The 55346-nt window shown below is 72.3% G+C and carries 53 protein-coding genes and 3 pseudogenes (2 of these 56 running past the window's edge); 39 read left to right on the top strand and 17 right to left on the bottom strand.

Annotated features, from left to right (window positions below; genetic code table 11):
* On the top strand, window positions 1-146 hold the 3' portion of the coding sequence (locus ACFVVO_RS27270; RefSeq protein ID WP_390058228.1) for a MerR family DNA-binding transcriptional regulator. Its footprint begins 121 nt before the window's first position; only the last 146 of its 267 coding nucleotides appear in the window; the start codon falls outside the window, past its left edge; its stop codon occupies window positions 144-146.
* A gap of 76 nt (window positions 147-222) precedes the next feature.
* Here ACFVVO_RS27270 and ACFVVO_RS27265 read toward each other — a convergent pair.
* The 4 genes and pseudogenes from ACFVVO_RS27265 to ACFVVO_RS27250 form a co-directional block, all read right to left on the bottom strand.
* Window positions 223-549, bottom strand: a pseudogene (locus tag ACFVVO_RS27265) (YnfA family protein); the annotation flags it as partial.
* On the bottom strand, window positions 546-869 hold the full coding sequence (locus tag ACFVVO_RS27260; protein WP_390058227.1) for a hypothetical protein: 324 nt from the start codon (window positions 867-869) through the stop codon (window positions 546-548). The pseudogene ACFVVO_RS27265 and the gene ACFVVO_RS27260, both read right to left, overlap by 4 nt.
* Window positions 850-1299 carry a MerR family transcriptional regulator gene (locus ACFVVO_RS27255; protein ID WP_390058226.1) on the bottom strand — a complete coding sequence of 150 codons (450 nt, stop codon included), beginning with the start codon at window positions 1297-1299 and terminating at the stop codon, window positions 850-852. The genes ACFVVO_RS27260 and ACFVVO_RS27255 overlap by 20 nt, the downstream gene beginning before the upstream one ends.
* Window positions 1296-1631, bottom strand: a complete 336-nt coding sequence (locus tag ACFVVO_RS27250; RefSeq protein WP_390058225.1) for a hypothetical protein — start codon at window positions 1629-1631, stop codon at window positions 1296-1298. Before ACFVVO_RS27250 ends, ACFVVO_RS27255 begins: the two co-directional genes overlap by 4 nt.
* A gap of 154 nt (window positions 1632-1785) precedes the next feature.
* On the opposite strand from ACFVVO_RS27250, the pseudogene ACFVVO_RS27245 reads away from it, so the two are divergent.
* Window positions 1786-2262, top strand: a pseudogene (locus tag ACFVVO_RS27245) (FAD-dependent monooxygenase); the annotation flags it as partial.
* A 30-nt stretch (window positions 2263-2292) separates the two neighbouring features.
* On the opposite strand, the gene ACFVVO_RS27240 reads toward ACFVVO_RS27245, so the two are convergent.
* Window positions 2293-2706, bottom strand: coding sequence for an arsenate reductase ArsC (locus tag ACFVVO_RS27240; RefSeq protein ID WP_390058224.1), 414 nt, complete (start codon window positions 2704-2706; stop codon window positions 2293-2295).
* A gap of 88 nt (window positions 2707-2794) precedes the next feature.
* Here ACFVVO_RS27240 and ACFVVO_RS27235 point away from each other — a divergent pair, with 88 nt between their 5' ends.
* From ACFVVO_RS27235 to ACFVVO_RS27225, 3 genes and pseudogenes are all read left to right on the top strand, one after another.
* Window positions 2795-3103, top strand: coding sequence for an ArsR/SmtB family transcription factor (locus tag ACFVVO_RS27235; RefSeq protein ID WP_390058223.1), 309 nt, complete (start codon window positions 2795-2797; stop codon window positions 3101-3103).
* The gene (locus ACFVVO_RS27230) at window positions 3100-3879 is read left to right on the top strand and encodes an aquaporin (protein ID WP_390058222.1); all 780 of its coding nucleotides are present in this window, start codon (window positions 3100-3102) and stop codon (window positions 3877-3879) included. The genes ACFVVO_RS27235 and ACFVVO_RS27230 overlap by 4 nt, the downstream gene beginning before the upstream one ends.
* A pseudogene (locus ACFVVO_RS27225) lies at window positions 3876-4367 on the top strand (FAD-dependent oxidoreductase); the annotation flags it as partial. The gene ACFVVO_RS27230 and the pseudogene ACFVVO_RS27225, both read left to right, overlap by 4 nt.
* Window positions 4368-4545: 178 nt before the next feature.
* Here the strand turns inward: ACFVVO_RS27225 and ACFVVO_RS27220 are convergent.
* A complete protein-coding gene (locus ACFVVO_RS27220) occupies window positions 4546-4914 on the bottom strand; it encodes an ArsR/SmtB family transcription factor (RefSeq protein WP_390058221.1) in 369 nt (122 codons plus the stop codon).
* A 196-nt stretch (window positions 4915-5110) separates the two neighbouring features.
* On the opposite strand from ACFVVO_RS27220, the gene ACFVVO_RS27215 reads away from it, so the two are divergent.
* From ACFVVO_RS27215 to ACFVVO_RS27165, 11 genes are all read left to right on the top strand, one after another.
* Entirely contained in the window at window positions 5111-6487 is a 1377-nt protein-coding gene (locus ACFVVO_RS27215) for an NAD(P)-binding domain-containing protein (protein ID WP_390058286.1), read from the top strand.
* Between the two features lie 28 nt (window positions 6488-6515).
* Window positions 6516-6980, top strand: coding sequence for an ArsI/CadI family heavy metal resistance metalloenzyme (locus ACFVVO_RS27210; protein ID WP_390058220.1), 465 nt, complete (start codon window positions 6516-6518; stop codon window positions 6978-6980).
* 139 nt (window positions 6981-7119) lie between these two features.
* Window positions 7120-7956 (top strand): transposase, encoded by an 837-nt coding sequence (locus ACFVVO_RS27205; RefSeq protein WP_390058219.1) that lies wholly within the window; start codon window positions 7120-7122, stop codon window positions 7954-7956.
* Between the two features lie 20 nt (window positions 7957-7976).
* Window positions 7977-9263 (top strand): 4-carboxymuconolactone decarboxylase, encoded by a 1287-nt coding sequence (pcaC, locus tag ACFVVO_RS27200; RefSeq protein WP_390058218.1) that lies wholly within the window; start codon window positions 7977-7979, stop codon window positions 9261-9263.
* Window positions 9264-9299: 36 nt separating this feature from the next.
* Complete coding sequence (locus ACFVVO_RS27195; protein ID WP_390058217.1) at window positions 9300-9935, top strand: MBL fold metallo-hydrolase; 636 nt, start codon at window positions 9300-9302, stop codon at window positions 9933-9935.
* 40 nt (window positions 9936-9975) lie between these two features.
* Window positions 9976-10755, top strand: coding sequence for an exodeoxyribonuclease III (locus ACFVVO_RS27190; RefSeq protein ID WP_390058216.1), 780 nt, complete (start codon window positions 9976-9978; stop codon window positions 10753-10755).
* Between the two features lie 15 nt (window positions 10756-10770).
* Complete coding sequence (locus ACFVVO_RS27185) at window positions 10771-11190, top strand: DUF6278 family protein (RefSeq protein WP_390058215.1); 420 nt, start codon at window positions 10771-10773, stop codon at window positions 11188-11190.
* A gap of 155 nt (window positions 11191-11345) precedes the next feature.
* Entirely contained in the window at window positions 11346-12089 is a 744-nt protein-coding gene (locus tag ACFVVO_RS27180; protein WP_390058214.1) for an amino acid ABC transporter ATP-binding protein, read from the top strand.
* Between the two features lie 17 nt (window positions 12090-12106).
* On the top strand, window positions 12107-13018 hold the full coding sequence (locus tag ACFVVO_RS27175) for a glutamate ABC transporter substrate-binding protein (RefSeq protein ID WP_390058213.1): 912 nt from the start codon (window positions 12107-12109) through the stop codon (window positions 13016-13018).
* Between the two features lie 11 nt (window positions 13019-13029).
* Window positions 13030-13674: an amino acid ABC transporter permease gene (locus tag ACFVVO_RS27170; RefSeq protein WP_390058212.1), complete on the top strand. Its 645-nt coding sequence runs from the start codon at window positions 13030-13032 to the stop codon at window positions 13672-13674.
* Window positions 13671-14549, top strand: coding sequence for an amino acid ABC transporter permease (locus ACFVVO_RS27165; RefSeq protein ID WP_390058211.1), 879 nt, complete (start codon window positions 13671-13673; stop codon window positions 14547-14549). Before ACFVVO_RS27170 ends, ACFVVO_RS27165 begins: the two co-directional genes overlap by 4 nt.
* 48 nt (window positions 14550-14597) lie before the next feature.
* Here the strand turns inward: ACFVVO_RS27165 and ACFVVO_RS27160 are convergent, their stop codons facing one another.
* The gene (locus ACFVVO_RS27160; RefSeq protein WP_390058210.1) at window positions 14598-16163 is read right to left on the bottom strand and encodes an alpha/beta fold hydrolase; all 1566 of its coding nucleotides are present in this window, start codon (window positions 16161-16163) and stop codon (window positions 14598-14600) included.
* Window positions 16164-16279: 116 nt separating this feature from the next.
* Window positions 16280-17026: a hypothetical protein gene (locus ACFVVO_RS27155; protein ID WP_390058209.1), complete on the bottom strand. Its 747-nt coding sequence runs from the start codon at window positions 17024-17026 to the stop codon at window positions 16280-16282.
* A 143-nt stretch (window positions 17027-17169) separates the two neighbouring features.
* Between ACFVVO_RS27155 and ggt the strand changes: the two genes are divergently transcribed.
* Window positions 17170-18972, top strand: coding sequence for a gamma-glutamyltransferase (gene ggt / locus ACFVVO_RS27150; protein ID WP_390058208.1), 1803 nt, complete (start codon window positions 17170-17172; stop codon window positions 18970-18972).
* A gap of 35 nt (window positions 18973-19007) precedes the next feature.
* Here the strand turns inward: ggt and ACFVVO_RS27145 are convergent, their stop codons facing one another.
* Both ACFVVO_RS27145 and map read right to left on the bottom strand, forming a co-directional pair.
* The gene (locus ACFVVO_RS27145) at window positions 19008-21698 is read right to left on the bottom strand and encodes an ATP-dependent Clp protease ATP-binding subunit (protein WP_390058207.1); all 2691 of its coding nucleotides are present in this window, start codon (window positions 21696-21698) and stop codon (window positions 19008-19010) included.
* 158 nt (window positions 21699-21856) lie between these two features.
* Entirely contained in the window at window positions 21857-22633 is a 777-nt protein-coding gene (map, locus tag ACFVVO_RS27140) for a type I methionyl aminopeptidase (protein WP_390058206.1), read from the bottom strand.
* 63 nt (window positions 22634-22696) lie between these two features.
* Between map and ACFVVO_RS27135 the strand changes: the two genes are divergently transcribed.
* From ACFVVO_RS27135 to ACFVVO_RS27090, 10 genes are all read left to right on the top strand, one after another.
* The gene (locus ACFVVO_RS27135) at window positions 22697-22948 is read left to right on the top strand and encodes a helix-turn-helix domain-containing protein (RefSeq protein WP_390058205.1); all 252 of its coding nucleotides are present in this window, start codon (window positions 22697-22699) and stop codon (window positions 22946-22948) included.
* Window positions 22949-23096: 148 nt separating this feature from the next.
* Window positions 23097-24446 (top strand): hypothetical protein, encoded by a 1350-nt coding sequence (locus ACFVVO_RS27130; protein ID WP_390058204.1) that lies wholly within the window; start codon window positions 23097-23099, stop codon window positions 24444-24446.
* 157 nt (window positions 24447-24603) lie between these two features.
* Window positions 24604-25446 (top strand): nitrilase-related carbon-nitrogen hydrolase, encoded by an 843-nt coding sequence (locus ACFVVO_RS27125; RefSeq protein WP_390058203.1) that lies wholly within the window; start codon window positions 24604-24606, stop codon window positions 25444-25446.
* Complete coding sequence (locus ACFVVO_RS27120) at window positions 25443-26738, top strand: aspartate aminotransferase family protein (RefSeq protein ID WP_390058202.1); 1296 nt, start codon at window positions 25443-25445, stop codon at window positions 26736-26738. Before ACFVVO_RS27125 ends, ACFVVO_RS27120 begins: the two co-directional genes overlap by 4 nt.
* A 5-nt stretch (window positions 26739-26743) precedes the next feature.
* Window positions 26744-28366, top strand: coding sequence for a PucR family transcriptional regulator (locus tag ACFVVO_RS27115; protein WP_390058201.1), 1623 nt, complete (start codon window positions 26744-26746; stop codon window positions 28364-28366).
* 152 nt (window positions 28367-28518) lie between these two features.
* Window positions 28519-29361 carry a nitrilase-related carbon-nitrogen hydrolase gene (locus tag ACFVVO_RS27110; protein WP_250400376.1) on the top strand — a complete coding sequence of 281 codons (843 nt, stop codon included), beginning with the start codon at window positions 28519-28521 and terminating at the stop codon, window positions 29359-29361.
* Window positions 29362-29392: 31 nt separating this feature from the next.
* Window positions 29393-30796: a dihydropyrimidinase gene (hydA, locus tag ACFVVO_RS27105; RefSeq protein ID WP_390058200.1), complete on the top strand. Its 1404-nt coding sequence runs from the start codon at window positions 29393-29395 to the stop codon at window positions 30794-30796.
* An 11-nt stretch (window positions 30797-30807) separates the two neighbouring features.
* Window positions 30808-31827 (top strand): TIGR03842 family LLM class F420-dependent oxidoreductase, encoded by a 1020-nt coding sequence (locus tag ACFVVO_RS27100; protein ID WP_390058199.1) that lies wholly within the window; start codon window positions 30808-30810, stop codon window positions 31825-31827.
* Window positions 31828-31961: 134 nt separating this feature from the next.
* Complete coding sequence (locus ACFVVO_RS27095) at window positions 31962-33500, top strand: NCS1 family nucleobase:cation symporter-1 (RefSeq protein ID WP_390058198.1); 1539 nt, start codon at window positions 31962-31964, stop codon at window positions 33498-33500.
* 93 nt (window positions 33501-33593) lie between these two features.
* Entirely contained in the window at window positions 33594-34136 is a 543-nt protein-coding gene (locus tag ACFVVO_RS27090) for a TlpA family protein disulfide reductase (RefSeq protein WP_390058197.1), read from the top strand.
* 7 nt (window positions 34137-34143) lie between these two features.
* Here ACFVVO_RS27090 and ACFVVO_RS27085 read toward each other — a convergent pair whose 3' ends face one another.
* Window positions 34144-34809 carry a hypothetical protein gene (locus tag ACFVVO_RS27085; protein ID WP_390058196.1) on the bottom strand — a complete coding sequence of 222 codons (666 nt, stop codon included), beginning with the start codon at window positions 34807-34809 and terminating at the stop codon, window positions 34144-34146.
* A gap of 162 nt (window positions 34810-34971) precedes the next feature.
* A complete protein-coding gene (locus ACFVVO_RS27080) occupies window positions 34972-36036 on the bottom strand; it encodes a biotin/lipoate A/B protein ligase family protein (RefSeq protein ID WP_390058195.1) in 1065 nt (354 codons plus the stop codon).
* 173 nt (window positions 36037-36209) lie between these two features.
* On the opposite strand from ACFVVO_RS27080, the gene ACFVVO_RS27075 reads away from it, so the two are divergent.
* The 5 genes from ACFVVO_RS27075 (at window position 36210) to ACFVVO_RS27055 (ending at window position 41118) form a co-directional block, all read left to right on the top strand.
* Complete coding sequence (locus ACFVVO_RS27075) at window positions 36210-38027, top strand: gamma-glutamyltransferase family protein (protein ID WP_390058194.1); 1818 nt, start codon at window positions 36210-36212, stop codon at window positions 38025-38027.
* A 92-nt stretch (window positions 38028-38119) separates the two neighbouring features.
* On the top strand, window positions 38120-38965 hold the full coding sequence (locus ACFVVO_RS27070) for an inositol monophosphatase family protein (protein ID WP_390058193.1): 846 nt from the start codon (window positions 38120-38122) through the stop codon (window positions 38963-38965).
* Window positions 38966-39053: 88 nt separating this feature from the next.
* Window positions 39054-40463, top strand: coding sequence for a phytoene desaturase family protein (locus ACFVVO_RS27065; protein WP_390058192.1), 1410 nt, complete (start codon window positions 39054-39056; stop codon window positions 40461-40463).
* Entirely contained in the window at window positions 40460-40969 is a 510-nt protein-coding gene (locus ACFVVO_RS27060) for an O-acetyl-ADP-ribose deacetylase (protein ID WP_390058191.1), read from the top strand. Before ACFVVO_RS27065 ends, ACFVVO_RS27060 begins: the two co-directional genes overlap by 4 nt.
* A gap of 11 nt (window positions 40970-40980) precedes the next feature.
* On the top strand, window positions 40981-41118 hold the full coding sequence (locus ACFVVO_RS27055) for a hypothetical protein (RefSeq protein ID WP_390058190.1): 138 nt from the start codon (window positions 40981-40983) through the stop codon (window positions 41116-41118).
* 176 nt (window positions 41119-41294) lie between these two features.
* Here the strand turns inward: ACFVVO_RS27055 and ACFVVO_RS27050 are convergent, their stop codons facing one another.
* The gene (locus ACFVVO_RS27050) at window positions 41295-43958 is read right to left on the bottom strand and encodes a LuxR C-terminal-related transcriptional regulator (protein ID WP_390058189.1); all 2664 of its coding nucleotides are present in this window, start codon (window positions 43956-43958) and stop codon (window positions 41295-41297) included.
* Here ACFVVO_RS27050 and ACFVVO_RS27045 point away from each other — a divergent pair.
* Entirely contained in the window at window positions 43957-44622 is a 666-nt protein-coding gene (locus tag ACFVVO_RS27045; RefSeq protein WP_390058188.1) for an ATP-binding protein, read from the top strand. The two genes, ACFVVO_RS27050 and ACFVVO_RS27045, sit on opposite strands and share 2 nt — an antisense overlap.
* A 465-nt stretch (window positions 44623-45087) precedes the next feature.
* Here the strand turns inward: ACFVVO_RS27045 and ACFVVO_RS27040 are convergent, their stop codons facing one another.
* From ACFVVO_RS27040 to ACFVVO_RS27030, 3 genes are all read right to left on the bottom strand, one after another.
* A complete protein-coding gene (locus tag ACFVVO_RS27040) occupies window positions 45088-45426 on the bottom strand; it encodes an SHOCT domain-containing protein (RefSeq protein WP_390058187.1) in 339 nt (112 codons plus the stop codon).
* A gap of 35 nt (window positions 45427-45461) precedes the next feature.
* On the bottom strand, window positions 45462-45920 hold the full coding sequence (locus ACFVVO_RS27035; RefSeq protein WP_390058186.1) for a DUF6325 family protein: 459 nt from the start codon (window positions 45918-45920) through the stop codon (window positions 45462-45464).
* An 87-nt stretch (window positions 45921-46007) separates the two neighbouring features.
* A complete protein-coding gene (locus tag ACFVVO_RS27030) occupies window positions 46008-46670 on the bottom strand; it encodes a GAP family protein (protein ID WP_390058185.1) in 663 nt (220 codons plus the stop codon).
* A 151-nt stretch (window positions 46671-46821) separates the two neighbouring features.
* Between ACFVVO_RS27030 and ACFVVO_RS27025 the strand changes: the two genes are divergently transcribed.
* The 6 genes from ACFVVO_RS27025 to ACFVVO_RS27000 all read left to right on the top strand — a co-directional run bounded on the left by ACFVVO_RS27025 (window position 46822) and on the right by ACFVVO_RS27000 (window position 54807).
* Window positions 46822-47700 (top strand): hypothetical protein, encoded by an 879-nt coding sequence (locus ACFVVO_RS27025; protein ID WP_390058184.1) that lies wholly within the window; start codon window positions 46822-46824, stop codon window positions 47698-47700.
* A 480-nt stretch (window positions 47701-48180) separates the two neighbouring features.
* Window positions 48181-49419, top strand: a complete 1239-nt coding sequence (locus ACFVVO_RS27020; protein WP_390058183.1) for a hypothetical protein — start codon at window positions 48181-48183, stop codon at window positions 49417-49419.
* Window positions 49420-49581: 162 nt separating this feature from the next.
* On the top strand, window positions 49582-52275 hold the full coding sequence (locus tag ACFVVO_RS27015; protein WP_390058182.1) for a LuxR C-terminal-related transcriptional regulator: 2694 nt from the start codon (window positions 49582-49584) through the stop codon (window positions 52273-52275).
* A gap of 29 nt (window positions 52276-52304) precedes the next feature.
* Complete coding sequence (locus tag ACFVVO_RS27010) at window positions 52305-53933, top strand: MFS transporter (protein ID WP_390058181.1); 1629 nt, start codon at window positions 52305-52307, stop codon at window positions 53931-53933.
* 18 nt (window positions 53934-53951) lie between these two features.
* The gene (locus ACFVVO_RS27005) at window positions 53952-54470 is read left to right on the top strand and encodes a hypothetical protein (protein ID WP_390058284.1); all 519 of its coding nucleotides are present in this window, start codon (window positions 53952-53954) and stop codon (window positions 54468-54470) included.
* A gap of 139 nt (window positions 54471-54609) precedes the next feature.
* Window positions 54610-54807, top strand: a complete 198-nt coding sequence (locus tag ACFVVO_RS27000; protein WP_250400357.1) for a hypothetical protein — start codon at window positions 54610-54612, stop codon at window positions 54805-54807.
* A 68-nt stretch (window positions 54808-54875) separates the two neighbouring features.
* Here the strand turns inward: ACFVVO_RS27000 and ACFVVO_RS26995 are convergent, their stop codons facing one another.
* Window positions 54876-55346, bottom strand: partial view of a DUF2252 domain-containing protein gene (locus ACFVVO_RS26995; RefSeq protein ID WP_390058180.1) — the 3' portion only. The gene runs 939 nt beyond the window's last position; only the last 471 of its 1410 coding nucleotides appear in the window; the start codon falls outside the window, past its right edge — the gene reads right to left on this strand; the stop codon is at window positions 54876-54878.

The following is a 55346-nucleotide window of genomic DNA, read 5'->3' as shown; positions in this document are numbered from 1 at the left end:
CGCGGACCGGCGCCCGGCCGGCCCTCATCCGCGATTCCCGGTCGGCCGGCCTGACGCTCGCGGAGATCCGCTCGATCCTCGTTCCGCGCGACTCGGGCGAGGCACCGTGCGCCTATGTCACCGGTCTGCGTCGTGCTGTGCGGTGAGATTCCGGCCCAGCCCGCCCAAGTCGTGCGTTGGACGGTTGCTGAGTTGCTGCGGGTGAGGAGCAGGCCAGTGGCTGCGCGGGGCGTACATGATGACGGCCATGCCGGCGAGGCACACCAGGGCGCCGATGACGTCACAGCGGTCGGGACGGTAACCGTCGGCGACCATGCCCCAGGCGATCGACCCGGCGACGAAGATCCCGCCGTATGCGGCGAGGATGCGCCCGAAGTTGTCGTCGGACTGGAAGGTGGCCACCACTCCGTAGAGGCCGAGAGCGGCTACACCTGCTCCGATCCAGACCCAGCCCTTGTGTTCGCGCAGGCTTTGTCAGACCAGCCAGGCGCCGCCGATCTCGAACAGGGCGGCGACAACGAACAGGGCGACGGAACGCAGGACAGTCATGCTCGGTGAGCCTGCTTACGGCCGGTGCTGCTGATCGTCAGTGGGTCGGCGGTCGTCTCGCAGCCACATCGACCCTGGTCAGAGGCGCCGCAGCCGCAGGCGGTGCGGCGGCGGCCGAACCACCAGGTGGCCCCGGCCAGCGCGGCCAGGGCGAGGGCGACGGCGGGCAGCCAGCCCACCACGGCGGAGGCGCCGGCTCCGACGACGCCCGCGGTGATCAGGGCGGGCAGCAGGCAGCACGCCAGACAGGCCAGCCAGGCCAGGGAGGCGAGCGCCTTGGGGGTGCGGCGCGGGGCGGGGTCAGCAGCAAGGTCGGGCATGGCGGTTCTCCTCGGCGAGGTCGGTGAAGGGCAGGGGGCAGCGCGGGCTGGTCGCGCACTCGGTCAGGTCGTCGCATCCGGCGTCGACGGCGGTGATCAGGGCGGCGCGGATGGTGGTCAGGTCGGCGATCTTCGCGTCGACCTCGGCCAGTTTGGCTGCGGCGCGGTCCTGGAGGCCGGAGACGGATCGGCCGTGCCGGTGGCGGCCGGCCTCCAGCAGTTCGGCGACCTCGTCCAACGTGAAGCCCAGGCGCTGGGCGGCCTTGATGACCCGCAGGACGGTGACTGCTTCCTCGCCGTAGAGGCGGTGGCCGCCGGGGCTGCGGTCGGGTGCGGCGAGCAGGCCGCGCCGCTCGTAGTAGCGCAGGGTCTGGATGTTCACCCCGGCCGCGTCCGCGACCTGCCCGCTGCGTAGGGCGTCGCCGGTCACGGCAGGTCCCGCCGGCCGGTTGTGGTGGCCCGCTCCTGGAGGGCGTCCAGCACGGCCTCGTGCGCCGCGTCGACCTCGATGTCCAGGCGGATCTGCTCTGTGCCGGCGCTTACGGTGAAGGTGAAGAACGAGCAGCAGCCGCTCTCGCGGGCCACCAGGTCGCGGACGTCGTCCTCGATGCCCGGCCCGCCGGTGAGCACCAAGAGCAGCCGCAACGGCTCCGGCCGCGCGGTCTCTCTCAGCCGCTCGGCAAACAGCGCGTCGAATTCCGCGACCCGCAGCGGCTGCTCGGTGGTGGGCAGCGTGCAGGATGCCGGTACCCAGGTCGTCATGGTGGCCACTCCCGTCCTGGGGCCCCCGCACGGTGCGGGGACATCTCCGACGGTAAGCCTGTACCTGGGTACCGGTTGCAAGGCCGGCCGCTCGAATCGCCCGGAGGCTCTGAGCACTACCGTGGATTCATGACGGCGCCACGTCGCCGGGGATGCGGCCCACATCCACAGCCCGGCCGGCGCCCAGGGCATGAACACCGGCATCCAGGACGCCCTGAGCCTGGGCTGGCAGCTCGCCCTCGTGTGCCGGGGCCGGGCTCCGGCGGAGCTGCTGGAGACGTACGATATCGAGCGTGCCCCGGTCGGCCGGAGCGTGCTGCGCTTCACCGACCGCGCTTTCATGATCGGTACCCGCAGCAACCCGCTCATCCGCTTCGCCCGCACCCGGCTCGCGCGGCGCCTGGCTCCGTTGGCGCTGCGGGGGACGGAACCTCGCGGGCGGATCTTCCGGACGGTCTCGGAGCTGGGCATCGACTACCGGCGAAGCCCCGCCTCCACGGGGGGCTCGCGGTCACCGGGTAAGCGGCCGCCAGCAGGAGACCGGCTGCTCGACCTTCCGCGCGGGCTCCGGGCGCGGAGTTCGGGGCCGGGCCGGCACCTGCTTCTGTCAGGACCGCCCCCGAGCCGATGACGATGACGTTGCGTATGTCCGTCGCCGTGCTCACGCCTGGGGCTCTGGCGCGATCTCCTTGATCAGGCCCTCGATCAGCACCTTGATCTCGTCCCGGATCGGACGCACGGCCTCGACGCCCTGGCCCGCCGGGTCCTCCAGATCCCAGTCCAGGTACCGCTTGCCCGGGAAGACGGGGCAGGTGTCGCCGCAGCCCATGGTGATGCAGACGTCCGACTCCTTCACCGCGTCCACGGTGAGCATCTTCGGTACTTCGGCGGAGATGTCGATGCCGACCTCGCGCATGGCCTCGACGGCAGCAGGGTTGACGTTGGCGCCCGGGTCGGAGCCGGCGGAGCGGACCTCGACCCGGTCCCCGGCCAGGTGGGTCAGCCACGCGGAGGCCATCTGGGAACGGCCGGCGTTGTGGACACAGACGAACAGCACGGAGGGCTTGTCGGACATCAGAGGTCTCTCTTGTCTCGCAACAGGACGGGTACGACACATCAGCACCCGGTGGTGTCAGTCACCGCTGATGTGACAGTATCAGTCCATGATGATGTCAGCCGACGCTGATCTGATCCGGGTTCTGGCCGACCCGCTCAGGCTCCAGATCGTGACCCTGCTCGCCAAAGAGACGCTGTGCACCACCCACCTCGTGGAGGAGACCGGTGCCCGGCAGACCAACCTCTCCAACCACCTGAAGGTGCTGCGCGAGGCCGGGGTCGTCGAGACGGAGCCGTGCGGCCGGTTCACCTACTACCGGCTCAAGCCCGACGTCATCGCCTCACTCGCCGGCCAGTTCGCCGATCTGGCCGAGTCCGCTCGCACCGCCGCCGAGAACAAGAGGGCCTGCCCATGACCGCCGCCGAAGCCGCCCCGACCGCGGAGTCCGCGACACCCGCTCCCTCACCCGCCTCCGTCGAGCCCGCGCCGGGTGCCACCCCGCCGCGTAACCCCCTGGTCGCCCGGGCCGCCGCCGAACTCATAGGCACCGCCTTGTTGGTGGCGGTTGTGGTGGGCTCCGGCATCCAGGCCACCGAACTGACCAAGGACGTGGGCCTGCAACTGCTGGCCAACTCCACGGCCACTGTCTTCGGCCTCGGCATCCTGATCCTCCTGCTCGGCCCGGTCTCCGGCGCACACTTCAACCCGGTCGTCACGGTGGCCGAGTGGTGGACCGCCCGCCGCGGCGGCGCCGGGGTCACTCCGCGCGAGGTGGCGGTCTACGTACCCGCGCAGATCGTGGGTGCGATCGTGGGCGCGATCCTGGCGGATGCGATGTTTGGCGAGCCGCTGGTGAAGTGGTCCACACACGACCGCTCGGCCGGTCACCTGCTCCTCGGCGAGATCGTCGCGACGGCCGGCCTGATCCTGCTGATCTTCGGCCTCGCCTGCGCCGACAGGCTGCAGTTTGCGCCGGTGGCCGTCGCCTCGTACATCGGCGCCGCCTACTGGTTCACCTCGTCGACGTCCTTCGCCAACCCGGCGGTGACCATCGGCCGCGCCTTCACCGACACCTTCGCGGGCATCGCCCCCGGCTCGGTCGCGGGCTTCATCGGCATGCAGGTCGTCGGCGGCGTGGTCGGACTGGCCCTGGTGGCCCTCATCTTCATGCCCGGACGATCGGCCGAGTGAGCCACAGCACGCCGGTGGTGGTGATCGGCGGCGGCCAGGCCGGGCTCGCCGCCGGCTACCACCTGCGCCGTCTCGGCCTCGACTTCGTCATCCTCGACGCCCAGACCACGCCGGGCGGCGCCTGGCGGCACGCCTGGGACTCGCTGCGCCTGTTCTCCCCGGCCGCGTACTCCTCGCTGCCCGGCCGCCTCATGCCGGCTCAGAGGGGCGAGGCCTACCCCGACGCGCAGCACGTGGTGGAGTACTTGGCCGACTACGAGAAGCGCTACGAGCTGCCCGTCGAGCGGCCTGTGCGCGTCCTCGGCGTCCACCGGGACGGCCAACTCCTGCGCGTGGAAACCGACTCCGGTACCTGGCACGCCCGCGCCGCAATCAGCGCGACCGGCACCTGGTGGCGGCCTTTCGTCCCCAATGTCCCTGGCCAAGCGACCTTCGAGGGCCGGCAGTTGCACACGGTGGAGTACCGCAGCCCCGCCGACTTCGCCGGTTGTTCGTTGGTCCACCGGGTGCCGTCGGTGGGCCGGCGCAGGTCGGTCTCGGTGGCGTTGTCGAGGAGCCGGTGGAAGGTCGTACGGGCCCTCTCCAACTCCTCGTGGATCGCCTGACGGTCCACCGGCAGCTTGCTCAACGGACTCACCTGTCCCCTGTACGGCCTGTCCGGTCGGCTCAGCCCAGAGTGCCGAGCATCTGTCCCATAGCGGCGACCACCGAGGGCTCCACCCGGTAGTAGACCCAGGTGCCGCGCCGCTCGGAAGAGAGCAGCCCGGCCTCCTTCAGCTTCTTCAGGTGGTGGGAGACCGTCGGCTGCGAGACGCCGACGTCGGAGATGTCGCACACGCACGCCTCGCCACCCTCGTGGGACGCGACAAGCGAGAACAGGCGAAGCCGGACCGGGTCACCGAGCGCCTTGAACATCCGAGCGGTCTTCTCCGCCTCGTCAGCGGTCAGCGGGCGCTCGGTGACCGGCGGGCAGCACGGCACCACAGCATCGGCACCCTCCGACTCCAGCAGCGGCAGCACCTTGGTATTCGACATGCGTCTATGTTGACACATGTCAAACCAGTCCGGCGAGGGTCGGATCGTCCGCCTGGGTGCGGGGTGGGCGGAAAGGGGTCACGCCTCCGCAATCTCTTAATTCGACGAATGTCTATGTTGACGCTTGTCTAATCAGGTGTCATGCTGGCCGCTCAAGCCATCGACAAACGTCGAAGCAAAGGGGAACCTCGTGGCTGTGTCCATCAACAGCGTGCCCACTACCGACCAGCTGCCCGTCGTGGTCATCGGAGCCGGCCCCATCGGCCTTGCCGCAGCCGCCCACCTCGTCGAGCGCGACATCGAACCGCTGGTCCTGGAAGCCGGACCGTCCGCCGGCTCCGCCGTCCGCGACTGGGCGCACGTGCGGCTGTTCTCCCCCTGGGCCGAGGTCACCGACCCCGCCGCCGAGAAGCTGCTCGCACCGACTGGCTGGGTGCGACCCGACGGCTCCGCCTATCCCACGGGCGGCGACTGGGTCGAGAAGTACTTGCAGCCGCTCGCCGACACGCTCGGTGACAAGGTCCGCTACGGTGCCACCGCCACCGGCGTCGCCCGCTCCGGACGTGACCGCATCGTCGACTCCGGCCGCGACGAGCAGCCCTTCACGGTTCACATCCAGCTCGCCGACGGCCACGAGGAGCGCATCACGGCACGCGCCGTCATCGATGCCTCCGGCACCTGGTCCATCCCCAGCCCGATGGGCGCCGACGGCCTGCCAGCCCTCGGCGAGAAGGCCGCCACCGACCGCATCTCCTACCGCGTCCCCGACCTCGGCAACCCGGGCGTGCGCGCCCGCTACGCAGGCAAGCGCACCGCGGTCGTCGGGTCGGGCGCCTCCGCCTTCACCGCGCTCGCCTACCTTGCCGACCTGGCCAAGGAGGAGGACGGCACGCACGCGGTGTGGATCCTGCGCCGCGGCATCAGCGCGAACACCTACGGCGGCGGCGAAGCCGACCAGCTCCCCGCCCGCGGCGCACTGGGCCTGCGCGCCAAAGCCGCCGTCGAGGCAGGCCACGCCAGCGCGGCAACCGGCTTCCGTACCGAGGCCATCGAGCGGGACACCGAAGGCCGCCTGATCCTGGTCGCCGAGGACGGCCGCCGCCTCGACCCTGTCGACGAGGTCATCGTCCTCACCGGCTTCCGCCCCGACCTCTCCTTCCTCTCCGAGATCCGCCTCGGCCTCGACGAACGCCTCCAGGCCCCGACCGCCCTCGCCCCGCTCATCGACCCCAACGTGCACTCCTGCGGCACCGTCTACCCGCACGGCGTGAACGAGCTCTCCCACTCCGAGCAGGGCATCTACCTGGCCGGCATGAAGTCCTACGGCCGCGCCCCCACGTTCCTGGCCATGACCGGCTACGAGCAGGTCCGCTCCATCAGCGCCGCCCTCGCCGGCGACCACGAGGCCGCCGAACGCGTCGAACTGACCCTCCCGGAGACCGGCGTGTGCGGCGGAGCGGGCCTCTTCGACGACCCCGAAGCCGCCCAGAGCAGCGAAGGGGGCGGATGCTGCGCAGCCCCCGTCACCTTGCAGATCGGCCTCGGCGTCCCGACCACCCCCGGTGGCTGCTGAAACCCGAATCCCCACCAGGAGGTTCGCCATGTCCCGCGTACAACTCGCCCTGCGAGTTCCGGATCTCGACGCGTCCATCGCCTTCTACAGCAAGCTCTTCGGCACCGAGCCCGCCAAACTCCGCGACGGCTACGCCAACTTCGCCATCACCGAACCCCCGCTTAAGCTTGTCCTGATCGAGGGCGCCGCGGGCGAGGCAACCCGCATGGACCATCTCGGCGTCGAGGTCGAGACGACCGAGGCCGTCCACGCCGCCACCACCCGCCTCGGCGACGCCGGCCTGGCCACCGACGTCGAAAACGACACCACCTGCTGTTACGCCCTCCAGGACAAGGTCTGGGTCCACGGCCCCGGACAGGAACCCTGGGAGGTGTACGTCGTCAAGGCCGACGCCGACACCCTGGCCAAGCAACAGAACAGCACCTGCTGCGCCGGCCCCGCCGAGACCGAGACCGGCGCGAAGGAACCGGTCGCCGCGGACGGCTGCTGCTGACCGGGATGACCAACCTCCACACCCGCGGGGCCGCGACCGAAGCAGGGAACCGGTCGCGGCCCCGCGCCGCGCTGCCCGCTCTGTGCGTCACCCAGACCACCAGCTGGGGCATCGCTATCTGCTGGCCCAGGGTGTGGACGTGTTCGACGTGAACTGGATGGACCGGGCGGATCGCCGGCGGCGCGGCAAGTCGGATCCGCTCGATGCCCAGAATGCGGCGCGAGCCGTGCTGAGCGGGCGGGCCTCCGCCCGGGCCAAAACGGGCGACGGGCCGGTACAGATCGCGAGAATGTACAAACTCACGAAGGCGTCGGCCGTCACAGCCCGCACCCAGGCCATCAACCAGCTCAAGGCGGTACTCGTCACTGCGGACCCCGTCTCGCGGGAGGAACTGGCCGGACTGGGCAATGCCGAACTCTTCCGTACCTGCGCACAGTTCACCGATGCGCGTGCTCGCGAGGAGGCCGGCGCGGAGTCAGTGGTGGAGGCCACCCGGATCACGCCGGGCCCGCTGGCCCACCGGATCGGCCAGCTTTCCGAGGAGGTCCGCGACGTGGAGGCTCGTCTGACCCGGCTTGTGGAACGGCATGCCCCGCAGCTGCTCGACGTGGTGGGGATCGGCCCGGACACGGCGGTCACGTTGCTGATCACAGTGGGGGACAACCCGGAACGGCTGGACAGCGAGGCGTCGTTCGCCGCGCTGTGCGGTGTCAGCCCTGTCGAGCGTTCCTCGGGACGCAGGCAGTTCCGTCGCCTCAACCGCGGCGGCGACCGGCAGGCCAACGCCGCGCTTCACCGCATCGTGTTCACCCGCCTGCGGGTCGACCCGAGCACTCAGGACTACTACGAGCGCCGGATCAAGGAGGGCAAGACGTGGCGCGAAATCGTCCGATGCCTCAAACGCTACGCTGCCCGGGAGGTCTTCCACCTGGCCAGGCCCGCAAAGTCATGCCCCACGTCATGGGGGCAGTCGTGAGAGATGAGAGGGTCTGACGGGTGAGCGAGACACCACCGAACACCCTGCAATACCGCTTTGACGGGCCGGAAGAGGCTCCCGTCCTGATCCTGGGTCCCTCGCTGGGTACCACCTGGCACATGTGGGACCGGCAGATCCCCGAGCTGACGAAGCAGTGGCGGGTCTTCCGGTTCGACCTGCCGGGCCACGGCGGCGCACCCGCCCACCCGGCCCCTTCCGTCGGCGAGCTGGCGGCCCGGCTGCTGGCCACGCTGGACGCGGTCGGCGTGCAGCGCTTCGGCTACGCGGGCTGCGCCCTCGGCGGCGCGGTCGGCCTCGAGCTGGCGCTGCGCCGCCCCGAACGCCTCGCCTCGCTCGCGCTGGTCGCCGCCTCGCCCCGGTTCGGCACCGCCGACGAGTTCCGCCAGCGCGGGGTGATCGTCCGCACCAACGGGCTCGACCCGATCGCCCGGACCTCCCCCGACCGCTGGTTCACCGGCGGGTTCGCCGCCGCCCAGCCCGCGATCACCGAGTGGGCCGTGCAGATGGTGCGCACCACGGACCCGGGCTGCTACATCGCAGCCTGCGAGGCCCTCGCCGGATTCGACGTGCGGCCCGAGCTGGGCCGGGTCGGCGTGCCGACGCTGGTGCTGGTCGGCTCCGACGACCAGGTCACCGGCCCCGCCGAGGCCCGCACCCTGGTGGCCGGCATCCCGGACGCCCGGCTCGCGGTCGTCCCCGGCGCCTCCCACCTGGTCCCCGTCGAGCAGCCCGCCGCCGTCACCGACCTGCTGGTCCGCCACTTCTCCACCGCCTGGCAGCAGCCCTACGACACCGGCCAGACCGCCCTGCCGGCCGCCCCGGTCCACCCGGCCGTCGCCGCGCCGCCGCAGGTGGTGCCCATCGCCGAGATCGCCCCCTTCGTCCCGGCGCAGCCGCTCGGGCCGCCCGATCGGTACCAGAGCGGGCTGAAGGTCCGCCGGGAGGTGCTGGGCGACGCGCACGTCGACCAGGAACTGGCGCAGGCCGACGAGTTCTCCGGGGACTTTCAGGAGTTCATGACCCGCTACGCCTGGGGCGAGATCTGGGACCGGCCCGGCCTGGACCGCCGCACCCGAAGCTGTGTCACGCTCACCGCGCTGATCGCCGGCGGCCATCTGGAGGACCTCGCCCTCCATGTCCGCGCCGCCCTGCGCAACGGACTCACCCCCCAGGAGATCAGGGAAGTGCTGCTCCAGGCGGCCGTGTACTGCGGAGTCCCGGCGGCGAGCCGGGCGTTCCGGGTGGCCCAGCAGGTCGTCCGGGAGGAGACCACACCCGCCGAGTGAGGCCCCCGGCCGCCGCACGCGGCAGGATGGGGAGCCATGAAGCTCACCAAGAAGACCCACGCCTGCGTCCGCCTCGAGAAGGACGGGCGGACGCTCGTGATCGACCCGGGCGGGTTCAGCGAGCAGGACGCCGCGGCCGGCGCCGACGCGATCCTGGTCACGCACGAGCACCCGGACCACTTCGACGAGGGCCGGCTGCGGGCCGCGCTGGAGGCCCGCCCGGGCGCGGAGATCTGGACCCTGAAGTCCGTGGCCGACCGGCTCGCGCCGGCCCACCCGGGCCGGGTGCACACCGTCGGCCACGGCGACACCTTCACCGCCGCCGGTTTCGACGTGCAGGTCCACGGCGAGCTGCACGCGGTGATCCACCCGGACATCCCGCGCGTCACCAACGTCGGCTACCTGATCGACGGCGGCCGGGTCTTCCACCCGGGCGACGCCCTCACCGTCCCCGAGCGGCCGGTCGAGACCCTGATGGTCCCGGTGATGGCCCCCTGGAACAAGATCGCCGAGGTCATCGACTACGTCCGCGAGGTCGGGCCGCAGCGCGCCTTCGACGTCCACGACGCCCTGCTCACCGACCTCGCCCGCCCGATCTACGATGGCCACATCGGCCGCCTGGGCGGCACGGACCACCAGCGGCTCGCCCCGGGGGCGTCGGCCGAACTGTGAGCCGGGCGGGTTGTCACACCCGGCAGGTAGGTTGTGAGACATGCGCATCGCCACCTGGAACGTGAACTCGATCACCGCCCGCCTGCCGCGGCTGCTCGCCTGGCTGGAGAGCAGCGGCACCGACGTGCTCTGCCTCCAGGAAGCGAAGATCGCCGAGGAGCAGTTCCCGTTCGAGCCGCTGCGCGAGCTGGGCTACGAGGCGGCGGTGCACGCCACCGGCCGGTGGAACGGCGTGGCGGTGCTCTCCCGCGTCGGCATCGAGGACGTGGTCAAGGGCCTGCCCGGCGACCCGGGGTACGAAGGCGTGACCGAGCCGCGCGCCCTCGCGGCGACCTGCGGCCCGGTCCGCGTCTGGTCGGTGTACGTGCCCAACGGCCGTGAGGTGGAGCACCCGCACTACGCCTACAAGCTCCAGTGGTTCGAGGCCCTGCGGGCCGCCGTCGCCGGTGACGCCGCCGGCAGCCGCCCGTTCGCGGTGCTCGGCGACTACAACGTGGCGCCGACCGACGAGGACGTCTACGACCGGGCCGCCTTCGAGGGCTCCACCCATGTGACCCCTGCCGAGCGCGCCGCCCTCGCCTCCCTGCGCGAGGCGGGCCTCGCGGACGTCGTCCCGCGGCCCCTGAAGTACGACCACCCCTACACCTACTGGGACTACCGCCAGCTCTGCTTCCCCAAGAACCGCGGCATGCGCATCGACCTGGTCTACGGCAACGAGCCCTTCGCCGGGGCCGTGAAGGACGCCTACGTCGACCGCGAGGAGCGCAAGGGCAAGGGCGCTTCCGATCACGCGCCGGTGGTGGTCGACCTGGACGTGTGATGCCACGCTTGGCCCATGAACATTCCGTTCCTGGGCCACCGGCACCACAAGAACGGCCGCGCGGCCCTTCCGGCCGACCCCGAGGCGATCGCCGCGCTGCTGTCCGAATGTGAACTGCTCCGCTCGCAGGCGGCCCAGGCGGGTGTCCGCCTCGACGACACCCCGGCCTCCCTGGAGGCGCTGGACCAGCTGATCCCGCGCTGGCGCGACGACGCGGAGATCCTGCCCGGGCTGGGCAACGACGCCGGGCTGTACGTGGGCACGGTCGTGGTGCGCACCGTGCCCGGCGCCGCCTGGCGGATCCGGACCGACGGCGAACCGGTCGTACGGCTCGCCTCCGGCCGTGAATTCGAGCTCGTGCGGTCGGGGCAGGAGTGGGCCGCGAGCGGCGTCCCCGAGCTGTCGCAGCTCTACGCGGAGGTCGCCGAGGCCTGAGCCCGGCGCCGGCCGGTCCGGCGCGGGGCCGGACTCCGAAGCGTGAACAGCGTAAATACGGCTAATGCCCGAAAGGTGCGTGTCGCCCGTCAACTCCGCAGCCGGCTGGATAGTTTGCGGGATCACGACACGGCTGAGAGTGAGTAGGGCTGCGGATGGCCGCCGATCCGTTGATCGAGCTGCGTGACGTCAACAAGTACTACGGGGAGCTGCACGTCCTGCGGGACATCGACCTCACCGTCGGCAGGGGCGAGGTGGTCGTGGTCGTCGGCCCCTCCGGGTCGGGGAAGTCGACGCTGTGCCGGACCATCAACCGCCTGGAGACCATCGAGTCCGGCACGATCACGCTCGACGGGCGGCCGCTGCCCGAGGAGGGCAGGGCCCTCGCCCGGCTCCGCGCCGAGGTCGGCATGGTCTTCCAGTCCTTCAACCTCTTCGCCCACAAGACGGTCCTGCAGAACGTCTCCCTCGCACAGACCAAGGTCCGCAGGCGCGGCAAGGACGACGCGGACCGCCGTTCCCAAGAACTCCTCGACCGCGTCGGCCTGCTGAACCAGGCCGCCAAGTACCCCGCACAGCTCTCCGGCGGCCAGCAGCAGCGGGTGGCCATCGCCCGCGCCCTCGCCATGGAACCCAAGGCGATGCTGTTCGACGAGCCCACCTCGGCCCTCGACCCCGAGATGATCAACGAGGTGCTGGAGGTCATGCGGCAGCTCGCCCGCGACGGCATGACCATGGTCGTCGTCACCCATGAGATGGGCTTCGCCCGCTCCGCCGCCAATCGCGTGGTCTTCATGGCCGACGGCCGGATCGTCGAGGACCGCAACCCGGAGGAGTTCTTCACCAACCCGCGCAGCGACCGCGCCAAGGACTTCCTGTCCAAGATCCTCAAGCACTGACCGGGGGAGTGCGACCCGTGTTCCGTATCGCCCGTGCGCCCCGCGCCGTCTGCCTCCTGCTGGCGCTGCTCGCCGCCGCCTGCGGCAGGGAGGGAAGTCCGCCCGGCAAGGGCCCGGCGCCCGAGAAGCTCCCCAAGTACCAGGTGAGAGAGGGTTTCACGCTGCCCGCTTCGAGGACCTGGGCCCGCGCGAGGAAGCGCGGCCACTTCGTCGTCGGCGCCAAGGAGGACCAGCCCTACCTCGGCGAGAAGGACCCGGCGACCGGCATCTACTCCGGCTTCGACATCGAGATCGCCAGGATGCTGTCCGCCTCCCTCGGATTCCCCCCGAAGACCATCGAGTTCAGGACGATCGCCTCCGCCAACCGCGAGACCGCCCTGCAGAACGGTCAGATCGACTACTACGTCGGCACCTACACCATCAACGACAACCGCAAGAAGCTCGTCGGCTTCGCCGGCCCCTACTACCTCGCCGGCCAGTCCCTCCTCGTCCGCCGGGACGAGAAGGGCATCCACGGCCCCGAGGACCTCGACGGCAAGCGCGTCTGCTCGGCGGCCGGTTCGACGCCGTACCAGCGCATCAGGTCCGACTACCCGAAGGCGGTCCTCGTCGCCTACGACACCTATTCCATCTGCGTCGACAACCTGCTCACCTACCAGGTCGACGCGGTCACCACCGACGACGCCATCCTCATCGGCTACGCGGCCAAGGCCCCCCGCGAACTGAAGGTCGTCGGCAGGCCCTTCTCGAAGGAGCCGTACGGCATCGGCCTCCCGCACGGCGACACCGCCCTGCGCCTGGCCCTCGACGACGCCCTGCAGGCGCGTGAGAGCAACGGCGACTGGAAGAAGGCGTACGACGCGACGCTCGGCCTGTCCGGTGTACCCGCCCCCCACCCGCCCGCGATCGACCGTTACCCGGCGAGCTGAGCGAGGACGGAATGTACGTACTGAAGGACAACTGGTCCACCTACTGGGATGGTTTCCTCGGCACCCTCGAACTGACCGTCTGGGCCTCCCTGCTGGCGCTGGTCCTGGGCTTCGTGATGGCCTCGTTCCGGGTCGCGCCCGTCGGGTCGCTGCGCGTCTTCGGCACCGTCTGGGTGACCGTCCTGCGCAACACCCCGCTCACCCTGCTGTTCTTCGCGGTACTGCTCGGACTGCCCCGCTTCGGACTGGTGCTGCCCTTCCAGGTGTTCGCCGTCCTCGCCCTCGGCTGCTACACCTCGGCGTTCATCTGCGAGGTGCTGCGCTCCGGCATCAACACCGTGCCCAAGGGGCAGGGCGAGGCGGCCCGCAGCCTCGGCATGAGCTTCGGGCAGACACTGTCCCTGGTCGTGCTGCCCCAGGCGTTCCGGTCCGTGATCCCGCCGGTCGGCTCGACCCTCATCGCCCTCGCCAAGAACTCCGCGATCGCGGGCGCGTTCAGCGTCACCGAACTGCTCGGCACCTACAAGACGATCAACGAGCTGGGCTACAACATCGTCTGGACCTTCGTCTGGATCGCCGTGGGATACCTGATCATCACCCTCGCCATCAGCGCCCTGTTCCACCTGCTGGAGCGGAAGTGGGGGGTGGCCCGATGACCGATTCCACCGCGCTCTACGACCTCCCGGGCCCGCGCACCAGGCGACGGCACACGATGTACGGCGTCCTGTCCGCCGCCGTCCTCCTCGTCCTCCTCGCCTGGATCCTGTATCTCCTCCTCGACACCGGCCAGTTCACCCACACCAAGTGGATGCCGTTCGAGTACCAGGGCATCCAGAAGCTGCTCCTGCGGGGCCTAGGCAACACGCTGAAGGCGTTCGCGCTGGCGGCCGTGCTCTCGCTCGCGCTCGGGGGACTGCTCGCGACGGGGCGGCTCTCCGACCACCGGCCGGTGCGCTGGGCCGCCACGGTCGTCGTGGAGTTCTTCCGCGCCATGCCCGTACTGGTGATGATCTTCTTCATCTTCGTGGCGTTGAAGGCGCAGCCGCTGACCGCCCTGGTCGCCGGACTCACCCTCTACAACGGCTCCGTGCTCGCCGAGGTCCTGCGCTCGGGCGTGCGGGCCGTCGAACGCGGCCAGCGGGAGGCCGCGTTCGCGCTCGGCATGCGCAAGACCCAGGTCATGGCACACGTCCTCGTACCGCAGGCCGTGCGGGCCATGCTGCCCGCCGTCATCAGCCAGTTGGTGGTCGCCCTGAAGGACACCTCCCTGGGCTTTCTCATCACCTATGAGGAGTTCCTCCACGCGGGGAAGCTCATCGCGTCCAACCTCGACTACGATTTGCCGTTCATCCCCGTGGTGATGGTGATCGCGCCGATCTACATCGGGATGTGCATGCTGCTCTCGTGGTTCGCCGGCTGGGTGTCCCGCCGTGAGCAGCGCAGTCCCAGGACTGACGCGGTGACGGTCGTCACGGCCGGTCCAGGGGCGCTGCTGCCGGGTGGGGAACCCCCCACGGCCCCGCGACCGTAGGGGGGTGGCAGTTCATACGGGCCAGGCTCGTCCGGCGGCAGCCGGGGATCACTGCTCGCGCAAGGGGACGGACAGGTACGACGGGTCGTCCGCCGGCGAGGAGAAGGTCAGCTGCGCGCCGGACGGGTTGTGCTCGATGTAGAGCGGGTCGACCGTGTCCACCACCAGCGCGAGACGGTGTCCGGCGGGCACGTCGTAGGCGGTGGAGAACAGGTCCAGATCCACGTCGAACGGCTCACCGGGCGTCCGCCCGTGCCAGGTGAGGGGCGCGTTGGTCACCAGCTTGCCGAAGCCGAGCGGGCCCACGTCGTACAGATAGGCCACCAGGGTGCCGCTCTCCGCGGTCGGGGTGAGCGTGGTGTGCAGCGCCGCCGTGCCGCGCACCCGCTGGGCCGTGCCGTACCGCTCCGACTGCCAGACGGCCGCCCAGCGGCGCGGCAGCAGCGGGACCGCGGCGACGGGCGGCAGCTTGGCCACCTGGTCCAGGATGCTGGAGAGGAAGACGATCCCGCCGTCCGCGCCCGAGTCGACATTGGCGTGGATGGTGGTGGAACCGGCGAGCGCGATCTTCCGGCGGGTCGCGCCGACCGACTTCCAGTCCGGGTAGCCCTCGTATCCCCCCGCGCTACGGGACTTGAGCCGGACCGGCTGCTCACGGTCGATGCCGTTGTCGGCGCCCCTGAGGTAGTGGTCGAACCAGCGCCCGGTGTCCGTCCACACGTCGTTGGGCAGCCCGAACAGACCGGTCAGCTCGGCGGTCGCGTGGTCGCCGGGGCGCAGCTCCAGCCGCTTCGGCACGGTCAGCTTCTGGTAGAAGTCGGCGTACTGGTTGGCCGGGAAGACCGTGTCGCCCCAGGCGTTGGCGAGCAGGACGGCGGCGCCGTTCCGGTTCAGCCGGTCGACGTAGGTCGCGACGGAACGCTTGCGCCCCCAGTCGATCATCTCCTGCTCATGGGACAGGTCGGCGGCGTAGAAGCGGTCGAAGATCTGCCGGAGTTCGGGACTCTCCCGGCCGGTGAGGGCGCCCACACCGTCCAGCACGGCGCCCGCCTGGACGTGCTGGGTGCGGCCCGAGTAGATGGAGCCGATGAGGTCGGCCCAGCCGCTGAGCGCGGCGACCGCCTTGATCCGCTCGTCGTGGGCGGCGGCCAGCAGACTGATGCCGGCACCGTAGGAGACCCCCGCCATGCCGATGTGGTGCGCGTCCGCGGGGGTGTTGGCCAGTGCCCAGTCGATCACCTTGGAGGCGTCCGCTGTGTCCGGCGGACCGGCCACTTCTATCTCGCCGCCCGACTGCCAGAACCCGCGCACGTTGTACGACAGCACCACGTACCCGGAGTCGGCCAGCTTCCGCGCCTGGGCCAGGTACTCCACCTGGGGGAAGCCCCAGCTCGTGGGCAGCACGATGAGCGGGTAGGTCCGCGAGCCGTCGGCGCCCGCGGGCGTGACCACGTTCGCCTTCAGTACGGTGCCGCCGGCGCCGGTGATGTCCACGAACCGTACGGACGGTGCGGCCTGGGCGGCCGGGGCCAGTCCGACGACCGTACCGGCGATCAGCGCCGTGGCGACGGCGCCGACGGCGGAGGTGCGCAGGCCGGTGCGACCAGTTCTCATGGGGTCACTCCTCACTCGGTGACTCGGTAAGGTGCAAAGTGACCCGACGGTAGCCGCGGGCTGCCACTATAAGTAACCCGTCGGTAAGTTACGTGCCAGTAAAGGTTGTTGAAGAGCTAAGAGGCCGCCGCCGCGGCGGCCTCCGGCAGCGGCGCCCGGGCCGCCCGGGTCACGTCCGCCACCAGCTCCACCACATCGGGGCCGTACGCCTGCGAGTTGACCACCTTCAGCAGCAGCACGAAGGAACCGGAGCCGTACTTGCGGGCCAACCGCTCGTGGCCGCGCGCGAGATAGCGGGTCGCGGCCTGGTTGGTGATCGCCCGCTGCCCGCAGAACAGGAACACCGGGCGGGCCTCGCCCCGATTGCCCGCGGTGAGCCGGGCCAGCAGCACGTACTCGCTTCTGCCGCTCTCCACGCGGTAGTCCTCGCCGCCGATGTGGAAGGCGCCCGCCTCCGGACCCGACTCCGCCTCGGTGTTCACCCCCACGCCCGGCAGCAGGGAGGACAGGTGCGCCGCCATCCGGCGGTTCGAGCTGGGCCCGCCGAGGCAGAACTCCGTGCGCTCACCGAAGCCCTGCTGGGTCGCGTCGTGCGCCACGACCTGGGCGTGCGCGTTGCAGTCCTTGATCAGGGCGGAGAGCTCCAGCAGGGCGAACACGTCGTGCCGCATCACCGAGAGCTCCGGGCCGCCCGCGTTGCGGTTGACCACCAGCAGCGACTCCGAGTGGTCCGGCAGCCCGAAGAAGGCCTGCTTGCGGCGGAGCCTGCGCCGCCACAGGTAGGTACGGGCGAGCCAGCCCAGCGCGGCACTGACGCCGGCCGCTACGACACCCAGGACGATGTTGCGCACGTCGTCGTTCATGGCCGCGCATGCTAGCGGTCCCGCACGTCCACTACGCACCCGTGTTCGAGGTGTGACGTTCGTGTGGCGAGTGCCCGAGGCGTACTGTCGATACGGAGGCAATCTCGTTACGCTGCGCGGACTTGTCCCTGCGGGAGGTACGGATGGGTCGTCCTGGCACGCGGAAACTGGCGGTTCTGGCGGTCTCGGTCGCCGTGGTCTCGGTGGGAGCGGCCGCGCCGCCCGCCGCGAGGACCGGCGGCACGGCCACGAAGGTGCCGGTGGCCGTCGGCTACGGGGGCGCCGTCTCCAGTGTCGACGCGGACGCCTCCGCAGCCGGCATCGAAGTGCTCAGGAAGGGCGGCAACGCGGTCGACGCGGCCGTCGCGACCGCCGCCGCGCTCGGCGTCACCGAGCCCTACTCGGCCGGCGTCGGCGGAGGCGGGTACTTCGTCTACTACAACGCCAGGAACCGCACCGTCCACACCATCGACGGCCGCGAGACCGCGCCCCTGTCCGCGGACTCCGAACTGTTCACGGAGAACGGCAAGCCGCTCGCCTTCGCCGACGCGGTCAGCAGCGGCCTGAGCGTCGGCACCCCCGGCACGCCCGCCACCTGGCAGACCGCGCTGGACCAGTGGGGCAGCGAACGCCTCGGCACGGTCCTGAAGCCGGCCGAGCGGATCGCCCGCCAGGGCTTCACGGTGGACGACACCTTCCGCTCGCAGACCGCGTCCAACGAGACCCGGTTCCGCTACTTCCCGGACACCGCGAAGCTGTTCCTGCCGAACGGGCGGCTCCCGGTCGTCGGCTCCACGCTCAGGAACCCCGAACTGGCCCGCACCTACGAGGAACTGGGCCGCAGGGGCGTCGGCGCGATCTATCGCGGGGACATCGGCGACGACATCGTCAAGACCGTCGAACATCCGCCGGTGGACCCCGCCTCCGGCTGGAACGCCCGCCCCGGCAAGCTGGCCGAGAAGGACCTCGCCGTCTACCGGGCCAAGCTCCAGGCGCCCACCAGAACCTCGTACCGCGGCCTCGGCGTGTACTCCATCGCGCCCTCCTCCTCCGGCGGCACGACCGTGGGTGAGGCGCTCAACATCCTGGAGCGGACCGACCTGTCGAAGGCGAGCCAGGCGCAGTACCTGCACCACTACATCGAGGCGAGCCGCATCGCGTTCGCCGACCGCGGCCGCTGGGTGGGCGACCCCGCCTTCGAGGACGTACCGACGAAGGATCTGCTGTCGCAGCGGTACGCCGACTCGCGGGCCTGCCTGATCAAGGACGACGCGGTGCTCACCAGCCCGCTCGCGCCGGGGGACCCGCGGCATCCGGCGGCCTGCGGCACCGGCGGCAAGGCGGCCCCGACGACCTACGAGGGCGAGAACACCACGCACCTCACCGTGGCCGACAAGTGGGGCAACGTCGTCGCCTACACGCTCACCATCGAGCAGACCGGCGGCAGCGGCATCACCGTCCCCGGCCGGGGCTTCCTGCTGAACAACGAGCTGACCGACTTCTCCTTCACGCCGGCCAACCCGGCCGTGCACGACCCGAACCTGCCGGGACCGGGCAAGCGGCCGCGCTCCTCGATCTCCCCGACGATCGTCCTGGACCGGCACGACAGGCCCGTCGTGGCGCTCGGTTCACCCGGTGGCGCGACCATCATCACGACCGTGCTGCAGACCCTGACCGGGTTCCTCGACCGGCGGCTGCCGCTGGTGGACGCCATCGCCGCACCGCGCGCCAGCCAGCGCAACGCCGCCCAGACCGAGCTGGAACCCGCGCTGTACGACAGCGACCTGCGGACCCGGCTGGAGGCGATCGGGCACAGCTTCAAGCTCAACCCCGAGATCGGCGCGGCCACCGGCGTCCAGCGGCTGCCGGACGGCAAGTGGCTGGCGGCCGCCGAGAAGGTACGACGGGGCGGCGGCTCGGCGATGGTGGTGAACCCGGCGCCGTAATCCCGCCCCGCACGCGACCGCCCTGCGACTCGGGACTACAACTCGGGTGCGGGCGGGGGCGGTTCATCCGCCGGCCCGGTGTCCTCGCCCGGCCGGGTCTCCGCTTCCGGCCCGGTACCCGCCGCCGGCCGGGAATCAGCGGCCGGCGGAGGAGCGGCCGGTGGAGGAGTGGACGTCGGGGGAGTGGCCGGCGAGGTCCGCTCCGGCCGGAAGTCCAGCCGCCCGTCCGCGACGTCCACCGTCACCCGGCTGCCCGCGGCGATCGTGCCGTCGAGCAGCAACCGCGAAAGCTGGTTGTCCACCTCCCGCTGGATGGTGCGGCGCAGCGGGCGTGCGCCGTACTCCGGCTGGTAGCCGCGCTCGGCGATCCAGTCGACGGCCCCGTCCGTGAACCGCACCGTGACACCCTGGCCGTCCAGAAGCCGGCGGGTGCGCTCCAGCAACAGGTCGGTGATCTGCCGCAGTTGCTCGCCGGTGAGCTGCCGGAAGACGACGATCTCGTCGATGCGGTTGAGGAACTCCGGCCGGAAGTGCTCCCGCAGCGGACGCAGGATCTGCTCGCGCCGCGCCTCCTCGTCGGCGTCGGCGCCACCCGGCCCGAAGCCGATCCCGGCGCCGCGCCGGCTGATCACGTCCGAGCCGAGGTTGCTGGTCATCACGATGACGGTGTTGGTGAAGTCCACCGTGCGGCCCTGCGAGTCGGTGAGCCGGCCGTCGTCCAGCACCTGCAGCAGGATGTTGAAGACGTCCGGGTGCGCCTTCTCCACCTCGTCCAGGAGCAGCAGCGAGTACGGGTGCCTGCGCACCACCTCGGTGAGCTGGCCGGCCTCCTCGTGGCCGACGTACCCGGGCGGGGCGCCCACCAGCCGGGAGACGGTGTGCCGCTCCTGGTACTCGCTCATGTCGAGGCGGACCATGCGCTCCTCGCTGCCGAACAGCGCCTCCGCGAGCGCCCGGGCCAGCTCGGTCTTGCCGACGCCGGTCGGGCCGAGGAAGAGGAAGCTGCCGATCGGCCGGTCCGGGCTGGCCAGCCCGGCGCGCGAGCGCAGCACCGCCTCGGCGACCACCGCGACCGCCTCCTCCTGGCCGACCACCCGCTGGTGCAGATGCTGTTCCAGGCCGAGCAGCCGCTCCTTCTCCTCCTGGGTCAGCCGGCTGACCGGGATGCCGGTCTGCCGGGACACCACCTCGGCGATGGACTCCGCCGTCACCTCGAGCTGCCCCTCGTCGGCCTGCCCGTCGTGGCTGGACTCCGCGATCCGCTGCTTCAGCTCGCCGATCCGGTCGCGCAGCTGCGTGGCCTGCTCGTAACTCTCGTCGGCGACCGCCTGGTCCTTGTCCCGGACCAGTTGCTCCACCTCGCGCTCCATCGTGCGCACGTCCGTGCCCTTGGTCCCGGCGCCCAGCCGTACCCGGGCGCCGGCCTGGTCGACCAGGTCGATCGCCTTGTCGGGCAGCCGGCGGTCGGTGAGATAGCGGTCGGACAGCTCCACGGCGGCGACCAGCGCCTCGTCGGTGTAGCGGACCTGGTGGTGGGCCTCGTACCGGTCGCGCAGCCCGCGCAGGATCTCCACGGTGTCCGGGACCGTGGGCTCGGGCACCAGGATCGGCTGGAACCGGCGGGCCAGCGCCGCGTCCTTCTCGATCCGCCGGTACTCCTCCAGCGTGGTCGCGCCCACGATGTGCAGCTCGCCCCGGGCGAGCGCGGGCTTGAGGATGTTGCCCGCGTCCATCGCGCCGCCCTCGCCGCCGGAACCGGCGCCGACGACGGTGTGCAGCTCGTCGATGAAGACGATCAGCTGGTCGGAGTGGGCGCGGATCTCGTCCACGATGTTGTTCAGCCGCTCCTCGAAGTCGCCCCGGTAGCGGGTGCCGGCGACGACCCCGGTCAGGTCCAGGGCGACCACCCGGCGTCCGGCCAGCATCTCCGGCACGTCACTGTCCGCGATGCGCTGCGCGAGCCCCTCGACGACGGCCGTCTTGCCGACACCGGCGTCGCCGATCAGTACCGGGTTGTTCTTCCCGCGCCGGGACAGCACCTCGATGGTCTGCTCGATCTCCTGGTCGCGGCCGATGACCGGGTCCACGCGGCCCTGCCGGGCCATGTCGGTCAGATCGCGGCCGTACTTGTCGAGCGTCGGCGTCGAGGTGGGCCGCTGCCGCTCCGGGCGCGGCTGCGCGGCCTCGGGGGCCTCCGGCGGCAGGCCGCCCGCCTGGAACCGCGCCGCGTTCAGGATGTGCCCGGCCGCCGAGTCCGGGTTCATGGCGAGCGCGCTCAGCACATGCTCCGGCCCGATGTACCCGGCACCGCTCGCGCGTGCCATGTCGTGCGCGTCCAGCAGGGCGCGCTTGACGGCCGGGGTGAGCGACAGCGAGGTCGGCGGCGGCGCGTCGGCCGTCGGGTGGTGCGCGGGCCCGGCGCGGTGGTCGATCTCCGTGGCCAGCGAGTCCGGGTCGGCGCCGGAGCGGCTGAGCAGGCTGCGGGTGGGCTCGGCGGCGAGGGCGGCGCGCAGCAGGTGCTCGGTGTCCAGGTCGCGGCTGCCGTGCTCGGCGGCGTACTGGGCGGCCCCTCTCACCAGCTCACGGGCCGGCTGGCTGAGCAGACGGCCGATGTCGATGTGGCGGGGGGCGCCGCGTCCGCCGGGGACGCCGGCGCCGGTGCCGCCGAAGAAGCGGGCGAAGAAATCTCCGAAGGGGTCCTCCGGGCCGTTGTAGCCGCTGGTCATCGTTTCGTTTCCTTCGCAGACGACGTGCGGAGCGGCCGGGTAACCCGGGGGTGGGCCGCTCATGCCACGATGACACGAGCTTCTGCGAAGGGCATGTGCAGGAACGTCCGCTCAGCACGGGTTCGCGTTCCTCACCCGATGCGGTCGCCCGGCGCCCGTCAGGAGGCTTCCCGGGCGGTGAGGATCCGGGGGCCGTCGTCCGTGACGGCCACCGTGTGCTCCGCGTGTGCCGCGCGCGAACCGTCGGACGTACGGAGGGTCCAGCCGTCGTCCGCCTCGTAGTAGGCGTCCTTGCCGCTCCCGATCAGCATGGGCTCGATCGCGAGGACCATGCCGTGGCGCAGCGGCACTCCCCGGCCGGGGCGGCCCTCGTTGGGGACGTCCGGCTCCTCGTGCATGCGGCGGCCCACGCCATGACCGCCGAAGCCCGCCGGGATGCCGTAGCCGGCCGTACGACAGACCCGGCCGACGGCGTGCGCGATGTCGCCGACCCGGTTTCCGACGCGGGCCGCCTCGATGCCCGCCGCCAGAGCTCGCTCGGCGGTCTCGATCAGGCGCTGGTCCGCCTGGCGCGGGCGGCCGACCACGAAGCTGATCGCCGAGTCGCCCACCCAGCCGTCCAGTTCGGCGCCGCAGTCGACGGAGACGAGGTCGCCGTCGCACAGCCGGTGCCGGGTCGGGATGCCGTGCACGATCGCGTCGTTGACGGAGGCGCAGATCACCCCCGGGAACGGGGTGGGGGCGAAGGAGGGGCGGTAGCCGAGGAACGGTGAGGACGCCCCGGCCTCGCGCAGTACGTCCCGTGCCACCTCGTCCAGCTCCAGCAGCGAGACACCGACGCCGGCGGCCTTCCGTACGGCGGTCAGGGCCCGTCCCACCACCTGGCCGGCCGCGTGCATCGCATCGATCGACGTGTCCGTCTTCAGATCCATCATGCCAATTACTATACCGGTATTTAAATGGGGTGGTGCGGTGGACGGCGGTATTAGAATGGGGTCATGGTGCGTACCCCCCTCACCCCTGAAGAGCGTGAACGCGGCGAGCGGCTCGGGCTGTTGCTCCGTGAGGCGCGCGGCGGGCGGAGCATGGCCGAGGTCTCGGCGGCGGCGGGCGTCTCGGCCGAGACGCTCCGCAAGATCGAGACCGGGAGGGCGCCGACGCCGGCCTTCTTCACGGTGGCCGCGCTGGCCGGGGCGCTCGGGCTGTCCATGGACGAGCTGCTGGTCCGGTGTGCTCCGCTGGGCGTCTGACGGGCGCCGGGCGCGAGGCGACGCGCACCACGGGCGGGATCGCGCGCGGAGCCGCCCGCACACTCGCCGAAAACTGCGCGTAGCGGGCCCGTAACACGGCTGGTGTTGCCTGACGGGCGGAACGCTGGCGAGCGGGCGGGAGTCGGACATGGCTGTGGAGCGACTTCCGGGTCGTGTCCGGGAGTTCGCCGACTATCTGGACGGTCTCCTCGGGCGTCTGGATCAGGGCGGCGGCTGGTGCGCCGTCTTCTGGCAGCGGGACCCCGAGGGGATGCGCGCCTGTCTCCACGGCCGTGAGCTGCCGCCCTGGGACGTGCTGGAGTCGCTGCTGCAGGACCTCGCGGCCGCCCACGGCCCCGCCGCCGCCACGGCCGAGTGGGAACGCGCCCGCGCCCTGCACACGGCGGCCGTCTCGGCGTACGACGCCCTGCCCGGCGCCCTCGCCGTCCTCGGCGACCAGCTCGACTTCATGCTCCGTGAGCAGCGGTACGCCGCCGAACGCCGCTCCGAACTGACCGGCCGGGTCACGGCCGCCACCTCCCGCGAGGAGACCGAGGCCCTCCGCCTCGACCTCGCCTGGACCCACGACGACCACGACCGCGCCACCGCCCGCTGCGTCGAACTCAGGGCCCGGCTGTCCCGGCTGGAGGCGGGCGGGAGGGGCCCGGACGCCGGACCGCACCCGGCACGGCCCATCCGGCAGGAGGCCGAGCCACAGGCCGGTGAGCGGCGCGCCGGCGGCACGCCGGACTCCCCACGCCCCGCCGAACCCCGCAAGCGCCGCCGCGGCGGTGCCCGGTTCGCGGGGGCCGTCGAGGACGACGCCGTACCCGTCGCCGTACCGCCGCAGGCCCCCGCCGCGGCCGTGCCCGAGGTGTCCGGCGGGCGGCGTTCACCGCGTGGGGCGCGGTTCGCCGGGGTGGGGCCGGGGGAGGAGCCGGTGGAGCGGTCCGTCGAGGTGGTGGACGCGGACGCGGGGCCGGCCGTGGCCTGGGCCGTGGAGCGGCTGGCGCGGCTGCGGGCGGAGGGGCGCACGGGCGAGGCGCACGTGCTGCTGGTGGAGATCGCGCACTGGCCCGCCGCCCGGCTCCCGCTGCTCGCGGACGGGCTGCGGCGCGCCGGCCTCGGCGCCGACTGGGACACCCTGATGTGGGAGGCGGCCGCGCTGTCCGCCGAGCGGCTGGTCGCCGCCGCCGGCGCGCTGGAGGCGGCCGGGCGGGCGTCGGACGGGCGGCAGATGCTCCGGCAGGGCGTGGCCCGTCCCGCAGCGGAGATCGGCGCGGCCGTGCTGGAGCTGGCCGGGCAGGGACGGGACCGCGAGGTGCGGGCGCTGCTGGACGCCTACGTCCGCGTCCGCACGCCCGAGGAAGCGGCCCGCAGCGCCGCCGCCGACCCGGACCGGCTCGTCCCGCTCCTGCTGGAGGCCGCCGGGGGCGTCTCCGAGGAGCGCCACTGGGACCTGGTGCACGCCCTGCGGGTCGCCGGGTTCGCCCCGTGACCGGCTCCGCGATCACCCTAAGGAGTGTCAAACGTGATCGACTTCGCGGGTTGACGACGATGGTCTTGGCAAGGACGTCCAGGAGGCTTACTTTCGTCCCTCTACGGGCCGTTTCTACGGGCGTAGAGGCTCGGACGTAGCGTCGAAGGAGCAGCTCATGGCCAACGTCGTACGTGCCGCACTGGTCCAGGCCACCTGGACCGGCGACACCGAGTCCATGGTGGCGAAGCACGAGGAGCACGCGCGCGAGGCGGCCCGCCGGGGCGCGCGGGTCATCGGCTTCCAGGAGGTCTTCAACGCCCCCTACTTCTGCCAGGTCCAGGAGCCGGAGCACTACCGCTGGGCCGAACCGGTGCCCGGCGGGCCGACGGTCCGCCGGATGCGGGACCTCGCCCGCGAGACCGGCATGGTGATCGTCGTACCGGTCTTCGAGGTCGAGCAGTCCGGCTTCTACTACAACACCGCCGCCGTGATCGACGCCGACGGCTCCTACCTCGGCAAGTACCGCAAGCACCACATCCCGCAGGTCAAGGGCTTCTGGGAGAAGTACTACTTCAAACCCGGCAACCTGGGCTGGCCCGTCTTCGACACGGCCGTCGGCAAGGTCGGCGTCTATATCTGCTACGACCGGCACTTCCCGGAGGGCTGGCGGCAACTCGGCCTCAACGGCGCCCAGTTGGTCTACAACCCGTCCGCCACGCACCGCGGGCTCTCCTCCTACCTGTGGCAGCTCGAGCAGCCCGCCGCGGCCGTCGCCAACGAGTACTTCGTCGCCGCCATCAACCGGGTCGGCCAGGAGGAGTACGGCGACAACGACTTCTACGGCACGAGCTACTTCGTCGACCCGCGCGGGCAGTTCGTCGGCGACCCGGCGAGCGACAAGACCGAGGAACTCCTCGTCCGCGACCTGGACTTCGACCTCATCGAGCAGGTCCGGCAGCAGTGGGCCTTCTACCGAGACCGCCGCCCCGACGCCTACGAAGGACTGGTGCAGCCGTGAACGACCTCTACGCCCGCCACCGGGGCGTCCTGCCCGACTGGCTGGCCCTGTACTACGACGAGCCGCTGGAGATCACCCACGGCGAGGGCCGGCACGTCTGGGACGCCGCCGGCAACCGGTACCTCGACTTCTTCGGCGGCATCCTCACCACGATGACCGCGCACGCCCTGCCCGAGGTGACCAAGGCCGTCACCGAGCAGGCCGGCCGGATCGTCCACTCCTCGACCCTCTACCTCAACCGGCCGATGGTCGAACTGGCCGAGCGCGTCGCCCAGGTGAGCGGCATCCCCGACGCCCGGGTGTTCTTCACCACCTCCGGCACCGAGGCCAACGACACCGCCCTGCTGCTCGCCACCACCCACCGGCGCGCCAACACCGTGCTGGCCATGCGCAACAGCTACCACGGCCGCTCCTTCAGCACGGTCGGCATCACCGGCAACCGCGGCTGGTCCCCGACCTCGCTCTCCCCGTTGCAGACCCTGTACGTCCACGGCGGCGTCCGCGGCCGGGGCCCGTTCGCCGAGCTGGACGACCGCGCGTTCATCGACGCGTGCGTGGCGGACCTGGAGGACGTCCTCGGGCACACCCGGCCCCCCGCCGCGCTGATCGCCGAACCGATCCAGGGCGTCGGCGGCTTCACCTCACCGCCGGACGGCCTGTACGCGGCCTTCCGCGAGGTGCTGAACGCCCATGGCATCCTGTGGATCAGCGACGAGGTGCAGACCGGCTGGGGCCGCACGGGCGAGCACTTCTGGGGCTGGCAGGCGCACGCCCGCAGCGGCCCGCCGGACATCGTCACCTTCGCCAAGGGCATCGGCAACGGCATGTCCATCGGCGGGGTGATCGCCCGCTCCGAGATCATGAACTGCCTGGACGCCAACAGCATCTCGACGTTCGGTGGCACCCAGATCACCATGGCCGCGGGCCTCGCCAACCTCGGCTACCTCCTCGAACACGACCTCCAGGGCAACGCCCGGCGGGTCGGCGGACTGCTCCTCGAACGGCTGCGGGCGGTCGGTGCGGGGCTGCCCGGGGTCCGGGAGGTGCGCGGACGCGGCCTGATGATCGGCGTGGAGCTGGTCAGACCCGGTACCGACGAGGCCGATCCGCGGGCGGCCGCCGCCGTCCTGGAGGCGGCGCGCGAGGGAGGCCTGCTCATCGGCAAGGGCGGCGGCCACAACACCAGCGCCCTGCGCATCGCGCCGCCGCTGTCCCTGACCGTGGCGGAGGCCGAGGAGGGCGCGGCGATCCTGGAACGCGCGCTGAGGAGCACGTACCAGAGAGCGGGTTGACGGCGATGACCACCACCTCCTCCCACTCCCGGCACCCCGGCTGGCAGCCGCTGGAACCCGCCCTGTCCGTCCGGCAGGTGCTCACCCTTGAGCGGGTGCTCGCGGGGGAGCCCGAGGTGGTGGCCGGAGCCGGGCAGCTCGACCGGCCGGTGCGCTGGGTGCACGTCGCCGAGGCCGCCGACGTCGGGGTGATGCTCACCGGCGGCGAGATGGTGCTCACCACCGGAGTGCTGCTGGCCGGTGACGAGGCCAAGCAGGCCGAGTACGTCCAGTCCCTGCACCGGGCGGAGGCCGCGGCCGTCGTCCTCGGGCTCGGCCGGGCCTTTCCCGCGCCGCCCGAGGTGATGCGCCGGGCCGCCGAGCGGTGCGGGCTGCCCATGGTCGTCCTGCACCGGCCGTTCCCGTTCGCCGAGCTGACCGAGGAGGTCCAGTCGCGTCTTGTACGGCGGAAGTTCGCCGCCGTGAGCCTGTCGGAGGCCGTACGGACCGCGCTCACCGGGCTGATCACCGCGGGCGCTCCGCTGCAGCGCCTGCTCGACGAGGTCGCCCAGCACAGCGGCTGCCCCGTCGTCGTCACCAACCTCGCCCACCGCGTCCTCGCCACGGCGGGGGAGCGGCCGGCGGTGGACGACGTGCTGCGCGACTGGGAGCGGATCGCCCGCCAGGCATGGGGGCACCACCCAGGCCGTTCAGGCACTGGGGGAGGCAGCGAGGGCGACGGCTGGATCCGCGCCGAGCTGGGCGGGCGCGGTGAGCGGTGGGGCCGGCTGCTGCTGTGCGGATACCGGGGCGACACGGCCACCGGGCGGCTGCTCGCCGACCGGACCGCCGAGGCGCTCGTGCTGCACCGCATGCTCGGCGGCGGCTCCGCCCACAGCTGGGAGGAACAGTCGGCGCAGAGCCTGCTCACCGACCTCGTCTCCGGGGTCGTGCCCGCCCGGCAACTGCTGCCCCGGGCACGGGCGGCCGGGCTGCCGGTCAACCGGCGGACCTTCGTCCCCCTCGTCGTGCCCGGCGGGGATCCGGGCCAACTCGACCGGATGCTGCGGCTGCTGGGCCTGTCCGGGCTGGTCGCCGAGCTGGCCGACGGCGCCACCGCCGTGCTGCTCAGCCTCGCCCGCGACCAGCACGCCGAGGCGCTCACCGCACACTTCGCCGCGCGGCTGCGGACGGAGAGCGGGGTGCCGAACGCGGTGGTCGCCGCCGCCGATCCGCGCACCGTGTGGGAGGACGTACCCGCCGCGCTGCGGGAGGCCCGGCATGTCGCCGACGCCGTCGCCGACTCCTCCGCCGTCCTCGAACTGCCGGCCGTCGTCCGGCTGCGCGACGTCCATCTGCGCGGCCTGGTACGGCTGTTGCGGGACGACCCGCATGTGCAGTCCTTCGCCGAGCGGGAGCTGGACGGGCTGCTGTGCGGAGCCGACCAGGAACTGCTGAACGTGCTGCGGACGTATCTCGCGACGGGCCGCAACAAGTCCCGCACCGCCCAGCTGCACCACGTCTCCCGGCCCGCCCTCTACCGCCGGCTGGAGGCCATACAGGCACGGCTGGGCGTCGACCTCGACGACTTCGAGCAGGCGGCCTCCGTGCACATCGCGCTCCTCGCGCATGACGCGCAACAGGGGTGAAACATCCGACCTGGGAAAACGGCGGTGAAACATGAATCGGCGAACACGTGACACGGTGGCACGCCGACCGCCCGCGGACGTGACACGCTGCAACTCAAACCGGCCCACCGGACTTCCTAGTCTCGCCGTACACCGAGCGACCGGAGGTCCCGATGAGCCGAGTGATCCGTGCCGCCCTCTTCCAGACCGCCTGGACCGGCGACAAGGAGTCGATGATCCAGGTCCACGAGCAGGCGGCCCGCGACGCGGCCGCGCAGGGCGCCCAAGTCCTCTGCTTCCAGGAACTGTTCTACGGCCCCTACTTCTGCCAGGTGCAGGACAAGGCCTTCTACGAGTACGCCGAGCGGATCCCCGACGGCCCCACCGTCCGGCGCTTCCAGGCGCTGGCGCGGGAGCTGGGCATCGTCCTGGTCCTGCCCATGTACGAGGAGGAGCAGCCGGGCGTCCTGTACAACACCGCCGCCGTGATCGACGCGGACGGCTCCTACCTCGGCAAGTACCGCAAGACCCACATTCCCCAAGTGCAGGGCTTCTGGGAGAAGTTCTACTTCCGGCCCGGCAACAGCGGCTGGCCCGTCTTCGACACGGCCGTCGGCCGGATCGGCGTCTACATCTGCTACGACCGCCACTTCCCGGAGGGCTGGCGGGCGCTGGGCCTCGCCGGTGCCGAGATCGTCTTCAACCCCTCGGCCACCTCGCGCGGCCTCTCCCGCTACCTGTGGCAGCTGGAGCAGCCGGCGGCTGCCGTCGCCAACGAGTACTTCGTCGGCGCGATCAACCGGGTCGGGGTGGAGGACCTGGGCGACAACGACTTCTACGGCACCACCTACTTCGTGGATCCCGAGGCCCAGTTCGTCGGCGAGGTGGCGAGCGACAAGGAGCCCGAACTCGTCGTCCGCGACCTGGACCTGGCCAAGCTCCGCGAGGTCCGCGACCGCTGGCAGTTCTACCGCGACCGGGCCCCCGGCGCCTACACGCCGCTGACCGCGCCCTGACCGCAGCGTCCACCCTGGCAGGAGAGGGACCATGAGCAGCCGTACCGTCATCCGCGGTGGCCTCGTCATCACCGCGTCCGACGAGATCCACGCCGACGTCCTGATCGAGGACGGCCGCATCGCCGCCCTCGCCGCCTCCGGCACCCCCGCCGCCGAGGCGTTCGGCGGCGACCACGTCATCGACGCCACCGGGAAGTACGTCATCCCGGGCGGCGTCGACGGACACACCCACATGCAGATGCCGTTCGGCGGCACGACCGCCGCCGACACCTTCGAGACCGGTACCCGCGCCGCCGCCTGGGGCGGTACGACCACGATCGTCGACTTCGCGATCCAGAGCGTCGGCGGCACCCTGCGCGAGGGCCTGGACGCCTGGCACGCCAAGGCCGAGGGCAACTGCGCGATCGACTACGCCTTCCACATGATCGTCTCCGATGTGAACCAGGAGACGCTCAAGGAGATGGACCTGCTGGTCGAGGAGGGCGTGACCAGCTTCAAGCAGTTCATGGCCTACCCCGGGGTGTTCTACTCCGACGACGGCCAGATCCTGCGGGCCATGCAGCGCGCCGCCGAGAACGGCGGGCTGATCATGATGCACGCCGAGAACGGCATCGCCATCGACGTCCTGGTCGAACAGGCGCTGGCCCGCGGCGAGACCGACCCCCGCTACCACGGGGAGGTCCGTAAGGCCCTGCTGGAGGCCGAGGCCACCCACCGTGCCATCAGGCTCGCGCAGGTCGCCGGGGCCCCGCTGTACGTCGTGCACGTCTCGGCGCAGGAGGCGGTCGCCGAACTGGCCAGGGCGCGGGACGCGGGGCTCAACGTGTTCGGCGAGACCTGCCCGCAGTACCTGTTCCTGTCCACCGACAACCTCGCCGAACCGGACTTCGAGGGTGCCAAGTACGTGTGCTCCACCCCCCTGCGCCCCAGGGAGCACCAGGCGGCCCTGTGGCAGGGCCTGCGCACCAACGACCTGCAGGTGGTCTCCACCGACCACTGCCCCTTCTGCTTCACCGGCCAGAAGGAGCTGGGCCGGGGCGACTTCTCCAGGATCCCCAACGGCCTGCCGGGCGTGGAGAACCGCATGGACCTGCTGCACCAGGCCGTCGTCGACGGGCACATCTCCCGGCGCCGCTGGATCGAGATCGCCTGCGCCACCCCGGCCCGCATGTTCGGCCTCTATCCGAAGAAGGGCACCATCACCCCGGGCGCCGACGCCGACGTCGTCATCTACGACCCGCACGCCGAACAGATCATGTCCGCCGAGACGCACCACATGAACGTCGACTACTCCGCCTACGAGGGCAGGCGCACGACCGGTCGCGTCGAGACCGTGCTCTCGCGCGGCGAACTCGTCATCGACCAGCGGGAGTACACCGGACGCGCCGGTCACGGCGCCTTCACTCCGCGCACCACCTGTCAGTACCTCAACTAGGAGTGGCGCCCATGGACTTCGGACTCGTCCTGCAGACCGACCCGCCCGCCTCCCGTGTCGTCAGCCTCATGAAGCGGGCCGAGCGCAACGGCTTCACCCACGGCTGGACCTTCGACTCCGCCGTGCTCTGGCAGGAGCCGTTCGTGATCTACAGCCAGATCCTCGCGAACACCACCGGGCTGCGGGTCGGCCCCATGGTGACCAACCCGGGCACCCGCACCTGGGAGGTCACCGCCTCCACCTTCGCCACCCTCAACGACATGTTCGGCAACCGCACGGTGTGCGGGATCGGCCGCGGCGACTCCGCGATGCGCGTCGCCGGCCGCAAGCCCAACACGCTGGCCCGGATCAGCGAGGCCATGAAGGTGATCCGCGCTCTCGGCCGGGGCGAGGAGGCCGACCTCGGCGGCACGAAGATCCGCTTCCCGTGGGTCGCCCCCGGCGCCGAACTCCCGGTCTGGATGGCCGCGTACGGCCCCAAGGCACTGAAGATGGCCGGCGAGGAGGCCGACGGCTTCATCCTCCAGCTCGCCGACCTCTACCTCACCGAGTACATGGTGAAGGCCGTCAAGGACGCGGCCGTCGCCGCCGGCCGCGACCCGTCCGAGGTCACCGTCTGCGTGGCCGCCCCCGCCTACGTCACCGCCGACGACTCGCCCGAGGCGCTCGCCCACGCCCGCGAGCAGTGCCGCTGGTTCGGCGGCATGGTCGGCAACCACGTCGCCGACCTGGTCGCCAAGTACGGCGAGCACTCCGCCCAGGTCCCCGACGAACTCACCGAGTACATCAAGGCCCGCCAGGGCTACGACTACGCCCACCACGGGCGCAGCGACAACCCCGACACCCGGTTCGTGCCCGACGAGATCGTCGACCGGTTCTGCCTGATCGGGCCGGCCGAGAAGCACATCGAGAAGCTCAACGCCCTGCGCGAGCTGGGCGTCGACCAGTTCGCCGTGTACGACATGCACGACGCCCAGGAAGCCACCATCGACGCCTACGGCTCCCGGGTGATCCCGGCGGTCAACGCCTGACCGTCACAACCCCGTTGGTCTCCCCCTTCCCGCGGTCCAGCCGCGGCGAGGGGGCACAGGGCGCCCGCCCGCGCACCCCCCATGCGCCGCCCGCACGGCCTCTCCCGACCCACCTCACCCCGATTGGCCCGCCCATGACCGACACCGCCCCCTCCGCCATACCCCTGTCCGGCCAGGTGACCCGGCCGGACGGGCGGGTCGAACTCGCCCCCGGCACCCGGCCGCCCGGCGGCCGGTACGCCAACGAGGACCTGCTCCCCGTCCCGGTGGACAGGCGCACCTGGACGACGTACAACTTCTCCGCGCTGTGGGTCGGCATGGCCCACAACACGGCCTCCTGGACCCTGGCCTCCGGGCTGATCGCGGTGGGCATGGACTGGAAACAGGCCGTGTTCACCATCGCCCTGGCCAACCTGATCGTGCTCGTGCCGATGCTGCTCACCGGCCACGCCGGACCCAAGTACGGCATCCCGTTCCCGGTCTTCGCCCGCGCCTCCTTCGGCGTGCGCGGTGCCAATCTGCCCGCCGTGGTACGGGCGTTGGTGGCGTGCGGCTGGTTCGGCATCCAGACCTGGATCGGCGGAGAGGCCATCTACTTCCTCGCCGGCAAGCTCATCGGCGACAGCTGGGCGAACGCCTCGCACATCGGCGGCCACGCCTGGACCATGTGGCTGTCGTTCGCCGTCTTCTGGGTCATCCAGATCGCCATCATCTATCGGGGCATGGAGACCATCCGCCGCTTCGAGAACTGGGCGGCGCCCTTCGTCCTGGTCGGCGCGTTCGTGATGCTGTGGTGGATGAGCAGCAAGGCCGGGGGCATCGGGCCGCTCTTCGACCAGCCGTCCAAGCTGGGCTGGGGCGGCGACTTCTGGAAGCTGTTCTGGCCCTCCCTGATGGGCATGATCGGCTTCTGGTCGACCCTGTCGCTGAACATCCCCGACTTCACCCGCTACGGCCGGAGCCAGCGGGCCCAGACCCGGGGGCAGGCCCTCGGCCTGCCGACCACGATGACCCTGTTCGCCTTCCTGTCCGTGCTGGTCACCTCCGGCTCCCAGGCGGTCTACGGCGAGCCCGTCTGGGACCCGGTCCAGCTCGCCGCCAAGACGGACAACGTGGTCGGTCTGCTCTACGCCCTGGTCACCGTCCTGGTGGCGACCCTGTCCGTGAACATCGCGGCCAACCTGGTCTCCCCGGCGTTCGACTTCTCCAACGTGGCCCCGCGCAAGGTGAGTTTCCGCACCGGTGCGCTGATCACCGCGGTCCTGGCCGTGCTGATCTTCCCGTGGAAGCTGTACTCGGACCCGCAGGGCTACATCTTCACCTGGCTCGGCCTGGTCGGCGGTCTGCTCGGCACCGTCGCGGGCATCCTCGTCGCCGACTACTGGATCCTGCGCCGCACCCGGCTGGTCCTCGCCGACCTGTACCGCGCGGGCGGCCGGTACTGGTACGCGGGCGGCTGGAACTGGCGGGCGGTGGCCGCGTTCCTGGCCGGCGGCGTGCTGGCGATCGGCGGCGCCGACTTCCATCCGCTGATCGACGGCCGCCCCATCCCCGCCCTGTCGTCCCTCGCCGACTACGGCTGGGCGGTGGGCCTGGGCACCTCCCTGGTGCTGTACCTGACGCTGACCTGGCTCACCGGGCACAAGGAGGACACGGCGGAGGCGGCCGTCTGAGACGGGCCCGCCCCGGTGGCCCCGGCCGCCGGGGCGAACCGCACCCAACCCCAACCTCGTTCGGGCACAGGCCCGTTGAGATACTCACCAGTTGTGAAGAGACGAGCGTTTCTGTGGTCCGCCGCCTGCCTCGCGCTGGCCTCCTGCCATGCCGGGATGGCGACCGCCGGACCGGAGACGGAGCGGAGCGGGCCGGTACCCGCGGACCAGCGCCGGGCCGCGCCCGATCTCGTGGGCGACAGCCTGGACGGCAGACCGCTCCGGCTGGCCGACTACCGGGGGAAGGTGGTCGTCCTCAACGCCTGGGCGTCCTGGTGCGGTCCCTGCCGGGCCGAGGCGCCCGAACTCCGAGCCGCCCACGAACACCTCGCCGCGAAGGGCGTACGGGTCCTCGGGCTCGACGCCGACACCGACCCCGCGGGCGGCCGCGCCTTCCAGCGGGAGCACCGTCTCGGCTACCCCAGCTTCCGGGACCCCTCCGGCCGGCAGATGCTGAGGTTCCCCAGGGGAACGGTGCCGCAGGGCGTGCCGTTCACCGTCGTCATCGACACCCGGGGCAGGATCGCGGCCGTCCACGCCGGACCCGTCACCGAACGCGAGGTGCGCGACCTGGCGCTGCCGCTCACCCGCTCCTGAGGGGCGGTCAGCCGGACGTGCCCGACCCCAGGGCGGCCACGGCGCTCTTCGCCGCCTTGATGGCACCCTTGTTGATCTCGTCCGTGCTCGGGGCCTTCTTGGTCTCGAAGTCGCTGCCGTTGTAGGTGATGACGACCAGTGCGTTGGAGGCCCGTACCAGCACCACGCCCTCGCGGGTCTCCTGCTTGTTCTCGGTGGTGAGGTTCACGACCGAGTAGCCGGCGTCACCGACGCCCGGAACCTCGCCTCCGCCGCTCTTCTCCGTGACGCGCTGCTGGTACTCCTTCTTCGCGGCGTCGTCCGAGCCGGTGATCTCGAACGAGACGTCGAGCCAGCGGTAGTCGTAGCCCTGGAGGGCGTTCCAGGAGCAGGTGCGGCGCAGCGAGGTGTCCGTCGACGGGATCTCCTTGCCCGCCGTCTTCGCCCCGGGCACCAGGGACTTGACGGTCGCCACGGGCACGCTGGAGCAAGGGGCGGGCGCGGCCTTGTACGACTTCGACACCGCGGTGGACGACGGCGCGGACGCCGAGCCGGTGGGCGTCCGCTGGGCCGGCCGGTGATCGGCGGCCGTCGGTGCGGCCGGACCCGACGACAACGCCCAGCCGGCGCAGGCGAGTACGACGACCGGCGTCAGGCGCGCGGTCAGGGCGAGCGGCAGAGGCAGTGAACGCACGGCGCACTTCTCGTGGGGGAAGGGGGCGCGGAAGGGTCCCGCGGGGTGGGCTGGGACGACAGTGTCACACGACTCCCTGTGCGGCGGAAGGGCGAACTCGCTGTGTGCCCGGCCGGTAACCGAGGCTCATGGACGCCGGGTTGCAAATCCCGTTATGTCCGGTCAGGGGACGCGGGCGGTCCACTCCGGCGAGGTGAACTTCGTCCGCGCCAGCTCCTCGGCCCGCGCCAGTTCCCCTTCCGTCACCTTGCCGGCCACGAGGCCGTACCGCCCCCGGAACGACTCGATCATCCGCTCGATGACCGCGTCCCGCGGCAGCCCCGTCTGCCGGCGCAGCGGATCGACCCGCTTCTTCGCGCTCCTGGTGCCCTTGTCGGACAGCTTCTCCCGCCCGATCCGCAGCACCTCGAGCATCTTGTCCGCGTCGATGTCGTACGACATGGTCACGTGGTGCAGCACGGCCCCGGGACCGCCGCCCGGCCCGACGACCCGCTTCTGCGCCGCGCCCGCGATCTTGCCCTGGTCGGTGGCGATGTCGTTCAGCGGCTGGTACCAGGCGCGGATGCCCATCTCGCCGAGGGCGCCGAGCACCCAGTCGTCCAGATAGGCGTAGCTGTCCTGGAAGGACAGGCCCTGCACCAGCGACTCGGGCACCGACAGGGAGTAGGTGATCGTGTTGCCGGGCTCCACGAACATGGCGCCGCCGCCGGAGATCCGCCGCACCACCTCGATGCCGTGCCGGGCGGCGCCCTCCGGGTCCACCTCGTTGCGCAGCGACTGGAAGCTGCCGATGATCACCGACGGCGCGCCCCACTCCCACACCCGCAGCGTGGGCGGCCGGCGGCCCGCCGCCACCTCGGCGGTCAGGACCTCGTCCAGGGCCATGTGCAGTGCCGGCGGCTGCGGGCCCTCGTGGATGAGCTGCCAGTCGTAGTCGGTCCAGTCCGTGGCGTGCGCGAGCGCCCGGCGCACCGCGATCCCGACGCCCTCCGAGGTCAGGCCGTACATGACCGTCCCCGCGGGCAGCGCCGCGTCGATCCGCGCCGCCAGCCCGGTCGCGTCGGTGTCCGCCGGGGCGCCCTCGAGCGCCCGGTTCACCGCGTCGAGCGCCTCGTCCGGCTCCAGGAAGAAGTCACCCGCCACGCGCACATCGCGCAGTACACCGTCCTCGGCCGCCACGTCCACGACGATCAGCTTGCCGCCGGGCACCTTGTACTCACCGTGCACTGCCTGGGCCTCCCTCTTCCATCAGGAGATCAACGCAGGGGGCCGCGGTGGTGTTCCCGGTGGAGGAGGTGAAGGAATGGCCACGGGAGCCGGGCCGAACCTGCACGGCGTCTGCGCCGGGCGTCTTTGATACTGGTGGACCCGGCCCACACGCGCGAGCACCGAGGTGACAGATGCGGTTCACCACCCGGCCCACCCTTCAGGGCACCTTCGGCATGGTGTCAGCCACGCACTGGCTGGCCTCCCAGTCGGCGATGGCGGTGCTGGAGGACGGGGGCAACGCCTTCGACGCGGCCGTGGCCGGCGCCTTCGTGCTGCACGTGGTGGAACCGCACCTGAACGGGCCCGCCGGCGAGGTGCCCATCCTGCTCGCGCCGGCCGGCGGCGAGGTGCGCGTGCTGTGCGGGCAGGGCGTCGCCCCGGCCGCCGCCACCGTTGCGCACTACCGGGGGCTCGGTCTGGACCTCGTACCCGGCACCGGACCGCTCGCCGCCGCCGTGCCCGGCGCCTTCGACGCCTGGCTGCTGCTCCTGCGCGACCATGGCACCAAGTCGCTCGAGGACGTCCTGAAGTACGCCATCGGATACGCCGAACACGGGCACGCGCCCGTGGAGAAGATCGGCGCGACCGTGGAGAGCGTACGGGAGCTGCTCGAGACCGAGTGGACCTCCTCCGCCGAGGTGTACCTGCCCGGCGGCCGGGCGCCCCGGCCCGGCGAACTGCTGCGCAACCCCGCCCTGGCCGCCACCTGGCGGCGGCTGCTGGCCGAGACCGCCCGGGCCGGCGGCCGCGAGGCGCGCATCGACGCCGCGCGCGAGGTGTGGCGCTCCGGCTTCATCGCCGAGGCCCTGGTACGGCAGTCCCGGCGGCCCACGCTGGACACCAGCGGACGGCGGCACACCGGCACCCTCACCGAGGCCGACCTGGCCGGCTGGTCGGCCGGCTACGAGGCGCCGGTGACCTACGACTGGAACGGCTGGACCGTGTGCAAGGCCGGCCCGTGGAGCCAGGGCCCCGCCTTCCTCCAGCAACTGGCGCTGCTCCCGCCCGAGCTGCCCGCGTACGGCTCGGCGGACTACGTCCACCTGCTGATCGAGGGCTGCAAGCTGGCCATGGCCGACCGGGAGGCCTGGTACGGGGACGCGGCCGACGTGCCGCTCGCCGCGCTGCTGTCGGACGAGTACAACGCCGGCCGCCGTGCCCTCATCGGCGAGAAGGCCTCCTACGAGCTGCGCCCCGGCAGCCCCGGCGGGCGCTCCCCGCGCCTGCCCGCACAGGCCCACGCGCGCGTGGGAGGCGACGATACCGGCTTCAGCCCGATGGGCGCGGGCGAGCCGACCGTCGCGGACCTGACCGGCGAGGCCCAGGTGGCCGCCGACGGCAGCACCCGCGGCGACACCTGCCACCTGGACGTCGTGGACCGCTGGGGCAACATGGTCGCGGCCACGCCCAGCGGCGGCTGGCTGCAGTCCAACCCGGTCGTGCCCGAACTCGGCTTCCCGCTCGGCACCCGGCTGCAGATGACGTGGCTGGAGGAGGGGCTGGCGAACTCCCTCACCCCGGGCCGCCGCCCCCGCACCACCCTGACCCCGTCCCTCGCCCTGCGCGGCGGCGTCCCGGTCATGGCGTTCGGCACGCCCGGCGGGGACCAGCAGGACCAGTGGCAGCCGCACTTCTTCCTCGCCGCCGTGCTGCGCGCCCCGGTCCGCGGCGGCCTCGACCTGCAGGGCGCGATCGACGCCCCGAACTGGCACAACGACAGCTTCCCCAGCTCCTTCTACCCGCGTGGCCGGCGCCCCGGCAGCGTCACCGTGGAGTCCCGTACGGATCCCGGGGTGATCGACGAACTGCGCCGCCGGGGCCACGACGTCACGGTCGGCCCCGGCTGGTCGGAGGGCCGCCTGTGCGCGGTGGCCCGGGACCCGGAGACGGGCATCCTGTCGGCCGCGGCGAACCCGCGCGGGATGCAGGGGTACGCGGTCGGCCGCTGACGGCCGGTCCGGCACCCGCTCTTCATCCCGATTCCACCCGGTGTCCACCGACCGGGCGGGGATTGTCAGTGGCACGTGGTCTCATGGAGGACATGATCGACGAAACGGAAACCATCGAGGAGTTTCTCACCCGCGGCTCGGCCGACGTGGAGGAAGCGGTCCGCAAGGCCGCGGCGGCCGAGATCCTGCCCCGCTTCCGCCACCTCGCCGAGCACGAGGTGGACCGCAAGAGCGGCCCGCACGACCTGGTCACGGACGCCGACCGGCTCGCCGAGCAGCGGCTCACCGAAGTCCTCGGCGCCCTGCTGCCCGGCTCGGTCGTGGTCGGCGAGGAGGCGGTGCACGCCAACCCGGCCACCTACGAGGCGATACGGGGCGACGCGCCGGTCTGGATCATCGACCCGGTCGACGGCACCCGACAGTTCGTGCACGGCGACGAGGGCTTCTGCACGCTGGTCGCGCTCGCCCACCGGGGCGTCGTCCAGGCCTCCTGGACCTACGCCCCCGTACCGGACCGGTTGGCCACGGCCGTCCGCGGCCGGGGCGCCTTCCTCGACGGCGAGCGGCTGTTCGCGGGGCCGCCCGAGCCCGGCCGCGACCTCGCCCTCGCCACCTCCCACCCGGACTTCACCACCGACGAGCAGAAGCACGCGCTGCGCGCCCTGTGGACCGACGGCCTGGCCCCGCGCCCCTGCGGCTCCGCGGGACTGGAGTATCTCGCCGTGGCCCGGGGCGAGTTGGACGCCGTCGCGTTCTCCTGGGAGGCGGCCTGGGACCACGCGGCCGGCCTGCTGCTGGTCGAGGAGGCGGGCGGCGCCCACCTCACGCTCACCGGTGAACCGTTCCGGGTGACCGGTGGCAACACACTGCCGTTCACCGCCGCCCGGGACGCCGCCACCGCCCGCCGCGTGGCGCACCTGCTGGGTACGGGCGGCTGAGGCACCCGGCCCCGGTCACCGCGGGGCCACCGGCATATCCTGATCGCGAGTGGCCATCGGCTGACGAAGGAGTCCGAAGGTGCCGTCGATGCTCGATGCGGTCGTGGTGGGTGCGGGACCGAACGGTTTGACCGCTGCCGTGGAGCTGGCCCGCAGGGGCCACTCCGTCGCCCTGTTCGAGGCGCGGTCCACCGTCGGCGGCGGCGCGCGCACCGAGGAGCTGACGCTGCCCGGCTTCCGGCACGACCCGTGCTCGGCCGCCCACCCCCTCGGCATCAACTCGCCCGCCTTCCGCGCCCTGCCCCTGGAGCGGTACGGCCTGCGGTGGGTGCACGCGGGCCTGCCGATGGCGCACCCGTTCCCGGACGGCAGCGCGGCCGTGCTGGCCCGGTCCGTCGCCGAGACGGCGGCCTCCTTCGGGTCGCGCGACGCGGGCGCGTACCGCAGGCTGGTCGAGCCCTTCCTGGCCAGGTGGGACACCCTGGCCAGGGACTTCATGTCCCTGCCGTCGACCGCGCTGCCCCGCGACCCGGTGACCCTGGCCCGCTTCGGCCTCGCCGGACTGCCGCCCTCCACCCTGCTGATGCGCCGCTTCCGCGACGAGCCCGTCAAGGCCCTGTTCTCCGGCCTCGTCGCCCATGTGATGGCGCCCCTCGGCGGCTTCGCCACCGGCGCCATCGGCCTGGTCTTCGCGCTGGCCGCGCACGCCCGCGGCTGGCCCCTGGCCCGTGGCGGCTCCCAGGCCATCTCGGACGCCCTCGCCGCCTACCTCACGGACCTCGGCGGCACCGTCCACACCGACTACGAGGTCAAGCGCCTCGACGACCTGCCGCCGGCCCGCGCGTACGTGTTCGACACCTCGCCCGCCGCGCTCGCCCGCATCGCCGGCTTCGGCGGCCACTACGACCGCTTCCGCTACGGCCCCAGCGTCTTCAAGATCGACTACGCGCTGGACGGCCCGGTCCCCTGGACCGCCCCCGAGGCCCGGATCGCCGGCACCGTGCAGGTCGGCGCGAGCCAGGCCGAGATCGGCACCGCGTTGCACGCCGCGTCCCGCGCGGGCCGCGCCCCCGACCGGCCGTTCCTGATCACCGTCCAGCCCAGCGTGGCCGACCCCACCCGGGCGCCCGAGGGCAAGCACGTCTTCTGGGCCTACGGCCACGTCCCGAACGGCTGGCGGGGCGACCTCACCGAGGCCATAGAACGCCAACTGGAGCGCTTCGCCCCCGGCTTCCGTGACCGCGTCCTCGCCCGCGCCACCACGGGCCCCGCCGAACTCGCCGCCCACAACGCCAACTACGTCGGCGGTGACATCGCCTGCGGCGCGGCCTCCGGGCTCCAGCTGCTGCTGCGCCCCAGACTGTCCCTTTTCCCGTACCACACCCCCCATCCGGCCGTCTTCATCTGCTCCTCGGCCACCCCGCCGGGCCCCGGCGTGCACGGCATGTCGGGGCACAACGCGGCCAAGGCCGTCTGGCGGAGACTGAGGCAGACATGACCACCATCACCCTCGTCCAGGGCGACATCACCCGGCAGAGCGCCGACGCGATCGTCAACGCCGCCAACTCCTCCCTGCTCGGCGGCGGAGGCGTGGACGGCGCGATCCACCGCAGGGGCGGCGCCGCGATCCTCGAGGAGTGCCGCGCGCTGCGCGCCTCGCGGTACGGCAAGGGCCTGCCCACCGGACAGGCGGTCGCCACCACGGCCGGCGCGCTGGACGCCCGCTGGGTCATCCACACGGTGGGCCCGGTCTGGTCCGCCACCGAGGACCGCTCGGAACTCCTCGCCGGCTGCTACCGCGAGTCCCTGAAGGTCGCCGACGAACTCGGCGCCCGCACGGTCGCGTTCCCGGCCGTCTCCACCGGCGTCTACCGCTGGCCGATGGACGACGCGGCCCGCATCGCGGTGCGGGCGGTGCGGGACACACCGACCTCGGTCGAGGAGGCGCGCTTCGTCCTCTTCGACGAGCGGGCGTACGAGGCGTTCGCCGCGCGGCTCCGCTGACGAACGCTGCGGTGCGCGAGCGGCTGCGCGCGGTGGGCCGGGCGGTGGCGGTCGAGGACGACGAACTGCATGAGGCGCTCAGGGAGCCGCGGGAGTTGCTGGACGTGGTGCACAACCACGCCGAGAACTACCGCACGGCCGAGGAGTAAGAGCGGCGCAACGAGATGGGGCTGGGGCGGCGACCCGCTCCGCCAAGGCCGAATCGCGTGAGTGAGGGGGGCGGTTGCAGCGCCGCGTGGGGGGAACGGGGCGGCGCTGCAACGGGTCGATCCTGGCGCGCTCGCGGCTGGTTGACCATCCGGGGCCCGTACGCACGGATACGCAATCAATTCGAGGCCGCCTCGAGGGCCTGGGCGAGTTGCTGCCGGGAACGCACGCCGATCTTCTGGAGCGCCCGGGCGACGTGCTGCTCGACGGTCCGCGGGGACAGGTGCAGGGTGGCGGCTATCTCCCGGTTGGACATGCCCGCGGCGGCGAGTTCCGCGACCTCCGCCTCGCGCGGCGAGAGCACATCGCCGTACCGGGGGCGCCCGGGGGACCGGCGTTCCCCGGCGGGCTGGTGAAGGCGCAGGTCGGCGCGGGTGCGGGCGGCGTCCCACGGCGCGCTGAGCGAGTCGAACACCGTGGCGCAGTCGGTGAGCGCCGCGAGCGCGGCGCCGCTGTCGCCGTCCAGGGCGAGGGCGCAGCGGGCGGCGCTCGCAGAGGTGAGGGCTTCGTGGTAGGGGCGGGGCAGCCCGCGGTACGCGGCGGCGCTCCTCTCGTAGAACGCGGCGGCCTCGGCCGTCTTCCCCGTGTGCTCGGCGAGGACGCCGCGGGTCCATGCGAGAGCGGCCTCGGCCGACGGCGCGTCGCGGCCCTCCAGTCCGGCCGCGAACTCGTCGGCCATCGCGCTCGCGGTGGACGCGTCGCCGGCCCGCAGGGCCGCTTCCACCGCCCAGGGGGCGAGTTCCGCGGCCCAGGCCCACAGACCCTTGGCGCGCAACCGTTTCCACGCGGCGGCGGCCTGCGCGGCCGCACCGGCGATGTCGTCGTGAGCGAGGGCGAGTCTGGTCAGGGCACCGGACACGGTCGCCGAGATCGGTACCGGACCGGTGTCGAGATCGGCCGCTTCGGGGCCGGTCAAGTGGGCGACCGCGTCCGCCCATTCGCCGCGGGACAGGGCGAGCAGTCCGAGGACCATCCGGGCGTCGGAGGTGAGGTAGGGCATGTCGCCGGCCTCGTCGACGAACGCGCGGCACCGATCGGCCAGTCCGGACCAGTGGCCGGTCGCCCAGTCGAGGACGAGGGCGCAGCCGCGGCCGGTGTGCTCGGCGTAGACGGCGCCGCTGCGCGCGGCCAGATCGACGCCCTCGGCGAGCAGGGCACGCGACTTCTCGTAGTGGCCCAGCCACACCACCGCGTCCGCCGCGTTGCACAGGCCGCGGGCGGTCTGCTGCCGGCAGCCGACGAGGTCGCTGTCGCGGGGCAGGCGCTCGATGAGCCTCCAGGCGGCCGGGTCACCACTGTTGAGCAGGACACTCACGTGGTTCGCGGCGACGGCGGCCTGAACCACGGGGTCTCCCGACTCGTCCGCGACGGCCACGGCCCGCTCGCTCCAGACGATGTTCTCGGTGAACGACGCGTCCGGTCCGTACGGCATGGCGAGCGCCGACATCGCCCGGGCCATCGGCACCGGCCGGTCCTGCAACTCGTCGACGGCGCAGGCGAGTTCGTGCCGGCCTTCGATGACCAGGCCCATCTGGTTGCACTGCAGGAGTCCGAGGTCCAGACGGATCTCACCGCGCACGGCAAGGGGCAGGCCCGGGTCGGCGACGATGTGCCGGAGAACCTTCAGCGTCTGGTCGGAGCGCATGCCCACCACCGCGCAGCGGGCGAGCAGCATGGCGAGCCGGGAGCGGGCCTGCTCGGGGACCGGGGCGGTCGCCAGCGCCGACTCCAGAAGGCCCACGGCACGCTGCTGCTCGCCGGCGTCCTCGTACTGCTGTGCGGCGCGTTCCACAGCGTGCAGCCAGCCCCGTTCGTCGCCGCAGGCGCGGCGATGGCCGGCCACGCGTTCCCACGGGACGGGATGGCACCCGGTGAGCAGGCGCGCGGCCCGTCGGTGCAGTACCTCGCGAACGGGCCCGGTCGCCGCGCGCCGGACGGCGGAGGCCGCGAGGGGTGAGACGAAGCCGTACCGGTCGTCGCCGTGCTCGACCAGGGCCGCTGCGCGCAGGGCTGCCGCCAGGGCGTCGTGACCGGCCCGGCCGGTGAGGCCCGACACGACGGCGAGGTCGCGGGATGCGGCGGGCTCGTCGAGGACGGCGGCGGCGAAGACGATCTGCCGGTGCTCTTCGGGCACGGCGGCGGTACGCCGCAGAACCAGGGCGTCGAGGCGGGGAGGGGCGTCCAGCCGGCCGAGGGCCACGGGAAGCGGCCGACCGTCGGCGGGGAAGTCCGCGACCAGCCCGTCGAGCAGGTCGGCGACGGTCTGCGCGACGCCCCCGGAGGCGCGGTGCAGGGCGTCGGCCAGGCCGTCCGGACAACGGCCCGCACCGAGCGCGTGGTCGGCCATCCGGCGGACGTCGTCGACGTCGAGCGGCCCGAGGACATGCCGTACCACTGTGAGGGTGGCCGGGAACTCGGTGTCGGGTCCCAGGGCCAGCCCCGGCTCGGGGAGTTCCTCGGGGCGGTAGCTCAGGACGCACGCGAGGTGAGCGGGCGGGGCGGCGAGCAGAGCACGCAGGCCTGCGGTGTCCGCGGGCGCCGCGCGGTGCACGTCCTCGGCGATGAGCAGCATGGGGCCGGGCGGTGGCCCGTAGGGGGCCGTCCGGTGCACGGTCTCGGCCCGGGCCGCCGCGAACCGGTGCAGCAGGCGGCTCTTGCCGGTCCCCGCGGGACCCTCGACCAGAAGCAGGACGGGCCGTCCGGGCCCGTCGAGGTCGAGCGCCGAGGCGAGCCGTCTCAGCAACGCGGCCTCGGCGCCGTCCCCTGTTCCGGCGTCCGGCATGGTTCGTCACCCCGATTTCACACACACAACCTTGTTGTTTGCGTATCCGTACTCAGTCTGCCCTGATTGCCGCTGCCCCGGGCGGCGGGCACTGTTGAAATCCGTAAGTCCCCGGGTCCGCGAGGAGCGGCGGGGCCCGCCGTCGACACGGTCGGATGCCAAGCAGGAGTACGGCGTGAGCAACGTGACGTATGCGAGCCCCGGTGGGGCGTCCCTCGATGTGGATGAGCCTGCGAGATCCGAGTGCCTTCACCAGTCGGCGCCTGCCGGTGCCGGGCGGGTCCTGGCGGTGGCCGCTCTCGCGGCGTCTGCGCATGCCGTACCCCAACTCCGGCGGCTGGCAAAGGCGGTGGCGCACAGCCGCCGGCTGTCCGGAGCGGCGCAAGAGGCGCTCGCCGTGGTCGTCAGCGAACTGGCGACCAACGTCGTCCTGCACAGCGGCAGCGCCGACCTCACGGTGATGTTGGAGGTCGGCGACGCCGCGCTGACCGTGGAGGTACGCGACCGGGGGCGGTGGCGGCAGCGTCCCGCCCCCCGCTGTGAGGAGGCCGACATGGACGCCGAATTCGGCCGCGGGCTCGCCCTGGTCGACGCGTACTCCGTGGACAGATCCGTGCATTGTTCCGACGAGGGCACGCTGATGCGCGTCGTGATCGCCCTGTGACACCGTCCGAGGGTGCCCGCCGGGCCCGCCTCCGCACCGATTGAGCGCGGCACAGCGCGGGCCGACGGGGCTCGGCCGGGTCAGATCCCCTGTCTGCTGGCGTCCCCCCGGCGAGGCCGTCGTGCCGAGTCGTCGCTGTGTGGGCGTCGTGCTCCGGGTGGACGTGGTCGTCGGGGGTGCCCTGGCGGATCGGGTGGGCGGCGGGGGCCAGACGCACGTCGCGCCGACGCCGAGACCATCTTGGTGCGTGTACGACTGAGTTGGTCGACGGCAGGATGAGGCCGACCGGCGACTCGTGGTCCGCGACGGCTACCACCGGCCCGCGTATTGAGGACCGGTGCTCTGCGCGACCACGTGCCGCTTGACCTGGGACTCCCGCGAGGGCGAGTCCGTCTTGTCATACGGCCCCGTGATCTCGGTGAGGAGCGGGGTGAGGGTGCGACGAGAGGGTCCGGCGCCCGGGCGTCAACTCAGCAGCCGGCGCTTCTGGGCCTCGAACTCCTCGTCCGTCAGGACCCCTTGCGACTTCAGATCGGCCAGTTGCTTGAGCTGATCGATCTTGTTGGTCATGTCGTCGCCGGCTGCCGGCTGTGCGGCGGCGGGCGCGGGCGGCGGGGTCATCTGCTGTTGCTGCGCGTACTGTTGCTGCTGCGCGTACTGCTGCTGTTCGTACTGCTGTTGCTGCTGCTCGGTGTCCTGCTGCGCCCATCGGCCGGCCTGCCGGCGTGAGACGCGGTTGGACACGGCGGTTGCGGTACCGGCGACGACGGCGGTGCGTGCGACGCCCCTGAGCAGTCCGGGCATGATCTTCATCTCCCAGTGTCGAAAGGGCCGGCCGGTCAGGCGGCCGCGGAACCGCCGGGAGGAACCGTCTCCTCCGTGGCGTCCAGCGCGGCCAGCAGGGCCTGGACGGGGATGCGGCCGCTGGCCACGAGCTGGGCGCCGCTGCGCCGGAGCGCGCGGGCCAGGGGAGCGGCCCACAGGTTCTCGTACACCAGCACCGCGGCGGAGTTGCCGGGCTCCAGCGCGTTGCCCGCCTCGTCGATGTCGCCCTGGTCCAGCAGGCCGGCGGAGGCGCCCTCGAAGACGGTCAGGTCGATCTCGTCACCGAGGTCCCGCAGCTCCAGCGCGACGACCGAGCCGTCGGTCTCCTTGCGGATGAAGGCCAGGTCGATGACGCGGACGATGCCCCGCTCGGCGAGATCGACCAGCAGCGGGAACGCCTCGCCCGTCATACGGTTGCCCGGGAACTCGATCACGAGGTAGTCGACGGGGCCCATTTCTTCGACGCTGTCCATGACCACTCCTTGGAAGCCGCGTTCGTCCGCCCCCAGCGCCAATTCCAGCACGCGGCGCGGGGCCCCGCACTTCCGAACCCGTACGCGTCACCCGGTGAGCTGGTAGATGCTCTTGCCCACCAGCCAGAACCCCAGCACCAGGCAGAGGCTCACCAGCGCCTGGTCCTGGTGGCCCTCCATCCACGCGCGCAGCCTCAGCAGGCGGACCTTCGCCGCCGTCGGGGAGAACAGCACGTACAGCTCCACGGCCAGCAGAGTCGCGGTGGCGAGCAGACAGAAGCCGCACAGGGCGAGCCAGGTCGTGAAGTGCGAGGTGTCCGCCTCCACCACCGTCGTCGCCCCCGCCGCGACCATGCCCCAGGGCTGCAGCAGGACGGCGAGCCCCGCGGCGGCCCAGGGCGTACCGCGGTCCATCTGGGCAGTGAGCCGTGAGGACGAGGACTCCCGGACCGGTGCCGCGCCGGCCGTCCGGCGACGTCGCCGGCGCTCGCCGTAGAAGATCAGCGACAGCCCGATGAGCAGCTTGACCGCGAGGACGGCGGTCGAGGGCGGGGATTTGGGCGGTGGCGGCTGCCCGCCGGTGAAGGCGAGGACGATCGCGATCACCGCGACCAGGCAGGCCAGCCAGCTCAGGATGAACACCAGCCCCTTCCAGACGCCCTTCGCCGACGCCACCACCAGGACGAAGGCCATGAGGGGAAGCGGGTCGAGGGTGATGGCCAGGCCGATGAGCAGCAGGTCGAGCACCATGGCGGACCCCAACGTGTCGGAACACCACGAGGGTAGGCAGGAGCCGCCGGAACGACATCTCGTGGCCGCGGGCCCGGGGCCGGCGGATCGTCTCCGGGGTGCCGTGCCGGGCGCGGCCCCCCAATCTGGACGCAGCGAAAGGAGCCACGCCATGCCGACCTCCGCGCGGGTGCCGTCGGTGGGCCGGATGGTCGCCTGGGCGAAGTCGGCACACCGCCGGGCGGAGAGCCGCTTCCCGGTGGTCACGCATTTCGCGGACCGCATGGTGTCGGTGAACATCTTCGACTCCGGCACCCGCCTCGCCGCGCAGTGCTTCCTCACCGCGGTCCCGCTGCTGTTCGTCGTCGCGGCCTACGCTCCCTCGTCGGTGCGCCATCAACTGGTTGAGTCGGTGCGTGCGGTGTTCGGGCTGACGGGTCCGGCCAACGCCGAGCTCGTGAAGGTGTTCGAACCCACGACGGGCAATCTCCAGGAGGCCACCGGCATCGTGGGTGGTCTGATGGTGCTGCTGTCGGCCACCGCCGTCAGCCGGGCGATGCAGCGACTGTGCAAACGCGCCTGGGAGATCCCGAGAGCGGGCACCCACATCGCCCCGTGGCGGTGGCTGGCGTGGCTCGCCCTGTGGCTCGGGATCCTGGTGCTCCAGGGCCCCGTACGCAACGGGTTCGGGGTGGGCGCCTGGCTGGGGGTTCCCCTCACGCTCCTCACCCAGGTGGGGCTGTGGTGGTGGACCCAGCATCTGCTGCTGGGTGGCCTGATCGGCTGGAAGCCCCTGCTGCCGGGCGCCGTGCTCACGGCGGTCGTGCTCACCGCGCTGGCCATGACCGCGCGCCTGTACATGCCGCGGGCGCTGAACCGTGCCCTGGCCGAATACGGCCCGGCCGGCTCCGTCTTCGTGCTGCTGTCCTGGCTGATCGTGGTCTGCGTCGCGGGAGCCGTCAGCCTCAGCGTCGGCGCCGTCATCGCCCAGGAACCGTTCCTGGCGCACCGCCTCGGCAGCCCGCCATCCCTGCGGGACCGCGACCCGTGAACCCCCGGAGGGGGCGCCGCGCGAGAAGTTCCCCGGGCATCGCCCGTACGGCCCCGTCCACCGCGCCAAGGGCCCACTGCCGCTCGCCCGTCCGGTCTACCCAGCGCGCGTGGAACCCACGGGCCTGACGCAATGGGGATGTTCAGGCCCCTACCACGCCGGAGGCCCCACGTGCCCGCCTCACCCGACCCGCACGCACCCGGCCCCGACCCTCAGCACCCGGATCCGGCGCCGGACCCGCACGCACCCGGCCCCGACCCTCAGCACCCGGATCCGGCCCCGGACCAGCACACACCCAGCCCGGACCCCGGCCGCCGCGCGTCGGGTCCGGGCCCGCACGCCTCCGACCCCCCGGCGCGCGGGGACGGCCCCGACGCCGACCGGCATCCGCCCGGCGGGCCTTCAGGGCCTCCGGGGCCGGGGCCCGCCGGCGGCGGTGGTGGGGGAGGCGGGGCCCGGCGGGGCAGGAGCGCGGGGCATGTGGCGCGCGCTGTCGCCTCGGCCGTGCTGATCGTGCTGACCTGCGTTCTCGTACCCGTCGCCCTGCTCGCGACCTGGGTGCACGACATCGTGCTCGACACCGACCGCTACGTGGCCACGGTCGACCCGCTGGCCACCAACCCCGCGATCCAGGACGCCGCGGTCCACCGTGTCACCGAGGCCGTCGGCGCCCACGTGGACGGCCCGCGGGCCGCCGCGGACATCGCCTCCTGGCTGCAGTCCCAGGGCCTGCCGCCACGCGCAGCCGACGCGATCAGGGGGCTGGGACCGCAGCTCGACTCCGCCGTCAACCAGGCCGTCACGAAGACCGCCACCCGCGTCGTCCAGAGCGACGCCTTCGCCACGGTGTGGAACACCGCCAACCGCGCCGCCCACAACGCCGTCGTGCACGCGCTGACCGGCCAGGGGCGCGGCGCGGTCGGCGTCAGCGACGGCACGGTCACCCTGGACGTGGGCACGGCCGTCGACCGGGTCAAACAGGAGCTGGTGAACGCCGGCCTGAAGCCCGCCGCCAAGATCCCGCAGGTGAACAAGCAACTGGTGCTGTTCCACTCCGACGAACTCGCCAAGTTCCGCAAGGCCGCCCACCTCCTCGACGTCGTCGGCAACTGGTTCCCGGTGCTCGTCGTCGTCCTCGGCGCCGCCGGGGTGTTCCTGGCCCGCCGGCGCCGAAGAGCGCTCGCGCGCACCGCGCTGGGCGCCGCCTTCGCCTGCCTGGTGGTGGCCATCGCCCTGGTCGTGGCCCGCCGCTACTACCTCGACCACCTGCCGCCCCAGGTGCAGTCCAAGGCCGCCGCCGCGGCCGTCTTCGACACCCTGCTGCACTTCCTGCGGATCAGCCTGCGCACGGCCGTCGTCCTCGGCGTCGTCATCGCGCTCGGCGCCTACTTCGTCGGGCCCGGCCGGCTGCCCGTGGCCGTACGCGGGGCGTCCGACCACACGGCCGACTCCGCCGCGCGCTGGGCGGCCGCCCACCACATCAGCACCGGACGCGTCGGTTCCTGGGCACTGGCCTACCGCCGGATCATCACCCTCGCCGTCCTGCTGATCATCGCGCTGGTCTTCGCGCTCTGGAACCATCCGACCGTGCTCACGGTCCTGCTGCTGGTCCTCGTGCTGCTCGGCGTCCTGGCGGTGCTCGCGCTGCTCGCGGCCGCCGGCCGCACCCAGCTCCACGCGGCACGCGGGGCGGCGCCCCCGCCCGGGGACGAGACCTGACCGACACCGCTCCGCCGGCGTGCTCCGCCGGGCGGGGCGGGGACGCGGGAGCCCAGGGCCGGCCCGGCCCGGCCCCGTGCGAACTGCGCGAGGACGGGAACACTGCGATGCTGATCGAGTAGAGCAAGCGTCCATGGGCTGTCGGACAGGGGTGATGACCCCGTGGCTGCGAGACACGAGAACACACGGGGCCCAGCCGTCGGGTACGTCGACCCGCTGGGAGAGCCGTTTCTGCAGACCCGTTTCGCCCTGCCCGCCCGGCCGGCCACCTTCCTGCGCCGGCGGCGGCTGACCGAACACCTCGACCAGGCCCTCGGCACCCCGCTGACGATGGTCAACGGCTCGGCGGGCGCGGGCAAGACCCTGCTCGTCGCGGACTGGGCCGCCCGGCTCGGACAGCCGGTCGCCTGGTTCACCAACGAGGCGGAGGACCAGGGCTGCGGGGTGTTCTGGGCCTACGTCCTCCAGGCACTGCGCGCCGCCGGCGTACCCCTGCCCGCCGGGATCGGCTGCCCCGGGGACGCCGGCCGGGTGGAGCACACGCTGCTGGCCCGCCTCGCCGACGAGCTGAACGGACAGGTGCGCCCCGCCGTCCTGGTGCTCGACGAGTTCGACCGGGTGACCGCCCCCCAGATCGCGGAGCAACTGGAGTTCGTCCTGCACCACGCCGGTCCGGGACTGCGCCTGATCCTCGTCACCCGCACCGAGCCGCTGCTGCCGCTGCACCGGTACCGGGCCGCCGCGGCCATGACCGAGATCCGGGACGCCGAGCTGGCCTTCACCACCGACGAGGCGGCCGCCCTCCTGGAGCGGCACGGCCTGCGGCTCTCCGCCGAGGCCACCCGCGCCCTGGTGGAGCGCACCCGGGGCTGGGCCGCCGGGCTGCGGCTGTGCGCCATGGCCGCCCAGCAGCGTCCGGACCCCGAGACGTACCTGGCGGACTTCGAGGCGGGCCGGAGCACGATCGCCGACTTCCTGCTCGCCGAGGTGCTGAAACGGCAGCCGGCCCGGACCCAGGACCTGCTGCTGGGCGTCAGCGTCATGGAGCGGTTCTGCCCCGAACTGGCCGAGGCGCTGACCGGCACCGGTGGCGTCGAGCCGGAGCTGGCCGGACTGCACACCCAGAACGCGTTCGTGGAGGACCTCGGGCACTCCTGGTACCGGCTGCACCCGCTGTTCGGTGAGATCCTGCGGACCCATCTCCGGGTCCGCTCGCCCGGCCTCGAACCGGAACTCCACCGGCGTGCCGCACGCTGGCTGCGTGCCTCCGGTTCGCTGCCGGAGGCGCTGGCGCACGGCGCCGCCGCGGGCGACTGGGAGTTCACCACCCGTGCCCTCGTCGACGACCTGGCGATCGGCCAGCTCTTCACCGGCCTGCGCGCGGACGACCTCACCGAGCTGTTCGCCCGGATGGGACCCGAGGTCCCGGGCGCGGCGGCGGAACTGGTGCGCGCCGCGCGCGACCTGTCGCGGCGCGACGTGGACCGCGGCCTGAGCCATCTGCGCCGGGCCGGGGACGGCCTGCGCGCCGGGGACGGCCGACGCTCCGGGGAGGTCCCGTCCGACGCGGCGGGCCGGCTGAGCTGCGTCCTGCTGGAGGCCCTGGCGGCACGGCTGACCGGATCGCCCGGCCGGGCCGAGAAGGCGGTGGCGGAGGCGGGGCAACTGCGTGACGAGGTCCCCGCCCCCCTCCTGGAGAAGCACCCCGAATTCACCGCCCTGCTGCTCACCCACCTGGGTTCCGCCCGGTTGTGGGCCGGTCGCTTCGACGAGGCGCGCGACGCCCTGGCCGAGGCGGCCGGCTGTCCCGGCGGCGCGTCGACGGCGCTGCCCCGGGAGGACTCCCTCGGACACCTGGCCCTGATCGACTACCTGAACGGCTGGCTCGGCAGGGCGGAGCGGCAGGCGCTGGCCGCGCTGAACGAGACGGAACGGTTTGGTCTGCGCCGCCCCTCGGGCCCCGGGCTGGGGCAACTGGTGCTGGCCGCCGTGGCCGTCGAACGCGACGACCTCGCGCGGGCCCGCGCCCTGCTGGACGAGACGGCCGGCTCCGGGACGGCCCCGCTCGACCCGGTGACCGCGGCCGGCCGGACCCTGGCGACGGCACGGCTGCTGCTGGCGCGGGGCGAGCCACGGGCCGCCGCGGCCGTGGCCGACCCCGCCGCTTCCGCCCTGACGGCATCCCCCTGGGCGGAGGTGCACACCGCGCTCGTCACCGCCGCGGCCCATCTCGCCGAGGGCCGGCCGGACTCCGCCGCGAAGGTGCTGGACGAGGTGCCGTACGACGGCGAGCCCGCGTACGCGGCGGAGCTGGCCTGGGCCCAGCTCGCCGCCGGCAACCGCGACGCGGCGATCGGCCTCCTCGACCTGGTGAGCGGCCCGGACCGCACCGGCCCCGGAGTCACCGTCCGGGCCGCGCTGGTGCGCGCGTGGGCGGCCCAGGAGGAGGGGGACGACGTCACCGCCCGCAAACTGCTCGCCCGGGCCCTGCTGGACGCCCGCGGGGAACGGCTGCGGCGTCCCTTCCTCGAGGCCGGACCGCGGATCCGCCACCTCCTGGACACTCCGCCCCTGCAGGCCCTGGCCGCCGGCTGGCTCACCCCCCGCGGCCCCACGGCGCGGGCCCGTCCGGGCGCGGCCGCGGAGCCCGCGCCGCTGGTCGTCGAGGAGCTGAGCGGACGTGAGCGCGAGGTGCTGTGCCGGCTCGCCGAGATGATGTCCACGGAGGAGATCGCCGCCGACCTGTACGTGTCGGTCAACACCGTGAAGACCCACCTCAAGAGCGTCTACCGGAAACTCGGCGTGAACCGGCGCGGCGACGCGGTGCGGCAGGCCCGCGAACGCGGACTGATCTGACCCCGGCAGAACTCGGCGAGGTGGACACCGTGAGACATTGGCGAGCGCTGATGGTACTGGGTACGGCCCAGTTCCTGATGGTGCTGGACACGTCCGTCATGAACGTCTCCATCAGCCAACTGGTCGAGGACTTCCACACCGAGGTCACCGCCATCCAGGCCGTTATCACCCTGTACGCGCTGGTCATGGCGGCATTCATGATCATCGGAGGCAGGCTCGGCGACATTCACGGCCGCCGTCGCCTCTTCCTCCTCGGTCTCCTCGTGTACGGCACCGGCTCGGCCCTGACCGCCCTGGCGCCAACGCTGTGGGTCCTCGCGCTGGGCTGGTCCGTGATCGAGGGACTCGGCGCCGCGATGGTGCTGCCGGCCATGGCGGCGCTGGTCGCCGAGTCCTATCGGGGAAAGGACCGGGCGGTCGCCTACGGCGTGATCGGCGGGCTGGCCGGCGCGGGGATCGCGGTCGGTCCGCTGCTGGGCGGCTGGGTGACGACGTATCTGACCTGGCGGCTGGTCTTCGCGGGCGAGGTCGTGGTCGTCATCGCCGTCCTGTGCTGCCACCGGATGATCACGGAGTCCCGTCGGACCGGACCGGCGCCCCGGATGGACCTGGTAGGCGCGGTGCTCTCGGCGGCCGGCCTGGCGCTGGGCGTGCTCGGGGTGCTGCAGAGCAGCACCTGGGGCTGGTTGCAGCCACGCAACCCGCCCTTCACCGTCTTCGGCTTCGCGCCGACCCTGTTCGTCGTCGGCGCCGGGGTGGCCGTGCTGTCCCTGTTCGTGCGCTGGGACCGCGCACGGGAGGCCAGGGGCGCCGACCCTCTGGTGCATCTGTCGCTGTTCCGGGTGCCGCCCCTGCGATCCGGGCTGCTGACCCTGCTGAGCCAGAACCTGATCCTGCTGGGACTGTTCTTCACCATCCCGCTGTACCTGCAGGTGGTGCAGGGGTTCGACGCCTTCCGGACGGGGCTGCGGCTGCTGCCGGTGTCCATCACGATGCTCGTCACCTCGCTGACCGCCGCCCGGCTGGGCCGGACCCTGGGGCCGCGCCTGGTCGTACGGCTGGCCCTGCTGACGCTGACCGTGGCCATCGTGTGGCTGCTGGCCACCATCGATCCCGTGATCGACGACGCGCAGTTCGCCGCCGCCATGGCCGTGCTCGGCATCGGCATGGGCCTGCTCGCCTCACAACTCGGCAATGTCGTGCAGTCCAGCGTGGGCGAGGAGGAACGCAGCGAGGTCGGCGGCCTGCAGTTCACCGCGCAGAACCTCGGCTCGGCGCTGGGCACCGCGCTCATCGGGTCGATGCTGATCGGAGCGCTGGCGCACGCGTTCACCGCGGACGTGGAGAACGATCCGCTGCTGTCGGCGCAGACCAAGCAGCAGACCGGTGTGGCCCTCGAAGCCGGCCTCACCTTCGTGCCCACGGACCAGGTCCGCGCGGCGGCCCAGCAGGCCGGCGTGCCTCCGGCCGAGGTCGACGCCATCACCAACGCGTACGCTTCGGCGCAGCTCGACGGTCTGAAGGCGGCGATCCTCGCCACCGGCGCGATCACCCTCGCGAGTTTCCTCGTCACACCCCACCTGCCGACCGCGCCGGAGCGCGGCACCGCGCGGCCCGAGCACGGCGCTCCGGCCGACGCCACCGGCCAGGTGGAGTGAGCGCGAAAGGCCATGCCGATGTCCTCTACCCGCCCGACCACCGCACGGACACAGCGTGCCGACCGCCGCGCGGACGCCGACTACACGGGCGCCGTCTACGGATCGATGCTCGCCGCGTCGGTGGTCATCGGAGCCGGAGGGCTGGGCAAGTTCCCCCGGGTGCAACTGGTGCTGCTGCTGGTGCTCACCGGTCTCGTGTTCTGGGTCGGGCACGTCCACGCCCACCTCTTCGGCGCCAGGCTCGCGCAGCGGTCGCTGACCGGCCCGACCGTCCTGCGGGTGTGCCGCGAGGAGTGGCCGATCGTCGAGGCGGCCGTCCCGCCGGCCCTCGCCGTCGCCGTGAGCCCGCTGCTGGGGCTGGACGTGGCGGGCGCCGTATGGCTCGCGGTCGCGGTGGCCGTGGCCGGCCAGGTGGGCTGGTCGGCGGTCGGCGCACGGCAGGCGGGAGCCTCCTGGCGGCTGGTGTCCGTCACGGCGGCGGTCAATCTGCTGCTCGGCCTGGTGATCATCGCCTTCAAGATCGCACTGACCCACTGACCCACTGACGCGCCCGCGACCACCCGATGCCCCGGGCCACCATCCCCTGTATCACCTGTGCCGGGTGAGGTCCGGTGCCCCGGGGGCGGAGCAGGATCGCAGGTGAGACCGCAGGCCGCCCGCGGCGGGAGAACGGCACATGCGCTATGAGATCCGCGTCGATGGACACATGTCGGAGACCCTGACCAAGGCGTTCCCCGAACTGGACCATGTGATGATGTCCGGTCAGACGGTTCTGTTCGGCCGGATCATCGACCAGGCGCATCTCTACGGGCTGCTGGTCCGCTGCCAGTCACTGGGACTGCGGGTCGTGGAGATGCGGCAACTCCCGGAGTGAGGGCCGGGGTTCGGCCGGGGCCCCGATCGGACCCGCCCCCTCACGGATCCGCGTCTCGACCCGCCCCCTCACAGATCCGCCGTCTCGATCCGCCCCGAGCGCGCCGCCTCGCCCAGTGCCGCGAAGTCCCGCTCGTTCTGGTCCGCGTACGCCTGCGCGAAGTGCGGCAGCGCGCGGTCGAAGCGGTCCCCGCCGCCGAGGTAGGCGGCGATGGTGACGGGGTCTCCGGAGCGGGCGTGGGCCCGGGCCAGCGAGGCCCCGCACACCTGGCCGAACAGGTTCAGCAGAGGCGGGTCCATGGTCTCCGGCCGGACGATGCCCTTCCAGTCCAGCAGTTGGCGCACGTAGAAGTCCCGGCCTTGTCCGTCGAGGCCGATGACATGAGTCCAGCCCAGGAAGATGTCGCTGGTCGTCTGGATGAACCGCTGCCCGGCCACCACCCGGTGGCCCTGGTTGTCGTACCGCTCCCCGTCCGTGTACGGCGCGAGCACCGACTCCTGTGCCTCCTTGGCCTGCAGCAGCAGGGGGTCGTCGTCGTC

The organism is Streptomyces sp. NPDC058145, assembly GCF_042884245.1.
GTDB lineage: Bacteria > Actinomycetota > Actinomycetes > Streptomycetales > Streptomycetaceae > Streptomyces.
The sequence above is the reverse complement of the archived record's forward strand: the minus strand, read 5'-3'. Positions and strand labels throughout refer to the sequence as shown.

What these genes read in the sequence shown, in the direction of transcription:
- ACFVVO_RS27070 (WP_390058193.1), top strand. Translation starts at nt 38,120, where the DNA reads ATGATCGACGAAACGGAAACCATCGAGGAGTTTCTCACCCGCGGCTCG.
- ACFVVO_RS27195 (WP_390058217.1), top strand. Translation starts at nt 9,300, where the DNA reads ATGAAGCTCACCAAGAAGACCCACGCCTGCGTCCGCCTCGAGAAGGAC.
- ACFVVO_RS27045 (WP_390058188.1), top strand. Translation starts at nt 43,957, where the DNA reads ATGGTTCGTCACCCCGATTTCACACACACAACCTTGTTGTTTGCGTAT.
- ACFVVO_RS27180 (WP_390058214.1), top strand. Translation starts at nt 11,346, where the DNA reads ATGGCCGCCGATCCGTTGATCGAGCTGCGTGACGTCAACAAGTACTAC.
- ACFVVO_RS27230 (WP_390058222.1), top strand. Translation starts at nt 3,100, where the DNA reads ATGACCGCCGCCGAAGCCGCCCCGACCGCGGAGTCCGCGACACCCGCT.
- map (WP_390058206.1), bottom strand. Translation starts at nt 22,633, where the DNA reads ATGATGGATCTGAAGACGGACACGTCGATCGATGCGATGCACGCGGCC.
- ACFVVO_RS27250 (WP_390058225.1), bottom strand. Translation starts at nt 1,631, where the DNA reads ATGACGACCTGGGTACCGGCATCCTGCACGCTGCCCACCACCGAGCAG.
- ACFVVO_RS27185 (WP_390058215.1), top strand. Translation starts at nt 10,771, where the DNA reads ATGAACATTCCGTTCCTGGGCCACCGGCACCACAAGAACGGCCGCGCG.
- ACFVVO_RS27115 (WP_390058201.1), top strand. Translation starts at nt 26,744, where the DNA reads ATGACCACCACCTCCTCCCACTCCCGGCACCCCGGCTGGCAGCCGCTG.
- ACFVVO_RS27060 (WP_390058191.1), top strand. Translation starts at nt 40,460, where the DNA reads ATGACCACCATCACCCTCGTCCAGGGCGACATCACCCGGCAGAGCGCC.
- ACFVVO_RS27125 (WP_390058203.1), top strand. Translation starts at nt 24,604, where the DNA reads ATGGCCAACGTCGTACGTGCCGCACTGGTCCAGGCCACCTGGACCGGC.
- ACFVVO_RS27220 (WP_390058221.1), bottom strand. Translation starts at nt 4,914, where the DNA reads ATGTCGAATACCAAGGTGCTGCCGCTGCTGGAGTCGGAGGGTGCCGAT.
- ACFVVO_RS27065 (WP_390058192.1), top strand. Translation starts at nt 39,054, where the DNA reads ATGCTCGATGCGGTCGTGGTGGGTGCGGGACCGAACGGTTTGACCGCT.
- ACFVVO_RS27210 (WP_390058220.1), top strand. Translation starts at nt 6,516, where the DNA reads ATGTCCCGCGTACAACTCGCCCTGCGAGTTCCGGATCTCGACGCGTCC.
- ACFVVO_RS27235 (WP_390058223.1), top strand. Translation starts at nt 2,795, where the DNA reads ATGATGATGTCAGCCGACGCTGATCTGATCCGGGTTCTGGCCGACCCG.
- ACFVVO_RS27005 (WP_390058284.1), top strand. Translation starts at nt 53,952, where the DNA reads ATGTCCTCTACCCGCCCGACCACCGCACGGACACAGCGTGCCGACCGC.
- ACFVVO_RS27135 (WP_390058205.1), top strand. Translation starts at nt 22,697, where the DNA reads ATGGTGCGTACCCCCCTCACCCCTGAAGAGCGTGAACGCGGCGAGCGG.
- ACFVVO_RS27050 (WP_390058189.1), bottom strand. Translation starts at nt 43,958, where the DNA reads ATGCCGGACGCCGGAACAGGGGACGGCGCCGAGGCCGCGTTGCTGAGA.
- ACFVVO_RS27100 (WP_390058199.1), top strand. Translation starts at nt 30,808, where the DNA reads ATGGACTTCGGACTCGTCCTGCAGACCGACCCGCCCGCCTCCCGTGTC.
- ACFVVO_RS27000 (WP_250400357.1), top strand. Translation starts at nt 54,610, where the DNA reads ATGCGCTATGAGATCCGCGTCGATGGACACATGTCGGAGACCCTGACC.
- ggt (WP_390058208.1), top strand. Translation starts at nt 17,170, where the DNA reads ATGGGTCGTCCTGGCACGCGGAAACTGGCGGTTCTGGCGGTCTCGGTC.
- ACFVVO_RS27160 (WP_390058210.1), bottom strand. Translation starts at nt 16,163, where the DNA reads ATGAGAACTGGTCGCACCGGCCTGCGCACCTCCGCCGTCGGCGCCGTC.
- ACFVVO_RS27165 (WP_390058211.1), top strand. Translation starts at nt 13,671, where the DNA reads ATGACCGATTCCACCGCGCTCTACGACCTCCCGGGCCCGCGCACCAGG.
- ACFVVO_RS27095 (WP_390058198.1), top strand. Translation starts at nt 31,962, where the DNA reads ATGACCGACACCGCCCCCTCCGCCATACCCCTGTCCGGCCAGGTGACC.
- ACFVVO_RS27110 (WP_250400376.1), top strand. Translation starts at nt 28,519, where the DNA reads ATGAGCCGAGTGATCCGTGCCGCCCTCTTCCAGACCGCCTGGACCGGC.
- ACFVVO_RS27130 (WP_390058204.1), top strand. Translation starts at nt 23,097, where the DNA reads ATGGCTGTGGAGCGACTTCCGGGTCGTGTCCGGGAGTTCGCCGACTAT.
- ACFVVO_RS27170 (WP_390058212.1), top strand. Translation starts at nt 13,030, where the DNA reads ATGTACGTACTGAAGGACAACTGGTCCACCTACTGGGATGGTTTCCTC.
- ACFVVO_RS27075 (WP_390058194.1), top strand. Translation starts at nt 36,210, where the DNA reads ATGCGGTTCACCACCCGGCCCACCCTTCAGGGCACCTTCGGCATGGTG.
- ACFVVO_RS27035 (WP_390058186.1), bottom strand. Translation starts at nt 45,920, where the DNA reads ATGGACAGCGTCGAAGAAATGGGCCCCGTCGACTACCTCGTGATCGAG.
- hydA (WP_390058200.1), top strand. Translation starts at nt 29,393, where the DNA reads ATGAGCAGCCGTACCGTCATCCGCGGTGGCCTCGTCATCACCGCGTCC.
- ACFVVO_RS27240 (WP_390058224.1), bottom strand. Translation starts at nt 2,706, where the DNA reads ATGTCCGACAAGCCCTCCGTGCTGTTCGTCTGTGTCCACAACGCCGGC.
- ACFVVO_RS27260 (WP_390058227.1), bottom strand. Translation starts at nt 869, where the DNA reads ATGCCCGACCTTGCTGCTGACCCCGCCCCGCGCCGCACCCCCAAGGCG.
- ACFVVO_RS27030 (WP_390058185.1), bottom strand. Translation starts at nt 46,670, where the DNA reads ATGGTGCTCGACCTGCTGCTCATCGGCCTGGCCATCACCCTCGACCCG.
- ACFVVO_RS27155 (WP_390058209.1), bottom strand. Translation starts at nt 17,026, where the DNA reads ATGAACGACGACGTGCGCAACATCGTCCTGGGTGTCGTAGCGGCCGGC.
- ACFVVO_RS27145 (WP_390058207.1), bottom strand. Translation starts at nt 21,698, where the DNA reads ATGACCAGCGGCTACAACGGCCCGGAGGACCCCTTCGGAGATTTCTTC.
- ACFVVO_RS27190 (WP_390058216.1), top strand. Translation starts at nt 9,976, where the DNA reads ATGCGCATCGCCACCTGGAACGTGAACTCGATCACCGCCCGCCTGCCG.
- ACFVVO_RS27040 (WP_390058187.1), bottom strand. Translation starts at nt 45,426, where the DNA reads ATGCCCGGACTGCTCAGGGGCGTCGCACGCACCGCCGTCGTCGCCGGT.
- ACFVVO_RS27025 (WP_390058184.1), top strand. Translation starts at nt 46,822, where the DNA reads ATGCCGACCTCCGCGCGGGTGCCGTCGGTGGGCCGGATGGTCGCCTGG.